The 57,671-nt window shown below is 45.1% G+C and carries 41 protein-coding genes, 1 pseudogene and 1 other annotated feature (2 of these 43 running past the window's edge); of the genes and pseudogenes, 13 read left to right on the top strand and 29 right to left on the bottom strand.

Annotated elements, in window-relative coordinates; all coding sequences use genetic code 11:
• A protein-coding gene (locus ACR32F_RS14025; RefSeq protein ID WP_440119277.1) for a glycoside hydrolase family 1 protein crosses the window boundary here: on the top strand, nucleotides 1-964 show its 3' portion. Its footprint begins 470 nt before the window's first position; the window shows 964 of its 1,434 coding nt (coding positions 471-1,434); its start codon lies off the left edge, out of view; it ends in the stop codon at nucleotides 962-964.
• A 221-nt stretch (nucleotides 965-1,185) separates the two neighbouring features.
• Here ACR32F_RS14025 and ACR32F_RS14020 read toward each other — a convergent pair whose 3' ends face one another.
• Nucleotides 1,186-2,352: an MFS transporter gene (locus tag ACR32F_RS14020; protein WP_440119276.1), complete on the bottom strand. Its 1,167-nt coding sequence runs from the start codon at nucleotides 2,350-2,352 to the stop codon at nucleotides 1,186-1,188.
• 108 nt (nucleotides 2,353-2,460) lie between these two features.
• Nucleotides 2,461-3,213: a TrmB family transcriptional regulator gene (locus ACR32F_RS14015; protein WP_440119275.1), complete on the bottom strand. Its 753-nt coding sequence runs from the start codon at nucleotides 3,211-3,213 to the stop codon at nucleotides 2,461-2,463.
• Nucleotides 3,214-3,420: 207 nt separating this feature from the next.
• Between ACR32F_RS14015 and ACR32F_RS14010 the strand changes: the two genes are divergently transcribed.
• A complete protein-coding gene (locus ACR32F_RS14010; RefSeq protein WP_440119273.1) occupies nucleotides 3,421-3,549 on the top strand; it encodes a DUF4023 family protein in 129 nt (42 codons plus the stop codon).
• Nucleotides 3,550-3,874: 325 nt separating this feature from the next.
• Complete coding sequence (locus ACR32F_RS14005) at nucleotides 3,875-4,138, top strand: hypothetical protein (protein WP_440119271.1); 264 nt, start codon at nucleotides 3,875-3,877, stop codon at nucleotides 4,136-4,138.
• Between the two features lie 78 nt (nucleotides 4,139-4,216).
• Here ACR32F_RS14005 and ACR32F_RS14000 read toward each other — a convergent pair whose 3' ends face one another.
• The 5 genes from ACR32F_RS14000 to ACR32F_RS13980 all read right to left on the bottom strand — a co-directional run bounded on the left by ACR32F_RS14000 (nucleotide 4,217) and on the right by ACR32F_RS13980 (nucleotide 11,514).
• Nucleotides 4,217-5,860, bottom strand: a complete 1,644-nt coding sequence (locus ACR32F_RS14000) for an extracellular solute-binding protein (RefSeq protein WP_440119270.1) — start codon at nucleotides 5,858-5,860, stop codon at nucleotides 4,217-4,219.
• Between the two features lie 118 nt (nucleotides 5,861-5,978).
• On the bottom strand, nucleotides 5,979-7,646 hold the full coding sequence (locus ACR32F_RS13995) for a response regulator transcription factor (protein WP_440119269.1): 1,668 nt from the start codon (nucleotides 7,644-7,646) through the stop codon (nucleotides 5,979-5,981).
• Nucleotides 7,647-7,650: 4 nt separating this feature from the next.
• Complete coding sequence (locus tag ACR32F_RS13990) at nucleotides 7,651-9,399, bottom strand: sensor histidine kinase (RefSeq protein ID WP_440119268.1); 1,749 nt, start codon at nucleotides 9,397-9,399, stop codon at nucleotides 7,651-7,653.
• An 81-nt stretch (nucleotides 9,400-9,480) separates the two neighbouring features.
• Entirely contained in the window at nucleotides 9,481-10,371 is an 891-nt protein-coding gene (locus ACR32F_RS13985; protein WP_440119267.1) for a carbohydrate ABC transporter permease, read from the bottom strand.
• 237 nt (nucleotides 10,372-10,608) lie between these two features.
• Entirely contained in the window at nucleotides 10,609-11,514 is a 906-nt protein-coding gene (locus tag ACR32F_RS13980) for an ABC transporter permease (protein WP_440119266.1), read from the bottom strand.
• A gap of 328 nt (nucleotides 11,515-11,842) precedes the next feature.
• Here ACR32F_RS13980 and ACR32F_RS13975 point away from each other — a divergent pair, with 328 nt between their 5' ends.
• A complete protein-coding gene (locus tag ACR32F_RS13975; RefSeq protein ID WP_440119265.1) occupies nucleotides 11,843-12,508 on the top strand; it encodes a potassium channel family protein in 666 nt (221 codons plus the stop codon).
• Complete coding sequence (locus tag ACR32F_RS13970) at nucleotides 12,492-13,889, top strand: TrkH family potassium uptake protein (RefSeq protein ID WP_440119264.1); 1,398 nt, start codon at nucleotides 12,492-12,494, stop codon at nucleotides 13,887-13,889. Before ACR32F_RS13975 ends, ACR32F_RS13970 begins: the two co-directional genes overlap by 17 nt.
• A gap of 126 nt (nucleotides 13,890-14,015) precedes the next feature.
• Here ACR32F_RS13970 and ACR32F_RS13965 read toward each other — a convergent pair whose 3' ends face one another.
• Nucleotides 14,016-17,795 carry an alpha-L-arabinofuranosidase C-terminal domain-containing protein gene (locus tag ACR32F_RS13965; RefSeq protein WP_440119263.1) on the bottom strand — a complete coding sequence of 1,260 codons (3,780 nt, stop codon included), beginning with the start codon at nucleotides 17,793-17,795 and terminating at the stop codon, nucleotides 14,016-14,018.
• A gap of 391 nt (nucleotides 17,796-18,186) precedes the next feature.
• Here ACR32F_RS13965 and ACR32F_RS13960 point away from each other — a divergent pair, with 391 nt between their 5' ends.
• Nucleotides 18,187-20,601, top strand: coding sequence for a family 43 glycosylhydrolase (locus ACR32F_RS13960; RefSeq protein ID WP_440119262.1), 2,415 nt, complete (start codon nucleotides 18,187-18,189; stop codon nucleotides 20,599-20,601).
• Between the two features lie 105 nt (nucleotides 20,602-20,706).
• On the opposite strand, the gene ACR32F_RS13955 is transcribed toward ACR32F_RS13960, so the two are convergent.
• Nucleotides 20,707-21,261 (bottom strand): helix-turn-helix domain-containing protein, encoded by a 555-nt coding sequence (locus ACR32F_RS13955; protein WP_440119261.1) that lies wholly within the window; start codon nucleotides 21,259-21,261, stop codon nucleotides 20,707-20,709.
• A 136-nt stretch (nucleotides 21,262-21,397) separates the two neighbouring features.
• Between ACR32F_RS13955 and ACR32F_RS13950 the strand changes: the two genes are divergently transcribed.
• Entirely contained in the window at nucleotides 21,398-21,979 is a 582-nt protein-coding gene (locus ACR32F_RS13950; RefSeq protein ID WP_440119260.1) for a LysE family transporter, read from the top strand.
• Nucleotides 21,980-22,034: 55 nt separating this feature from the next.
• Here the strand turns inward: ACR32F_RS13950 and ACR32F_RS13945 are convergent, their stop codons facing one another.
• Nucleotides 22,035-23,012, bottom strand: a complete 978-nt coding sequence (locus ACR32F_RS13945; RefSeq protein WP_440119259.1) for an MBL fold metallo-hydrolase — start codon at nucleotides 23,010-23,012, stop codon at nucleotides 22,035-22,037.
• A gap of 236 nt (nucleotides 23,013-23,248) precedes the next feature.
• On the opposite strand from ACR32F_RS13945, the gene ACR32F_RS13940 reads away from it, so the two are divergent.
• The gene (locus ACR32F_RS13940; protein WP_440119258.1) at nucleotides 23,249-24,229 is read left to right on the top strand and encodes an alpha/beta fold hydrolase; all 981 of its coding nucleotides are present in this window, start codon (nucleotides 23,249-23,251) and stop codon (nucleotides 24,227-24,229) included.
• A gap of 253 nt (nucleotides 24,230-24,482) precedes the next feature.
• Here the strand turns inward: ACR32F_RS13940 and ACR32F_RS13935 are convergent, their stop codons facing one another.
• From ACR32F_RS13935 to ACR32F_RS13915, 5 genes are all read right to left on the bottom strand, one after another.
• Nucleotides 24,483-25,964 (bottom strand): DHA2 family efflux MFS transporter permease subunit, encoded by a 1,482-nt coding sequence (locus ACR32F_RS13935; RefSeq protein ID WP_440119846.1) that lies wholly within the window; start codon nucleotides 25,962-25,964, stop codon nucleotides 24,483-24,485.
• 76 nt (nucleotides 25,965-26,040) lie between these two features.
• Complete coding sequence (locus tag ACR32F_RS13930) at nucleotides 26,041-26,628, bottom strand: TetR/AcrR family transcriptional regulator (RefSeq protein ID WP_440119257.1); 588 nt, start codon at nucleotides 26,626-26,628, stop codon at nucleotides 26,041-26,043.
• 226 nt (nucleotides 26,629-26,854) lie between these two features.
• Nucleotides 26,855-30,088: a bifunctional cytochrome P450/NADPH--P450 reductase gene (locus ACR32F_RS13925; protein ID WP_440119844.1), complete on the bottom strand. Its 3,234-nt coding sequence runs from the start codon at nucleotides 30,086-30,088 to the stop codon at nucleotides 26,855-26,857.
• Complete coding sequence (locus ACR32F_RS13920) at nucleotides 30,081-30,662, bottom strand: TetR/AcrR family transcriptional regulator (protein ID WP_440119256.1); 582 nt, start codon at nucleotides 30,660-30,662, stop codon at nucleotides 30,081-30,083. The genes ACR32F_RS13925 and ACR32F_RS13920 overlap by 8 nt, the downstream gene beginning before the upstream one ends.
• Before the next feature lie 234 nt (nucleotides 30,663-30,896).
• On the bottom strand, nucleotides 30,897-31,820 hold the full coding sequence (locus tag ACR32F_RS13915) for an NAD(P)/FAD-dependent oxidoreductase (RefSeq protein ID WP_440119255.1): 924 nt from the start codon (nucleotides 31,818-31,820) through the stop codon (nucleotides 30,897-30,899).
• Nucleotides 31,821-32,230: 410 nt separating this feature from the next.
• Between ACR32F_RS13915 and cyoE the strand changes: the two genes are divergently transcribed.
• The gene (gene cyoE, locus ACR32F_RS13910; protein ID WP_440119843.1) at nucleotides 32,231-33,106 is read left to right on the top strand and encodes a heme o synthase; all 876 of its coding nucleotides are present in this window, start codon (nucleotides 32,231-32,233) and stop codon (nucleotides 33,104-33,106) included.
• A 105-nt stretch (nucleotides 33,107-33,211) separates the two neighbouring features.
• Here the strand turns inward: cyoE and ACR32F_RS13905 are convergent, their stop codons facing one another.
• The 3 genes from ACR32F_RS13905 to ACR32F_RS13895 form a co-directional block, all read right to left on the bottom strand.
• Nucleotides 33,212-34,981 (bottom strand): ABC transporter ATP-binding protein, encoded by a 1,770-nt coding sequence (locus tag ACR32F_RS13905; RefSeq protein ID WP_440119254.1) that lies wholly within the window; start codon nucleotides 34,979-34,981, stop codon nucleotides 33,212-33,214.
• Nucleotides 34,978-36,723, bottom strand: coding sequence for an ABC transporter ATP-binding protein (locus ACR32F_RS13900; RefSeq protein WP_440119253.1), 1,746 nt, complete (start codon nucleotides 36,721-36,723; stop codon nucleotides 34,978-34,980). Before ACR32F_RS13900 ends, ACR32F_RS13905 begins: the two co-directional genes overlap by 4 nt.
• Nucleotides 36,724-37,335: 612 nt before the next feature.
• Nucleotides 37,336-38,571 (bottom strand): MDR family MFS transporter, encoded by a 1,236-nt coding sequence (locus tag ACR32F_RS13895; protein ID WP_440119251.1) that lies wholly within the window; start codon nucleotides 38,569-38,571, stop codon nucleotides 37,336-37,338.
• Between the two features lie 144 nt (nucleotides 38,572-38,715).
• Between ACR32F_RS13895 and ACR32F_RS13890 the strand changes: the two genes are divergently transcribed.
• The gene (locus ACR32F_RS13890; RefSeq protein ID WP_440119250.1) at nucleotides 38,716-40,518 is read left to right on the top strand and encodes an ABC transporter substrate-binding protein; all 1,803 of its coding nucleotides are present in this window, start codon (nucleotides 38,716-38,718) and stop codon (nucleotides 40,516-40,518) included.
• A 130-nt stretch (nucleotides 40,519-40,648) separates the two neighbouring features.
• On the opposite strand, the gene ACR32F_RS13885 is transcribed toward ACR32F_RS13890, so the two are convergent.
• The 5 genes and pseudogenes from ACR32F_RS13885 to ACR32F_RS13865 all read right to left on the bottom strand — a co-directional run bounded on the left by ACR32F_RS13885 (nucleotide 40,649) and on the right by ACR32F_RS13865 (nucleotide 48,337).
• Nucleotides 40,649-43,009, bottom strand: coding sequence for a PAS domain S-box protein (locus tag ACR32F_RS13885; protein WP_440119249.1), 2,361 nt, complete (start codon nucleotides 43,007-43,009; stop codon nucleotides 40,649-40,651).
• A gap of 196 nt (nucleotides 43,010-43,205) precedes the next feature.
• Nucleotides 43,206-45,590, bottom strand: coding sequence for a polyprenyl synthetase family protein (locus ACR32F_RS13880; protein WP_440119248.1), 2,385 nt, complete (start codon nucleotides 45,588-45,590; stop codon nucleotides 43,206-43,208).
• A 188-nt stretch (nucleotides 45,591-45,778) separates the two neighbouring features.
• On the bottom strand, nucleotides 45,779-46,576 hold the full coding sequence (locus tag ACR32F_RS13875; RefSeq protein ID WP_440119247.1) for a sulfite exporter TauE/SafE family protein: 798 nt from the start codon (nucleotides 46,574-46,576) through the stop codon (nucleotides 45,779-45,781).
• A gap of 479 nt (nucleotides 46,577-47,055) precedes the next feature.
• Nucleotides 47,056-47,810: pseudogene (locus ACR32F_RS13870) on the bottom strand (SDR family NAD(P)-dependent oxidoreductase).
• Between the two features lie 56 nt (nucleotides 47,811-47,866).
• On the bottom strand, nucleotides 47,867-48,337 hold the full coding sequence (locus ACR32F_RS13865) for a DUF6376 family protein (protein ID WP_440119246.1): 471 nt from the start codon (nucleotides 48,335-48,337) through the stop codon (nucleotides 47,867-47,869).
• A gap of 140 nt (nucleotides 48,338-48,477) precedes the next feature.
• On the opposite strand from ACR32F_RS13865, the gene ACR32F_RS13860 reads away from it, so the two are divergent.
• On the top strand, nucleotides 48,478-49,446 hold the full coding sequence (locus ACR32F_RS13860; protein WP_440119245.1) for a bile acid:sodium symporter family protein: 969 nt from the start codon (nucleotides 48,478-48,480) through the stop codon (nucleotides 49,444-49,446).
• A 103-nt stretch (nucleotides 49,447-49,549) separates the two neighbouring features.
• On the opposite strand, the gene ACR32F_RS13855 is transcribed toward ACR32F_RS13860, so the two are convergent.
• The 6 genes from ACR32F_RS13855 to ACR32F_RS13830 all read right to left on the bottom strand — a co-directional run bounded on the left by ACR32F_RS13855 (nucleotide 49,550) and on the right by ACR32F_RS13830 (nucleotide 56,425).
• Complete coding sequence (locus ACR32F_RS13855; RefSeq protein ID WP_440119244.1) at nucleotides 49,550-49,798, bottom strand: hypothetical protein; 249 nt, start codon at nucleotides 49,796-49,798, stop codon at nucleotides 49,550-49,552.
• Between the two features lie 296 nt (nucleotides 49,799-50,094).
• On the bottom strand, nucleotides 50,095-51,180 hold the full coding sequence (gene asd / locus ACR32F_RS13850) for an aspartate-semialdehyde dehydrogenase (RefSeq protein WP_440119243.1): 1,086 nt from the start codon (nucleotides 51,178-51,180) through the stop codon (nucleotides 50,095-50,097).
• A gap of 169 nt (nucleotides 51,181-51,349) precedes the next feature.
• Nucleotides 51,350-51,626: a binding site (T-box leader), on the bottom strand.
• Nucleotides 51,627-51,805: 179 nt separating this feature from the next.
• A complete protein-coding gene (gene galU, locus ACR32F_RS13845; RefSeq protein WP_440119242.1) occupies nucleotides 51,806-52,678 on the bottom strand; it encodes a UTP--glucose-1-phosphate uridylyltransferase GalU in 873 nt (290 codons plus the stop codon).
• Nucleotide 52,679: 1 nt separating this feature from the next.
• Nucleotides 52,680-53,117 carry a GtrA family protein gene (locus ACR32F_RS13840; protein ID WP_440119241.1) on the bottom strand — a complete coding sequence of 146 codons (438 nt, stop codon included), beginning with the start codon at nucleotides 53,115-53,117 and terminating at the stop codon, nucleotides 52,680-52,682.
• Entirely contained in the window at nucleotides 53,110-54,096 is a 987-nt protein-coding gene (locus ACR32F_RS13835; protein WP_440119240.1) for a glycosyltransferase family 2 protein, read from the bottom strand. The genes ACR32F_RS13840 and ACR32F_RS13835 overlap by 8 nt, the downstream gene beginning before the upstream one ends.
• 73 nt (nucleotides 54,097-54,169) lie before the next feature.
• On the bottom strand, nucleotides 54,170-56,425 hold the full coding sequence (locus ACR32F_RS13830) for an ArnT family glycosyltransferase (RefSeq protein WP_440119239.1): 2,256 nt from the start codon (nucleotides 56,423-56,425) through the stop codon (nucleotides 54,170-54,172).
• Between the two features lie 200 nt (nucleotides 56,426-56,625).
• On the opposite strand from ACR32F_RS13830, the gene ACR32F_RS13825 reads away from it, so the two are divergent.
• Both ACR32F_RS13825 and ACR32F_RS13820 read left to right on the top strand, forming a co-directional pair.
• Nucleotides 56,626-57,309: a response regulator transcription factor gene (locus ACR32F_RS13825; RefSeq protein WP_440119238.1), complete on the top strand. Its 684-nt coding sequence runs from the start codon at nucleotides 56,626-56,628 to the stop codon at nucleotides 57,307-57,309.
• Nucleotides 57,309-57,671 carry the 5' end (the start) of a sensor histidine kinase gene (locus tag ACR32F_RS13820; protein ID WP_440119237.1) on the top strand. Its footprint extends 1,155 nt past the window's final position, so 363 of the gene's 1,518 nt are visible here — the first part of the coding sequence; it begins with the start codon at nucleotides 57,309-57,311; its stop codon lies beyond the right edge, outside the window. The genes ACR32F_RS13825 and ACR32F_RS13820 overlap by 1 nt, the downstream gene beginning before the upstream one ends.

Genomic DNA, 57,671 nt, shown 5'->3' with positions numbered 1-57,671 from the left:
TTATGTCACAACCGTGTTCAAACGCTATCAAAATAAAGTGAAATACTGGCTTACTTTTAATGAAATCAATTCGATTCTCGAAGCACCCTTCATGAGCGGCGGTATCTACACTCCAAAGGATCAGCTAAGCAAGCAGGATCTTTATCAAGCCATCCACCATGAGCTGGTTGCCAGCGCCACAGCGGTGAAACGTTGTCACGAGATTATTCCAGGTGCTCAGATTGGCTGTATGATCCTAAGCATGCCGACCTACCCGCTAACGCCGAATCCGGATGATATCATTAAGGTCATGGAGTTTGAACATAGCAACTACTTCTTCGGTGATGTGCATGTGAGAGGTCGCTACCCTGGATACATGAAACGGTACTTCCGGGAAAAAGGAATTGAAATTCACATGGAAGCCGGAGATGAGGATATCCTTCTTCATACCGTTGACTTTATCTCTTTCAGCTATTACATGAGCATCTGCCAAACTGCTGATCCAGAGAAACAAATTGCCGGTGAAGGCAATCTGTTAGGCGGTGTACCTAACCCTTACCTGCCTGCAAGTGAATGGGGATGGCAGATCGATCCGCAAGGATTGCGTTATGTTCTAAACATGTTCTATGACCGTTACCAGAAACCACTATTTATTGTGGAAAATGGACTTGGAGCAGTGGACGAGCTGATTACCGGACCTGATGGTGAAAAAACGGTTGAAGATGATTACCGCATTCAGTATCTGAATGATCATCTCATTCAAGTCGGGGAAGCCATCGAGGATGGCGTTGAAGTTATGGGCTTTACCTCATGGGGTTGTATCGACGTTGTCAGCGCCGGAACAGCTCAGTTGAAAAAACGTTATGGCTACATCTATGTCGACCGTCATGACGATGGTTCAGGAACATTAGAGCGTTATCGCAAAAAGTCTTTCCACTGGTACAAAGACGTTATCGACACGAACGGGAAAAGCCTGAAACGTTAAGGATGATTAATCGCATGTAACAGGTGCATTCCTGATCTCCCCCAGACAGATCACATGTAATAGCATCCGTCATGCGATGCTTGCCTTGTATCTGCTGGGGGATTTTATCTGGAATAATTACAATATAGTTAGTCTTTAGTTCCTTTTATACTTCGTCTTGTCTTGCAGGCCTAATTGTGATTTCTCTTTTTCAGTCATCATTCCGTAACACTCCCCATCTTCTATCCAGAAATATGTTGAACAGCTTTTTCCTTAATACTAATCGCGTAAATGGCTGATACCAAGCCCAGAAGAATGAGAACAGAACCTACCCATCCCGTATTTAGAATGGATGAATGATCGATCACCATCCCCCCAATATAGGTACCCAGAGCAATACCCGCGTGAGCAATGCCGGAATTGGTGCTAATTAACGTTTCAGCTGTTTCTGGAGAAGTTTTAATAATTAAGCTGTTCTGCACTGGGGTAACTGTCCAGCTTAGAGCACTCCAAATGCTTAACAACAGCAAAAAGGCAATCAAGGGCAATTCAACGCTGAATGGAATAATGGCCATGCTCACCATAAAGGGAATCAACACAATGATGATTGCTTTTGCTGGATGCAAACGATCGGACAACATGCCTCCTATTCCTCCACCTGCCACAGCAGCGATGCCAAACATCATATAAATAAAGGTGACCATCGTTGAACTGGCTCCCAGTGTTTGTTGGAGAAATGGTGTGAAATACGCATATAACGTCAAGTGACCCGCCAGTACAAGCAAAGTGGTAGCATGGATCGCTAACATTTTTGGATTCCACAGAGCCACAAGTTGTTTCTTCAATGACACGGCGGGAATCGGTTTCACACGATCCATTGCCATGCCAATGGCAACCATCACAACCGCAGTCAGTATCGCGATGAGAATAAACACTTCACGCCATCCGGCCAAGTTACCTACGAAGATTCCGAGAGGTACACCCAGGATTAGTGATGCACTGCCTCCCATCGTAATTATTCCCACAGCACGTCCTTTATACTGCGGCTCCACGATTCTTGCAGCAAGTGTCAGAGACAGCACAAAAATAAGTGATCCCGTCGCAGCACCCAAAGCTCTACCTGCCATCAACATGTAGAAATGGGTACTAAATGCAGAGACCAGATTGCTGATCAGGAAAACAAATAATGTACACATATATACCTTTTTACGCTCAAATCGAGCTGTCATATTTAACAGAATAGGCGCGGATATAGCGTAGACAAGCGAAAAGATAGAGATCAAATACCCGGCTTTCGCCAAGGTCAGATTAAGGTCTGTGGCAATCAGATCCAGAATTCCGCCTAAAATCAGTTCAACGGTTCCGACCACAAATGCCGCAATGGCAAGAACGTATACTTTTTTATTCATTTCAAATCCTCCTCAAAAGTTACAACTACGATAGTAACTTATAAAAGAAGAGATTTCAATAAGAGAATAGATTCCAATAAAAAAAACTATTCTCCAAAAGAATAGCTTTTAGTAGATTAATCTGGAGAGCAAACGTGCGATTTCTTCATCTTGTAACAGCTGGTCCCCATATTTTTTGGTAATTTGAGTAAGAGCGACATCATGATAGAAATAATCCGTCATGGCTTTAACAATGGGTTTGGACATGGTCTTGATTGCTCTCCATGAATGATGCTCCACGCCGGCAAACAACAGATAGGCATGATCCACAATGAGCAACTGGGACGGCTCAAGTTCTTCGAGTATGGGAAATAACGAATACGTATGGATTAAGGTCGTTTGTAGGCCTCCCACAGCAAGCACTTCAACATACACGCCTTGTTTCTCCTTTTGCTCCAGGAGTTCACGGTATTTCTCCATCTTCTCATTCCAGGCTAAAAAAAGAATCGATGAATCAGCCTCTTCGATGAGCTGTTCTATATTGGACGCAATTGAGGACTCATCTTTAAGCGTCCAGATATGTTCATCCGTAAACGTACGTTTGATTTTATATGTCTTTAATTCTTCAATGTCCTTCTCAAAATCCGCTTTAATTTTATGAATAATGGACTGCAAGTCAACTGCCATATATAATTTTTTTTTGCCATGCATCGTCGTTAACACAGTTCCCTTGTCGATCAGCCGATTAAGCACTTCATAAATCTTGGCTTTGGGTACATTGGAGTGATTGACAATCGAGGTGGCATCGAGCGGTTCATCCTGTGCAAATATGGCCTCGTATACCTGGCTTTCATATTGTGTAAAACCGAATTTTTGCAACATGGTTTGATTCGGGCCCCTTCTTGTTTTGTATCGTTCTATACAGTTTAGACGCCTTAACTTCCCATGTCCAGTTTATCCCACCAGAGCCAGGTCAATGTCGTAGCGGAAAATTAGGATTGGGAATTATGTCTCCTCATATAATGGCCATCTGATGGTTATATTAAGTTTCAGGTTACACATTTTGAATTGGAAGGAGCTGTATCACACATGGAAAGCACCCACGATTATGTGAAAAAGATTAACGAAAATGCCGAAAAAGCACGTCACAACAAAAATAACGGCAAGGGAACACCAGCGGATAAATTACCATCGAAGCAACATGCCACGAACAAATAAGCAGACTTACGGATGCCCTTAGGATTGCAGAGCAATTCTTCATCTCTTTATTGGTTTACGCCTAGATCCATGACGGTTTATTCGAAAAGGATCTCTGGTTAGAGATCCTTTTCAAAATAACAAATCATTTCCCCTACATAAAACGTAGACCCACGTGAGTTTTGATAGTGATTAACCTCCGAACGAATCCATAATTATGCCATGCGTGTTAATCACACGAGAAAGTTGATCATTGATCCATTAATTACACATAACGTCTTTTATCTAGCACCTTCTACATCTCCTTTTCATTTACTATAAAGAATCTAATAGAAAAGAGATGATAATGATGGCTGCTGTAAAAGCTGTGCCGCAACCGGATCTGGTATTAATCTATTGGTCCAGAAATCCACTCGTACCTGGTTCTGCACGTAGAATCCAAAGTGTGCGTGTGATCGGAAACACATCTCCCTGTACCTTCACACTGGTACCTGGTGCATTGCTGATCAATGCCTTAAATTGCCTGCTGGATAATGATATTGGCTTTAAAGTGGTATACCGTAACAAAACAACACCTATTAGTGGCGTTTTGTTATTAAAACGCAAGTAAGGAAACCAAAACAAACGGTGCCCTTTCCATTTCGGAGAGCATCGTTTTTTTGGTTCTGTTTATACCATTCTCACTATTTTATTTATTCGCATTAATGACTTCATTCACTTCCTGAGTGATTTGATCTCCGCCAAGTTTTTTCCAATTTGCCACAAAGTTATCAAATTGATCAATAGACAGATTGCCATAGATGATTTTCAGAAACGTCTCAGCGCGCAGTTTATCCAGTGTTGCCTGCTTGGTGTTCATCGTTCTCGTTGGTGCATAGATAAATTCATCCATGACAATCAGGTCGTTATCCCGATAATATTTAATGACACCTTGCGAGCTTTCCGGACCAAAAATACGCTCCATATGCCATTTATCAAGATTCCCATTACGGTAATCCATAATATCATCGTAGAACAGCTTCGCTTCAAGTCCTAATCCGGAAGTATCTCCCGTTTTGAGCGCCTGCTCGACCTCATCCTGTGCTTTTACGTTTTTGTTGGCAGGCAGATTGGATACCGTTGCATTAAGAAACCCAAGTCCGGTCAACCCGTTCAAATACGCAGCACGATCTTTCTTGGCAGACTCACCGAACATTTTCTCGGTTTGAAAATTCAACAACTTAATCAATGCCTCCGGGTGCTCATACCCTTTACGTACAGCGAATATGCCGGCCAAGCTAAGGTGATTCTGTGTTTTGGCCGGCTGATCATCAATCGACTGAACAGGATAAGGCATCCAGTCTACGTTCTTATCCTTCTTGATCATGCTGCTAACCTGGAACGGAGCCCATTGTGGTAAGAAAAAGATGCCTGATTTACCCGCGTTGACATCCTCCATCATTTTCGCAAAATCTTTTACGCCAAATTCAGGATCAATAACGCCCTTCTGATACAGATTTTGCAGTTCGCGAAGTCCTTCCTTCACTTCAGGCTGAACCGTACCATTCACAACCTGACCCGAAGCATCCTTGATCCAGGTTTCAAGATAACCATGATAACCCAGCAGGAAAGCATTAATCGGCAAATCCTTGTGTAAGGCAATACCATACGTGTCATCTTTCCCATTACCGTCTGGATCTTCAAACGTAAAAGCTTCAGCTATCTTAATGAGGTCCTGCATGGACTTTGGTGCTTCCAGTCCCACGTTCTTCAGCCAGTCCTGACGAATCCAGATCATATCTGAAGAATCAAGTGAGCCTGGAAAACTGACCATAGCATATATTTTACCGTCCTTGGTTACCGGCTTTAAACCTGCGCCATCCTCAGCAGACATAAATTCCTTAACCAGATCGGATGCGTACTTATCGTATACCTCGGTCAGATCTTCCAGCATCCCCGCTTCATACAGCTGCTCAAACTGTACAGCACTCACTTTCAGAACATCTGGTAAATCGCCACTAGCCAGGGTGACATTCATCTTGTCATTGTAATTGGCATCCGGGACAATCCACTCATAGGTAACATCAATACCTAATTCTTCCTTGTAACCCTTGGTCCAAACGTTCTTGGCATGTGTATCCCCTTGAGCCAATGATTCATTGCTCGTTTCATTCATAGTTGAGGTCAGCTTGATGGGTGGATCATATTTTGTAAGTGGCCCTCCGGCATCCTGCTGTGTATTCGTGTTGGTTTCTTCCTGTGCACTACCCTCACCCGATGAACAGGCAGCAAGTGTTGTGGCCAGAACCATGGTTAACGTTAAGAATGAGAATTTCTTTAATGACATGTTCATGCGAATCCCCCTTTTGTTCCTCCCGTGAGGTATGATTTTATTGTAATGAGAAAGCGCTATCAATACGAGTGTATCCCGTTGACATCTGGTATCTTTGATTTACCAATTGAGACTTAATCTAACTTTTTTGATCCCGATACTCTTGGGGGGTGCAGCCTGTGGCTTTTTTGAAAAAACGATAAAAATAATGCTGATCACTAAATCCGACCTTGGCGGATATTTCATGCATTTTACAGGTAGAGCCGAGAAGCAGCTCCTTGCTTCGCTCCACTCTTCGGTCATGGATATAGTCTGATATGCCTTTGCCTGTAATGCGTTTATACCAGCGGGACAGATACGAAGGATTGAGAGAAACTTCCTGTGCGATCCGAGTTAGTGAGAGGTCATCTTCCAGATGATGTTTAATGTAATGATGAATCGTGATCAGAATCTGCGATTGGTCATTCATGCGGGTATCACTTCTTTTGGAGATCATCCATTCATAGGCAGACTGATAAAAGATAACTAGATCGGTCCAGGGTGTATGGATATCAAAATACAGCATGCGGGATAGCGAGATTTCTTCCATCGCCGATTCGTACAATCCCAATTCGTGTAGTACTTCAATCAGTCCATTCGCTGCTCCGGTATAAATTTTCATTCGGAAGAACGGATCCTGAAGCCCCTCCTTCGAAACCTCTGTCCATTTGTGAAACGACTCGATCCACTCCCTGTCACCGGCTGCTATCCGCTGCTTGATCTGATCCAGATGAAGACCAGCAACGCCCTGCTGATTCAAGATGCTCGGTGTGTGAGGCATGTCCTCTTGCACATTCACACGAAGGAGCTTTTCCATCCCAAGCCCTGGACTTTCATGAATGGACAGACGCAACTGTGCGATGGCCTGATGAAGCACCATCCATTCCACTGCCTGCTCACTGACCATAATGGATACAGACAGATTCAAGCAGTCCGCACAGGATTGCTGCACAGACTCCAAGGTGCCATAGACAAAACGAAGGGTCTGTGTCCAGCTGTCTTGTTCGCCGCCACGCATATTCGGTGAGTTTGGATACTCCTCTTGAGGTTGTATGAAGCAAGCAATCACCTGATAATCCAGATCGATTGCCTTAACCTTGGCTTTATCCTGGAGTAACTCCTCCGCAACATTGGCAACGGCATAGCGAATCAAGCTCCGATCAGCCTGAGATTGATAGTTATTCCACTCCTCTACCCGGATGATCACCGGGATAACAGGCTTATTGGAATGGAACGGAAGCTGGACCGCATCCAGTTCCTCCTGAAGCGATACGATATCCTGTCTTTCCGTTCGCTTCATCATATCCAGCAGCAACTGTCTCTGTAGCTGGGGCAGTGCTCTGGGCAACTTGCTGCGAAACCAGGCATGCTGGTAGCGAAAATCATTTTCTTCCGCGATTTGTTGTAAAGCCCGCTCTACCGCAGCTCGGATATGACTCATGCCCTCTGTCTTTAACAGGTAATCCACAACACAAGGGTTGCGTATCGCTTGGTGGGCATAATCAAATTCGTTATGACCTGTCAGCAAAAGGATCTTGCATCGTGGCCAACGATCCATAATCTTCTCGATCAGTTCCATGCCATCCATGCCAGGCATACAGATGTCGCTGAGTACGATATCAATTTTGACGGAGTTCAACCACTCTATTGCTTCAAAGGCAGAGTAAGCCTTGATGATCTCCATATCCTGAAAATTCGCTTTTCGAAAGAAAGCATACAGTCCGTCCAGAATAACCGGTTCATCATCTACAATAAGCATCCGCTGCATAACACTACTCCTGTCTCCATGGAATTTTCATAATGATGCATAACCCGCCCAGTTCACTGCGCCGCGCAGAGAGACCATAATCAATCCCAAACTTGATTCGCAATCGTTGATTCACGTTAACAAGTCCCGTTATTTCTTCATTCTCATGTCTCCGATCCGTCTTGTGGAAGGAAAATTGCAGTTGATCCAACATGTCCTCGGTTAACTGATCCCCATCATCCTCAATTCGAATGGAAAGACTATCGTGCTCCACTTGATATGATAATTTTAGAACCCCTCCCTGACTGCGTTTGGCAAGTGCATGCTCAAAGACATTTTCCACAATCGGCTGCAGAATGACTCTGGGAACAGTAATCGCTCTATACTCCCTATTCATATCCTCCAGTTGTAACTGAACCCGTGATCCAAATCGGATTTTCTGAATGGAGACATAGACCAACGCATGATCCACCTCTTCACCGAGTGAAACTTCGGTATGGGAATCCCGTGACATGTACCTGAAATATCGACCCAGATAATCGGTGAATTCCTGGATTAACTCTATATTCTCCACCTCCGCCATTTGCTTGATACTGAACAGACTGTTATATAGAAAATGAGGTTGAATCTGGGATTGCAGATGTTTCAGTTCCGCCTCGCTTGTTCGAATTCGGGCAACATAATTTTCATCAATGAGGATATGTAAGCGCTCTATCATATGATTAAACCGAGAGTATAAATATCCGAATTCATCTCGCCTGGATTGGGGAATATGAATGCTTGTCTGACCCTGCTCTGCCATTCTGAATCCCCGAATGAGTACAGATAATGGCTTGTGAATCGATCTGTAGATCGAAAAGGAGAAGATCATAATAATAACAATGGACATCAGGGTCAACATCCACAACCATAACTTATACTGTTCCAGTGGTGCTTGGAGCACATCAGTAGGAATACTGGCTGTCAGCGTGAAGGAGTGGTCCGAATCATACAATGAATAATACAAAAAGGGATCGGATTGAAATCTCGTCACTTGCATAGGCACCTCTGATTTTGGTAAATTTGTTTGCAATTGTAGCGCAGGTGCGGGTTGATCTGAAGATGAGATCACGACATGATGCTGTTCGCCGAAGCTCAGCGTAATATCACTTTCTCCCGTTTCCGAGAGCTGCTGTAATCTGTGCTTCAACTCTTCAGCAGATAAACGTATGCCTAATATAAAATTGGGCGGTTCCTCATGATTCATATTATAAGGATTACTTTTCAGAAAATAGATATCGTTCACCGCGTATGACAACTCGCCATTCAGATTTCCCATCGTGCCCAGCAGGTTCTTCCACTCTGCATCTTCTACATCGCGAATCCCGTCCACCACACTGACCCGTTTATGCAGAGCAGGTACATAATATACAACATCACTGATGTAAGGGCTTGTTACCATAATCTGACCCAGCTTTTTGTGTATGTTGTTGAGACTCAAAATCACCTCGTACCTGTTCATGATCGCAGCTCTTGTACTTAACGTGGACATGGTTTCATCGAATGAAAATTCGGTAACAAGCCCACTCATTCGCTCCAGTTCGAATTGCAGATGATTGTGGTAGAAATACAGTTTCGATTCATGCGCCTTCTCCACTTCGGTCTGCATTTGCTTCGAGCTGTATTGCGTGATCATAATACTGATCCCATACAGAGGCAGTATGACCAGTACAAAAGCAATCATCAGTTTGACAACAATGGATGCATTTTTCCAAGTACGTCCAACGAATCTCATTATTCCATCAGCTCCTCTCCTCAACGGCAAAAAGGAGCCCGAAATCGGCTCCTCCAATCGGTTTTCCATCTATCGATGATCTTATCCCTTTACACTTCCAACAACAAGTCCATGGACGAAATACCTTTGCAGGAACGGATACACAAGCAGAATCGGAATGACGGATAAAAAGATCTGTGACGCCTGGGTCGTTCTGTCCGACACCTGACTTAACCGTGTTGCATCTTCCAGCGTCATCATCTCACTCTGAATCATCGTCATTTGCTGCAGCATGGATTGCAGATACGTTGCAAGCGGGTAACCTTCAGGACTCTTCATGTAGATCATGCCATCAAACCAGGCATTCCAGTGCCCTACCATGGCAAACAGCGTAATGGTTGCGATACTTGGAAGTGAGATGGGCAGGTAAATGCTCCATAAGGTGCGAAAGTGCCCTGCCCCATCCATCCATGAGGCTTCTTCCAGCTCCTTCGGCAGGCCGCGGAAGAAATTAAGCATGAGCAGCACATTAAAGATCGGAACGGCTCCCGGCAATATCAGAGCCCAGATTGAATCCAAAAGCCCTGCTTCCTTGACAACCAGATAACCCGGGATCAGTCCGCCACTGAAAAGCATAGTGAACACAAAAATCCAGGCATAGAAGGTTCTTGAGCGAAATTTGTTTGCCTCTTTGGAGAGAGGGTAGGCCACAAGAATCGTGAAGATCAGATTGGTGGAGACCCCGAGTACAACACGAAGAAGACTTGTGCCAAATGAATTCAGAAACTGTTGATTTTCCAACATGTACTTATAGGAGGATAAGGTAAAATCCACGGGCCAGAATGTAACACTCCCCGCCTTGACTGCATCACTTGAACTAAACGAGATTGCCAATATATTTACAATTGGAAACAGGCATAACAAGGCAAGAATGGTCAGAATGATATAGTTAAATCCTAGAAACCAGCGATAGGCTCTTGATGCATGGTGCATGATCTTGCCTCCTTTTTAGAGGTTGTTCAAAAAGTCCGCTTTTGATTACGAATCATGCCTAGCAGCATCATCAGCATCGAAGTTGGAATTCAGCCGAAATAAGCGAATGCTTACGAAGTATGTTTCCTTCGGAAACATTGTAGTTGCTCACGTAGTTTTCCCTACGCTCCGCTACTCCATTTCTAGCTTCATTCCATCTTCTCGGTACTGAAAAACAGACTTTTTGAACACGCACTTTTAGAATATCCGATAATTGGCTAGCCGATAGGCCAAGAAATAACCGAGTCCGATGAAGATAAACGAAACGACGGATTTAATCAGACCCAATGCAGTTGATACAGAGTACTGTGCATCCTGCAAACCGATCCGATAGATCATCGTATCCAGAATATCGCCAGATTCATAGACCAACGGATTGTAGAGGTTGAACACTTGGTCAAAACCACCGTTAAGTACATTTCCAAGACTCAGTGTAACCATTAAAATCACGATAGGACGAATCCCCGGCAGCGTGATATGCCATGTCTGCTTCCATCTTCCCGCTCCATCCATGACCGATGCCTCATACAGAGATTTATCAATGTTGGTTAGTGCTGCCAAATAAATAATTGTTCCAAATCCGAATTCTTTCCATTGGTCTGTAATGACAAGTATGTAAGGAAACCACTCGTTGCTGGCCAGAAATTGAATGGGGTCAATACCCACTGCTTTCAGCAGCATATTTACAATCCCGGCACTCGGGGACAGTACATCCACGATAATGCCAGCCAAGATGACCCATGAAAAGAAATGCGGCATATAAATAACCGTCTGGATCGTCCGTTTAAAGCCTGTTTTGCGAACCTCGTTCAGCAATAGGGCCACAAATACCGGAATGACAAGGCCGGACACAATTTTCATTCCGGATATAAACACCGTATTCCATACGACCTGTGAGAAGCCAGGCAGATCAAAGAGATACCTGAAATTGTCCAAGCCTATCCAATTCATGTTTTTGAATCCGGCAATGGGAGAAAAATTCTGAAAAGCAATGGAGAGTCCCGCCATCGGAATGTAACCGAATACAATAATGATGAGCAGTCCCGGCAGAATCATGAGATGAAGCGGAACGTTTCGTATAAATTGTCTGTAGTTGGAACGCATAAGCTGTCTCCTCCTTCAAATTCATTATAGGAGCAGGCAGATAACTGCAATAGTGTGGGCTATTTACTTTGGGTATCTTTTGTTGACCAACTAGGGAGAGAACCGCAGTACAACTCGAAAAAGGCTCGAACCGGTTGCAATGCTATTCATAAGCCGTTAGAATGTATTCTTTTGAGATATGTATAGATAGAACGATGTTTGGCAAGATTTCATGGCGGGTGTGATCATTGAGAATATGAAACCTCACAATCTTGTGTGCGTAATGTAATATTTACCAATACTATTTGGCAAGTACCCATTATTTATTTGATAACAGAAGAGGGATATCATGAAAAAACAGTTTATGGTGTTTGGTCTTGGACGATTCGGTTCAAGTCTGACACACACGCTTATTAACAACGGACATGAAGTGCTCGCGGTAGACAAGAATGAGAATCTGGTGCAGGAAATTTCATCGATAGCCACCCATGCTGTACAGGCCGATTGTACCGACAAATCCGTCCTCAGGGAGCTTGGAGCAAGCAACTTCTCCCACGCTATTGTTGCCATCGGCGAAGATCTGCAGGCGAGTATACTGACAACTCTGTTATTAAAGGAACTTAATGTTCCCAAGATAACAGCCAAGGCCAAAAATGATAACCATGGTAGTGTACTTAGCAAGATCGGTGCCGATCAGATCGTCTACCCGGAACGGGATATGGCCACAAGGCTTGGAAATCAGCTTAGCTCAGACAATATCATTGATTCCATCGAATTGTCTCCAGACTACAATCTGGTTGAGATCAAAGCTCCCGAGAGCATGAATCAAAAAACACTGCTAGAACTCAACGTTCGCGCAAAATACGGCTGCACCGTTATTGCCATCAAAACAGGAAATAACCTGAATATTTCTCCAATGGCAGAAGACACAGTCCATTCGGGAGATATGCTCTTGTTAATCGGAAGCAATGAAGATATTCGAAATCTGGAGAGTGACTATGAACAAAAAAAATAAACGAACACCGAGAACTTCAGCTCTACATAACATCGAATCGATTGTAAACAAGCTGAAAAACAATATGAGCCCTCCCCAACTCATCATGATTATCTTTTTCGCTCTCATCTGGGTCGGAGCCATGTTGCTTGCACTGCCCGTATCTTCCAGCACCGGGATATCGATCGGTCTACTTGATGCCCTGTTTACAGCCACTTCTGCGATATGTGTAAATGGGCTGATTGTACTGGATACAGGAAGTGTCTTCTCCACATTCGGACAAGTCATTATCATGATATTGATTCAGGTTGGCGGATTGGGGTTTATGACTCTCGGTGTAATGGTTGCCATTATTCTCGGAAAACGGATTGGATTGAAACAACGGCTCATTATTCAACAAGCCACCAATACCTCTTCCGCTCAAGGTCTCGTTAGACTTTCGATGTATATTGTACTGATAGCCTTTGCTTTTGAGGCTTTGGCTACACTGATTCTGACTTTGCGGTGGCATGGTGAACTGGGATGGGGACAGGCTCTCTATTATGCGATATTCCACTCCGTGTCTGCATTCAACAATGCGGGTTTCTCCTTATGGTCTGACAGCCTTTCCCCTTTTGTTGGCGACCCGATAGTCAATCTCACCGTCATTATGCTCTTTATCATTGGCGGATTGGGCTACATTGTGGTTGTCGATCTTTTTCGCAAGAGATCATGGAGAAAGCTATCCCTGCATTCCAAAATTGTATTAATCGGCAGCTCTTCTCTATACTTGTTTGGATTCATCACCATCTTTTTGCTCGAAAATTGGAATCCGGCTACATTTGCTAATTTATCTTCCGGTGAGCGTGTATGGGCTGCCCTCTTTCAGGGGACTGCCCCTCGAAGCTCCGGATTTAATACGATTGACGTAGGCAGCATGCTTGCAACATCCCAGTTTTTTATTATTATTCTGATGTTCATTGGAGCTTCTTCCGGCGGGACCGGTGGAGGCATCAAAATTAATACCTTTGTCGTGCTTGTACTGGCGACCATTCAAACTTTCCGGGGCGGTGGGCAAATTCATGCTTTTGAGCGTAAAATAGCAGAAGAAACCGTCATGCGTGCACTTGCTGTAGTTCTTAGTTCTCTTGCGTTTGTGCTGGGAATTGCTATACTGCTGTCCATCACCGAAGGTATTCTGGAGAATCATTTCCTGGATGTCCTGTTCGAAGCCACTTCTGCTTTCAGCACCACGGGGCTATCGATGGGCCTGACAAGTGAGCTGAGTGTTGCCGGCAAAATGATCGTCATCTTTACGATGTTTGCAGGTCGATTGGGACCACTAACACTGGCTTTTGCATTAGCCCAGAAGAAACGCACATCCAAAATCGGTTATGCCGAAGATCATGTTCTCATTGGTTAAACAAGTGCTCTGTTAACTCCAAGCTGGAAACCTGATGGATATGACTCTTGATCAATGTACAATCCAAAATGCCCCCTTATCGCAGACATCGTAACGTCTGCTGTAAGAGGGCATTTTAATCATTCGTTAAGACAGACAATCCATGATGAGCACATTCACCGAATGCGCCGGTAGCTGAAGAACAACCGATTCACCATCCAGTTCAATCTCCTGTTCCTGTGGCACCACTTTCTCATCATTCTTCTGATTCACATTCGGTACATGTACCAATGTCTCGTCTCCGGTGAGCGTGATCAGTCTCGCTGAAGAAGCGACCATCAGATCCTGAAGACAAATGCGGGTGGGTTTATCCATACCATCTGCGTTCACCAGCTTCACATACACATGCTGCTTATCTCTCGTTACGGAATGGAATACGTCCCGGTTGTACGCTTCCAGCTTGTAATCCAGAATGTTGCTGATGGTGTGACCATCGGTATAGGAGCAGATCAGATTCTTCCCTGTATTGCCACCATAATTCACGGTAATGGTATAATCCGTATCGTTCTCCAGCGGTTCATAGTTGGCTGCTCGGAGATTGCCCGCCGCTGAACTGGAAGAATAATCACCAAGGGTGTAGCCTTCTACACCTTGTTTGAATACTTTGACTCCCGTTGCATGGCCGTCATATCCGATCGCATATTCAATGACGTCTTTTTTCTCAGGTGAAATATCCGTCAGTCCCACACCGATGTAGAAACCTTCCTCACCCGTCATCCGATGTGCCTCAACTTCCACTTTGTAATTCGTCCATTCATCATTCAGAAGATATAGCCCATTCAAGCCGCTCGATTGTGCTTTTAAAAGCAGACCTTTTCCGGCCTCCAGCGTATATCCTTCCGAGCCAGGAATAAGCTTCCACGCCTCATTCAATTCTGTTTGCTCCCTGAAATCTTCTGCAAACAGCACGCTGCCATCCCGATTCGATGTAACTGTGATACGTTTTACCACAATGTCAGCTTGACCTGTTGCAATTTCGATCCCGCCACGGGGAATAAGTTCCATGGGTTGACCCTTACTGTACGTTGAAAATGAAGTGCCCAGAACCTGATCCCCCACATATTTGGCAAAAAGCTGCTGTACATAGTAATTCGGTGTAAACCACACCGTCTCATCATCAAACCAGATGCAGTCTGGTGTCCAGCGGTAGGTACCGTCCGTCAATACTTTGTTAAACAGTGGCGCGTAAGCAGCCAGGCGGACAACATCTGCATTATTTTCAAACCCAGTCATGACCGCAGCTTCGGCGACGGCTCCTGCCAGTGTATTTTTGTCCGTGGACGCATATTCTCCGACAAATACCTTGGATGTCTCTTTCCAATCGATACTTCCGTCTTCGTGATAAGCCCGCTCATAGTAGTTATAACGATCAGCGTTGTTCAACAGATATTCATTGGAGCGATAATAGTGCTCATCTGCAATGGTGTCCATATAGTTGTCCTGGTTCTCATACCAGGTTACCGTCTCCTCGATCACTTCTTTGCCATCTGCAAAAGCCACTTGAGCTGATCCAGTGAGATTTCCGCTCAGGAACTTCCATCCCTCTTGATACGCATCATCATCCGCCTGGGCACCGACGGTCGAAATGATATGCAACTCGTGATCAGGATAGTTACGCTTCATATAGTCATCAATCGATGTTTTGAATACTTCAAAGTTGGCAAAAAATTCAGTTCCCCAGTTCTCATTGCCTACGCCGAGATAACGCAAGTCGAACGGCTCAGGATGCCCCATACTGTTCCGCATGGCAGCCCATTCATTATGTTCAATATCCGTGCTGAGCGCAAAGTCGATCAGGTCTGTAAAGTTTTGGATATAGTAATCTCGCAAAGCACCACCCGCCGGGTGAGCGTAATCCGAACGTGCCTGACACAGAACACCACAAGCCATAACCGGAACCGGAGCGGCATTCAAATCTTCTGCCAATTGAAAGTACTCCATATAACCGAGCCCCATGGTCATCATGTAACCCCAGACGTTATAGTTCTCTTTGCGCAGTTCAACCGCACCCACCGAGTCCTTCCAGTCATATACGTTATCCCAAATAAATGAACCTTCCGAAATACATCCTCCAGGGAAACGCAGAAACTTCGGATGCAGATCAACAAGGGCCTGAATCAGATCTTTTCGGAGTCGATAGTTCGGATTGCCCGTGTAGTTGGCATGTGCTGATGCGGATAATCCCTGTTCTTCCGGATTGGCTCCCCATACATCCTGCGGGATCAAGGAAACCATATCGATGGAAATCTCCCCTTCAAAGGTAAGTGCCAATTGCCCCAGAGCGGTATCTGTTCCGGTCAGAATTAATTTCGTTTTCTCGATATGATCTTGGGAATGAGCGAATCCGTACTTCTTCCATGTGTTACCGCCTTCAACATGCAGCGTTATCGAATCACTGATTGAATTGCCGCTGCCATCCTGCAACTGAACCATAATCGACCCAGCTGTTACTGCCTTTGCCCAGATCGTAAAATCATAGGCCTCACCCTTCTTGATGGACATGGCACAATGCTGGTTGGAGTCCGAGAAGCCGCGATTTCGAATCGTTGCACCATCCTGAACCGTCACATAATAGGCATTCACTTCAGGGTCTTTCACGTTAAAATGTACGTTTAATCCATCCGTATGCTGAACGATCATTTTCCCCGTATCCCCTGACCAGGCAAACAAAGGTTCACGATTCCGCCCTGTCGAACACCCACATTCCCCGGAATCATGCGAGTACGTATCGAATGCAAAGGATTCGAACGAGCGGTTCTGAACGAGCTCCGCATAGATTCCCCCATCTGCTGCATTGTTGATGTCCTCATAGAATAGTCCGTACATCACTTCACTAATATCCGCCACCTTTTGATCCCCATGAATTGTAACGGTATATGGCGGAAGGTGCGCTGGCACAACAGATACGTCAAAACCTTTGTTCAGCGTACTTCCGCCCTTGGTCAAAATTGCATTTAAACGAATCTCATGAGCTGAGCTCAGCGCTGCTTGAACTTCTCCATTCTCTGACAGAATTTCTGGCTGACTTGAATTCCATTGAACGTGCACCTTGCCGCCCAGCAAATGTACAGGCAGTGACACGTCTTTGGTAATAATGCGGGCTGGAGCAGACAAATATTTATCTCCGGCAAGCTTCACAATCTCTTCGTCGGTCAGTGACTCACACATCACTTCAATCACATCATCCATGGACAGAGCCGCCTGATAGATCCGAAAATCGGACAGGGAGCCTGCAAAATCCACATCTGCTGCGTACTGAGACCGTCCAATATAATTTCGGCTATAACTTGCAGGGTCCGTGAACGAATCAAACCATTTGCGCAGTTTGGCATAATTGCCACTGGAGGTCTGACTAATGGAGCCATCCGCTACCTTCTCCCCATTCACATATATAACCGGACCCGCGCTGCTGCGCGTGCCGCCTTGACTGCCCGCCACGGACATGGCAATATGCATCCATTCCCCACTGGCAAATCCGCGACCCGGGTCTACGACCAGATCATCTCCCGCATATAACGTACCACGCAGCTGGCGTGTCAAAAACAAATATGGGCCCTTCTCGCCTTTACCGAAGTCAAAAACTCGCTCCCACACATTCGAACCTTTGCCGAGATTCACCCAGCTTGCAACAGTTACTCCAGTGTGATCGCTTACATCTCGAAGTAAGTCCGAGGGTAGCTGCAGATAGGATGTTCCATTTGCGCCTCCGGTAAAAGTCACCGCCCATCGGCCGTTCACTTCGGAAATGTGGGGTAGTGTCTCACCTGCGGCTTCTCCATTGTGTCCGTTCCCTGAGCTATCCTTACCGATCTCGGCTGCATCTTCAAACTTGTAATGTGCGATCAATGGATTGTGTAATGTGGTCATGTTGGGTTTGTTCCTCCTATGTAGAATATTTTTCATGGTATTTCTTTCGTTTGATTCGTATAAATATAAATCAATTAATAAATACATAAACATATTATCTAATCGTAATAGTATCTTATTTTGAGCAAATATTTCAATCCTTAAATTACAGAACCCAACTATTATGTAGATTTTCGCATATCAATAAACCGCTCCCTTCCTTCTGTTCCATCTACATTGATGAAGTGTATAACATATTTATAGTTTACAACCATATAAACTGATTGATAATATAATAAATGAAAGCGCTTGATATTTTAGATCACCAAAAGGAGGGCTGTTCGACCATCTCACACTTGCTGCAATGTATAAGATTATTTTTTCATATCAGGTATTGGGAAAGGGGAAACGTATGAAACGTTATTGGGTAAGCGCAATTAACATTTCTTTACTGAGCACTGTATTACTTACGGCAACAGCTTTGGCACCCATCTCCGTATTGGCGGACAGTTCGGGAACATCCGTATCCAACCCGCATATTTCCACATCCATTGACAACCCAGCTCCGGCATTCAGGAATGTCTCCGTACATGACCCTTCCGTTATTAAGGTCGGTGATACCTTTTACATTTTCGGTTCACATCTGCAAGTGGCAAAGTCCAAAGATTTGATGAATTGGGATTTGGTTGCATCGGGTGTTACGGATGACAATCCTGTAGTGCCCAATGTAACCAAGGAATTCGCTGAAGCGCTGGAGTGGGCGCAGACAGATACGTTATGGGCGGCAGATGTCATTCAATTGGCGGACGGCAAATTTTATATGTATTACAATGCGTGCAAAGGGGACTCTCCTCGCTCTGCGTTGGGCGTTGCTGTCGCAGACAACATCGAAGGGCCCTATAAGGATCAGGGCATTCTGCTAAAATCCGGCATGTGGGATCAGACTAGTGAGGATGGCACCATTTATGACGCAACCAAACATCCCAATGTGGTTGATCCTGATGTATTTTTTGATAAAGACGGCAAGCTTTGGATGGTATACGGTTCCTATTCCGGGGGCATTTTCATTCTCGAGATGGATGAGACAACGGGAAAACCACTGCCTGACCAAGGTTATGGCAAAAAGCTGACCGGAGGCAACCATAGCCGGATTGAAGCACCTTATATGCTTTATAGTCCCGAAACCGATTACTATTATCTATACTTATCCTACGGCGGACTCGGTGCTGACGGGGGATATAACATCCGGGTAGCCCGCTCCAAAACGCCGGATGGTCCTTTCCTTGATGCTGAAGGAAACGATATGACCAACGTCAAGGCAGACAAGGATAAACCCTTGTTTGATGATCGCTCGATTGAGCCTTTTGGCGTCAAATTGTTGGGGAACTTCCTGTTTCAAAGACAGATTGGTGACCCGGGTACAGGTCTGGGAACCGGCTATGTATCACCAGGACATAACTCCGCTTATGTTGATGCCGAAACGGGAAAACAATTTCTAATCTTCCATTCCCGCTTTCCGGGGCGTGGTGAAGAGCACGAAGTCCGCGTACATGAGATGCATATGAACTCAGAAGGGTGGCCTGTCGTTTCTCCCTATCGTTATGCGGCATTAGAAGAGGATACTGCACAACTGACAACTCAGGATATTGCGGGTCAATACAATTGGGTGAATCACGGGAAAGAGATCACGGCAGAGATCAAGCAATCGCAAACAGTTCAGTTCACAACAGATGGGAAAATCAGTGGTGCCGTGACTGGAACATGGAGCCTTGAAGCTGACAATCAGGTTCAAATCACATCGAATAACGTTGTATATCAAGGGGTTTTCACGCATGAATGGAATGCGGAATCTCAAAGTACGGTTCTGACCTTCAGCGCTCTATCCTCCTCCGGGATAGCCATCTGGGGAAGTCAGATGACCACATTAAAGGATCAGGATATTGTTAATGCGGTGAAAAAGGATCTGAGCATCGGCGACACGGGTAATGTATTCTTCAACCTGTCCCTCCCGACGAAGGGAACACGCGACGCAGAGATTACGTGGAAATCTTCCAATGCCGCTGCTCTCTCCGCTACCGGGGTAGTGAATCGGCCACGAGCTGGCAAGGGAGATGCCAAAGTGGCATTAACGGCAACGATTCGTAAAGGGAATGCGATAAGCTCCAAAACGTTTAACGTGATCATACCGCAGCAAGCGGTAAGTCCACTGCTTGGTGAGTACACTTTTGAACACAAGAAACTTGCAAAAATCGCACAGGATTACAGTAAAAACGGATATCACGGACAAGCCTTTAACGTGGTCAGTTCTACTGCTGGTGGCAAAAATCAGGCTGCCACATTTAATGGAACAGACAGTTACATTCAGTTGCCTGGACTCGTTACGGATACAACGGACTTCACGTTTAGCGCCTGGGTCAATTGGGATGGCGGCAGTTCCTGGCAGCGTATTTTCGACTTTGGAAATGGCTTGACCAGACATATGTTCCTCACTCCCTCCCAGCATAACGGGGCATTGCAATTCACCATTCATAATGAGGGTAAGGATCAAAGCCTGATTGCCACAGAGCCAATGCCTTCTAAAAAGTGGGTTCATGTAGCTGTTACGCTCCAAGGAGATACAGGCACTTTATATGTGAATGGACAATCCGTAGCAAGCAGCAGCGAGATCACGTTTAATCCGAAGGATCTGCAAGTGACGGAAGCTTATTTGGGTAAAAGCCGGTATGCGGCTGATCCCTTCTATAAAGGCTCTATGGATAACGTAAAAGTGTATGATAAAGCACTAACAGCCAAGGAGATCCAGCGTCAGGCCAACGAGAAGCCTTAAGCCTTAAATCAGAGTCGTACCGCACGCGGTGGGCTCGCTAGTAGCGCAAGTGCCAATACAGCAGCCGATTTCACAGGCTGCTGTATTGGATTTTCATTCCACTTTTCACCTCGAATAATGAATGACCATACTTAACTTACTCGCCGTAGCTCCGGGGTTAAAATAGACATGAGGCTTATCCGCCCCAAAGCGGATTGACTCCCCTTGATTCACCGTATATTCTTCCTTCCCTACCCTAATCGTAACTTCCCCTTCAAAGACCGTAATAAATTCCTCCGTACCTTCGATATGCGGTTCAGCATTCAATTCAGACTTTGGGTCCATCTCCATGATATATATTTCAAAACGACGTCCCTCTTCAAAAGGAAAATGCGGATAAATCCGAACCCTTCCCGCCTCCTCCATTAATGCTTGAATATCATCACTGGTCACCACTGTGGTATCCGACTTCGGCTCGTGAATCAAAGCGGTAAAGGAAATCTTCAGACCGTTCGCAATCTTCCATACGGTTGCAATCGATGGATTGGATTCCCCCCGTTCAATCTGACCAAGCATCGTCTTGCTAATGCCGGACATTTCCGCAACCTTGTCCAGACTAAGCTTTCTTTGTTCCCGAAGCTGCTTCAAATTCTGGGCAAGAATAACATTAATATTTTTCAATTTACAATCACCTCTGAATAAAAAGATTATAGTATTGTGCTTTATAGCGTACATAATGTACAATTATAAAGATCGTACGTTATAACGTACATTCTGACTAATCATAACATACAACAGAGCCGGAATGGGAGGACTTATGGACATCATACCTTTATTGACTTATGCAATCGTTGCTTCATTCACACCGGGTCCCAACAACATCATCGCCATGACCCATGCAAGAAACGAGGGATTCAAAAAAATCCTTCCGTTTATTGCCGGCGTTGCAGCCGGTTGCCTGCTTATTATGTTTCTGTCCAGTTATTTCAACCTTATTTTGCATCAATATATCCCGAGGATTAGACCTGCCCTGAACCTGTTGGGCTGTGTGTATATGATCTATCTGGCGATCCAAATCATGCGAAGTTCACCTGCCAATGGTGAAGAACCCAAGGTCAATCGCTACTCATTTCTCTTTGGATTCACCCTGCAATTTATCAATCCAAAAGTCATTCTGTATGGTCTTACGGCTATCTCGGTGTTTGTGATGCCTTTCGGGCAGTCAAATGGTCAACTGATTGTATTATCGTTGCTGCTCACCTTCGTCGGTATTAGTGCCAATATGACCTGGGGATTATGCGGTATGTTATTTCAGAACTTTTTATTGAAATATGAACGTCCTTTTAATATAGTGATGGGTGTTCTGTTAATCTACAGTGCCCTATCGATCCTGATGTAAAAAACAAAAATAAAAGCGTTCGCTCATTGGATGAGCTGAACGCTTTTATTTTTATCTATCTCAGGTCTGATCTCCACCACGGATGTCTCGGGTAATCCTCCGTATGCAGAACAACCTTCTCTCCGATTCTTGGTGTTGCAATGTTGACATTCAAGGTATGTGCAGCCTTGGTGATCCGTTCAACCGGTTCGTTCCAGGCATGATAGGCCAGCGTAAATGCTGCCCAATGAACCGGGATGAGCAGCTTGCCCCCTACGTCCAAATGCGCTTGTACCGTTTCTTCCGGCATCATGTGAATGTTGGACCAACGCTCGTCATATTGCCCACATTCCATCAAGGTCAGGTCAAATGGCCCGTACTTTTTACCAATTTCCTTGAAATGAGGACCGTACCCGCTATCGCCACTAAAGAACACCTTCGTATGTTGTCCAGCAATGACCCATGAACACCATAAGGTAGAATTGCGGTCAAACAAACCCCTGCCTGAGAAATGTCGCGCTGGCGTACAAACGAATATTAGACCCTTGAAGGATAACTCCTCCCACCAGTTATGCTCGGTAATCTGTTCCGATGGCACACCCAGTTGAATCAGGCGCCGACGTACGCCAAGCGGTACGATAAATCGCTTTGTTTTATCCTTCAATCTACGTATGGAGTTATAGTCCAGATGATCATAATGGTCATGCGATATCATGATTGCATCAAGAGTTGGGAAATCCTCTGGTTGAATCGGTAGATTGGTGCTGTAACGTTTGGTACCCACCCAGGATACGGGGGATGGACGGTTGCCCAGCATCGGATCAAAGAGCAGTCTGTGTCCCTCGATTTCAAGCAAAAAAGCTGAATGACCGAACCAAGTGACCTGTGGATTATCGGATACATTTATCAATTCAGCAGGTTCGCATTTCTCCATGGGCATGTTGCCCAATGGCCTCCGCTCTACATTACGTTGCATGGAATCTCTCAACATACTGATCAGGGATTTGAAGCTCATACTAGCGGATGTCGGAATCTGATTCTCGTATTTTGCCATTATTCATACCTTCTGTTCTCTATAATTGAGTGATTAATTCTTGAATAAAATTAGGAGCAATATAGCCTTTATCTTAATTCATTGTTCGTTTAGAATCAATTCGCCTTCGGTTATCTGAATGTAATATTCAATATAATTGGGTGGATCAATAATTAAGGTGGAATTAAGACTCTGTTTTCTCTCCAATAAGGTTGGGCATATATAATAGAGAAAATACAACAGAGAGTATGTGAGAGATGATGAAAAAATGGCGCAGAAGATTACTTAAAACGTTTATATTCGGGGCGGCGGCTATTCTTCTCCTCCTGGGCACAGGTGTGATCTACCAACAAGTGAATACCCGGCAGGATGCAAAAACATTTACCCCTCCTGGCAAGCTGTACAATGTACATGGTGAAAATATGCATTTATATACCGGGGGAAAAGGTGATGCAACCGTTGTACTTGCAGCGGGATGGGGAACCGCCGACCCTTATGTCGATTATTATCCGTTGTATGAGAAACTTGCTCCATACACGAAGTTTGCAGTTTATGATCGTTTTGGGTACGGTTATAGCGATATGACAGATAAGAAACGGGATGTCGATACCGTAGCAGATGAATTGCACGAGTTATTACAGGTTTCTGGACAAAAGCCTCCCTACGTGTTGGTTGCCCATTCACTGGGTTCACTCGAAACGCTCCGTTTTGCGCAAAAATATCCTGATGAAGTTCAAGGTATTGTCATGATCGATGGTGGAAGTCCGGAACATTATGCGAATGACGATGGCCAGTTGGCTGATGTGATCGGCGGTTTTGCGAATCAATTCCGAATTCAAACAGGACTTTTCCGCTTATCAATGCAAGCTGATGCTGTTATAGAAACCTCCAATGCCAATCGAAACGGCCTGAAGCTTGTACCAGATGAACTGAAGGAAATAGATACAACGGCTCTATTGCTTCACTATGGGAATGCCAATACCGTGGATGAATTGCGCGAAATAGCAACCAATGCAAAGGTTGTCGTCGACAACAAAAAGCCCCTCCCGTTCCCACTTACCATACTGACGGCGGATTACTTCGGAGCCAGTGAGCCTATATGGGATAAAACGCAAGCTGAATTTACGTCCTGGTCGGAACAATCCAAACATGTAACCGTTAAGGATACCGAGCATTATATTCATCAATATCACCCGGATCTGGTAGCCGATGAGATACTCGCCTTAGTTAAACAGTAGATTTCTAATGCTCGGCGGAGATTCGGCTGAACAAATCATAGTTAAGATCCAAACCCAAACGATCATACACATCGTTTGGGTTTTGTCTTTTATTACGTCATTATTAACTTCGGAGCGTTGAGTCTGAACTATTCCAGGGAATAGATCTAACTGTGCTCTACAGGATAAAACCCGTTTCACGCCAAGACACCAAAAAAACGATGTGCTCTCGTTTCAGTGAGAGCACATCGTTCTTCATTTTACCTATATTAAATTAATGCATGGAACCTTGTTTTTCCTGCTGTGCGCCAACCTTAACTCTTTTCAAAAACAGTGAAGTGATCAGACCAATCACAGCAAGAACCAGTGCGAAAATAAATGCACCTTGTACACCGGATGTGAAACCTGCTAACTGATTCTCTGGACTCTCTGGGTTCGTCACACCGCTCAAGAAGCGAGTCTGTCCTGCACTCAGAATACTTACCGCAACCGCTGTACCAATAGCTCCAGATACCTGCTGCAACGTATTCATAATCGCCGTTCCGTGAGGATAAAATGCAGGAGGCAGTTGATTCAAACCGTTGGTTTGTGCAGGCATCATGATCATTGAAATCCCGATCATCATGAACACATGCAGTGTAATAATCTTGCCCAGGGTCGTTGTCGGAGTGATTCCTGTGTACATGAAGAGTGAAACAGTCACAATAGTAAGACCAATAATTACAAGCCACTTCGGACCGAATTTGTCAAACAATCGTCCCATCACCGGAGACAAAAATCCATTGAGCAGGCTGCCCGGCAGCAAAACCAAGCCAGCAGTCAACGCCGTAACCTTCATCCCTTGTTGCAGATACATCGGCAGGATCAGCATAGAAGACAACAACATCATCATACAGAGGAAGATCAGGATCAAGCCAATCGTAAACATTGGATATCTGAACGCCCGCAGATCCATCATCGGTTGTTTCATTCTCAACTGACGGATGCTGAATAACAGCAAGGACAAGACACCAATAACCAAGGTAGCAACAACGATTGGACTTGTCCAGCCTCCGCCAGTTTCTCCATGTCCACCTGCACTACTGAATCCGTATACGATCCCACCAAATCCAAGGGTGGAAAGGATAATGGACAGGACATCAATTTTGGGCTTGGTCAATTTTGAAATATTGGGTAAAAACAATAGACCGCATACCAATGAAATAATGAAGAACGGCAAGGAAGTCCAGAAGATCCAGTGCCAGCTCAGATTAGCAAGAATCAAACCGGAAATACTCGGACCACTTGCTGGCGCGAACATGATAACCAGACCGATCAGTCCCATGGCAGCACCACGTTTTTCAATCGGGAAAATAACCAATATCGTGTTAAACATCAGTGGCAATAACAGAGCCGTACCTACAGCTTGTAATACCCGTGCCACCAACAGAATTTCAAAGCTCGGTGCAATCGCAGCAACAAACGTTCCTGCAATCGAGAAAATCAAAGAAGTGGTGAACAACTGTCTTGTCGTAAACCATTGTAACAACATACCGGAAACCGGCACCAAAATACCCAAAACAAGCAAATACCCTGTCGTTAACCATTGAATGGTTGTGGGTCCAACCTCCAGCAAGCCCATAAGTGGCGTCAAAGCCACATTCAATGCTGTTTCACCGAACAATCCAATAAAACCGCTCAGCAGCATTGCAAATAAAATCGGAAATACCTTATACTGTTTTATTTCTTGCTGATCCTGTACAGAATCAGTCTTCATGGAAACATCCACGATCCCATCCTCCTCAAACTAATCAAACTGTTTCTCTCTCTTGATACAACCTATTGTGGTATAACTATTGATAATGTCTTGCATTCTTCGCCACAACTGACAAATAATCAGCAGCCGTCAGCAGAGGCTGTTTATCCTGATTCGTCAGGCTGATAATCAGTGCTCCCTCCATCAAGGAGATGACCAGAAGCGATGTCTCACGCGCCTTCCCTTCATCAATACCATCCAGAATCAGATGTTTGGTAATGATTTGCTGCCAATCTGCAAATACACCCTGACAGGCGACCCGCAACTGTTGGCTGATACAGGATGTCTCCACGGCTGCCCAGAAGCTGAATGGCAGGAATCCGGTAAAACCAGCTGCCTCCGTTTCATGAGCCATATCGTATATGAATCGCTGAATGCCGTCTGCCGTATTGTCATGAGCTGCAAATGTATCCTCAAACTTGTGCAGGATATGTTCATTGGCTTTTTGTATACACTCATGCGCGAGCTCTTCCTTGCCATGTGGGAAATAATGATATAACGAGCCTTTTGGCGTACTACTCTCCTTAATGATCTGATTCAGACCGGTCGCATGATATCCTTGTGAAAAAAATAGTCTGGCTGCTGTGCTGACAATTAACTCTCTAGCATTAGACTTTTCACTCAACAAAGCCACTTCCTTCAAATAATTATAACAATCGGTCTATATAATTAAAACCGTTCAGAAAAGCACTGTCAATCATTTTATTAGAGGAATTTTGATGTAAACGCCACCAATATAGGAGTAACAAAAATCCAAACCAAAGCAGCAGCCGATTTGGATGTGAAACTCCAGATCGAACGGCTGCTTTTGGATGAGTAGCATTATTCCATTATGAATTGATTAATAGTCCTCAATGCATGACTTTAGCCGATTCAACCGTTCGCTTGCCTGCCCATACATCCTGTACGTAGCGCCCCTCAGCCTGAAGCTGAATGATCCAGTCTTTCGCTTGCTTGATCGTTGCTCCATGCGCCTGCTGATACGCTTGCTGCAAAGTCTCTTCCACCGCAGGAGCCATCTGACTTCCATCCCCGCATACATAGATTCTTCCTTTGTTAGCAAGCATGTGAAGCAGCTGTTTGGAATGCTCTTTCATCAGATGCTGCACATACATTTTGGGCTTGCCCTCAGCACGAGAAAAAGCAGTGTGAAGCTTAACCATTCCTTCTTGTTCGTATTGTTCAAGCTCTTGACGATATATGAAATCCGAATCATTCCTGCACCCAAAGAACAAATGCGCTTCACTAAGTGGCAAACCTCTCTGTTTCATGGCAGCTCTTGCCTGGAGGAAACCTCTGAACGGTGCAACTCCCGTCCCGGGTCCTACCATGATCATGGGAACATCAGCCTCTTCCGAAAAGTGAAATCCGGATTCAGGCGTGCTTATAAACATCAGAATACGTTCTCCCGATGAACAACCGGCCAGGTACGATGAAGCAACACCCAGATATTCGCCTTTGCCACTCCATGCAGGCTCTCTCACAACAGATACCGTTATACTCGCCTGCTCGGAATTCAGGCTTGGAGAGCTGGAGATTGAATAATATCTGGGCTTGAGTGGAGGCAATAGTTCAAGGAACCTTTCGAATGGCAGTTCACACGCCTCATACTTTTCTAACAGTTCCAACATGGTGATTCTATTTGTAAGAATATGATCCCTGTAGCTGTTTTCTTCCAACATGCCCTCCAGTTCACGCTTGTGAGGTGGGCATACCGTATGATTAGCTAACGCCTGCAATTGCGTTCTTGTAACAGGCGCCTGTAATTCAACACAGTAACTGAGCAACTCATGTACCTTGACGGGACGGTTCAGAGGAAGGTGCGTAAGATGTGTCACGTTCGAAGTTAATTGGATTTGAACGTCTCCGCTTAGTCCGAATCGACTTAGTATCCGATCCACGTTCTCCACCTGATTTCTAGGCAATACGCCGAGATGATCCCCTTCTTTGTAACTCACGCCTTCAGGCAGTAACACCTCGATGTGACGTGTGCTTCTCCCACTTTCCGACGCCTGAAGCTCTTTATTCATCACAACCGTGGCATAGTTGGCATCATAGGTTCGTGCAAGCGGCATATCCACTTTCTCGTGGACAAACTTCATTTGAAGTGTGCTTGGTATCATTGGCTTGACCGCTTCCTCACGGAGCCCCAAAGCATTCAACACTTGAGGCCATAACATACGCTGCCACTCCTCGACCTGCTTCTCCATATCGCCTCCGGCATCGGCTTCACCACGGGATAACAGTCTTTTCCCTCCCAAAGTCGCAAGCTTCTCATCCATAAATCGAGGAATGCTCTGATACGTCCCGGACCAACTCCGATCTCCGCAGCCCAGAACGGCATAGGTCACATCCCGTACTTCCTCTAACTCTGCTCCCTCTAACCAATCTACAAATGCAGTAGCATTTTGCGGTGGTTTACCGTTATACGAAGCTGTGATAATAAGAACGACACCCTGTTGGGGTAATCGGCCAATCCGCTCATTCAGAGATGCTGCTTCACTTTGGATTCCATACGAACGGGCTTTCTCCACAATCTCTCTGGCAATGCCTTCTGCCGTTCCCAAGTTGGAACCATATAACACCAGGAGCGATGGGTTAGCCTCTCCTTCAACGGCCAGGGCCTCTCTCATATGGCTGAAGCTTTCTATGTTTTTATCAACAACAGGATTGGATTTCTCTTCTGTATATACAGTAGCCTTGTTGATCGTTTGCGAAACCGCGCGCGCTTTCACCTGTATTCGGAAGTCTCCCGGCTTCAACGTTAACGTCTGTTTCACATCCAGCTCATAGTTGCTATAATCGATCAGCTCAAAATGTTTAAGGACCATGCCAAGCACAAGGGTAGCTTCATATAAAGCAAACTGCATGCCGATACATGCTCTCTCCCCATTGCCAAAAGGTTTATAAGCGTGATGAGGCACTTTCGTTGTATCTTCAAATCGCTCCGGACGGAAAAGTTCCGCATCCTCTCCCCAGGCCTCTTTATCACGGTGAAGCTGAGGCAAAAGAATACTGCAACTCTCCCCTTTTTTCAAGGGATATTTACCACCTATGATGGTGTCTTCTTTGGCAGAAACGTCAAATCCCGGAGCGGTTGGCCACAGACGGAGCGATTCACTGAGGATCATGCGAATATAAGGAAGCTGAAGAATCTCCTCGTACTGTGGTGAGTCACTGACCATGATCTGATCTACCTCGTTATACGCCTTTTGAAGCGATTCCGGATTTTTCAGTAAAAAATACAGGGCAAAAGATAACAAACCGCTCGTCGTTTCATGTCCGGCAATGAGAAAAGTAATAATCTGATAACGGATGTTCTCATCATCCAGCGTTTCTCCGGTTTCTGGATCTTTGCCATTCAGCATACGTGCGAGCAAGTCCACCTCTCCAGGTTCTGAACTCGCTTTACGTTCCTCAATAATCTGGTCTACCAGAGAGAACATCGTCTGAATATCCTCTTGGAACTGTCGTTTGGTTCTGACCATCAGCAGATTTTGAATTTTCAAACGCGAGCTCTTTTGCATGGCTTCATTCAATGCCCGAACCATACTTTCAATAAAAGGACTGTGATCCTGTCTGTAAAAGCTGTTAAATCGATAATTGAATCCACAAAGTCCAATGGTATCCAACGTAAGGCGTGTCATATCGTCCGCAACATCAATCGTATCGTTGGAATTGAGACGTGACCACTTGTTGATCAATTGCTCGGCAATATCGACCATCATGGGATGATATCCTTTCATGGCCTGCTTGCTGAAGGTGGGAAGCAGAATGTTATGGGCCTTTTTCCAATTCGGCTCCGATGTTCTGCTCGTAAATAAACCATCGCCTCCAAAGGCACGTACGCTTTCGAGTTCATTGTATACAAATTTGTCAAAACGGGACACATCACATAACTCAGCGACAAGGTCTGGTCCAGATACGATTAAACCGGAATAACCGGGAGCGGTAAGGCGATATATGGGCCCATGCTGTTCGGCAAGTACTCCGAGGGAAAGCGTTGGCTTCTCTTTATCAATCAGGGGCAGATTTCCAAGTGGTCCATACGTTCTCGGCTGTGGAATGGCTGTTGCATCACTCATCATGAGCACCTCTCCTCTGTACGCCAAGGAATAAGGTATCCATCAGCAGTTTGGCGGCTGAATGTCTGGCGACATACCCTCGTTGAACCTGTTGCCATGTATGAAAAAGTAAGGAATACAACACGCCGAAAATCCAGTCACTACTCAGATCCTGCCTGAATTTACCTTGCTGTTGTAACAGCTGAATGGCATGTTTAATTGGCTCCAGTACTTTCTGCTCCGCTTTCACTAGTTCTTCATTGTCATTAAGAGCCGTTTCGTGAGAGAGAAAGTAGATCTTGTCACCAAGAGGAATTAACTCTTCAATTAACTGGGGAATATACGCCTCCACATGCTCCTCATCAAGTTGAATACGACTCATCGTTTCACTCACCACCGCAATTGCGCGAAATCCCAATTGTGACATCAGATGATCTCTGCTATCGATATAACGATGCAATGTGGCTATTCCAACTCCTGCTTCTTCGGCTATATCATTCAAGGAGGCTGTAGGTTTCACAACCAGAAGCTCTGTTGCAGCATCTAAAATGGCATGAAGCTTTGCTTGTTTAGTCGCTGTTCTGCTGTCAATCATAAGTGACCTCTCCTTTAAGCATTGTATTTATGATAGATTAAACTATCATTTGATATAATGATAAACCACATTGAATTGAAAATCAAATTTTCGCTCGTCTAATAATTTCCATTTGAGCTGTTTAATTTGAACTATTCAACGTTACGCTTGAGAAAATACACAAATAGGGAATTGCTTGTGCAATCCCCTACTTCATGAGCCAGTGGCTCTTTTTGATCTCTTTTTCTTTTGACTTTATTTAATGTTTACTTGCTTATCCCATGCTTCCAAATTTAATTCACTATTGATACTTACAGCGGTTAATGCTCCAAGAGATGCCGCAGTAATGGCCTGATACATCTCTGAAGCGGCATCTCCAGCACTGAACACGCCAGGCACAGTCGTTTTGCCGTAATCGTCTACCACAACTGTCCCCGCATCTGTCACCTCACAACCCATCTTCTGCGGAAGCTCCGATCCGGGACCCAGCTTTGGTCCAAAGAAAATCCCCGTGCACGGAATTTCTGTACCATCCTCCAACACAACCTGCTTCACCATCCCATTGCTCGATTCAATGGATCGAATTGGAGAGTCCAATACCGGAACATCATGCTGCTTCAATTCAATCCGTTGCTCATCCGTTAATTCATCAGGTCCATTTGTGCAAATGGTAAATTGGCTTGTCCAGCCAGAGATCGTTTTGGCCATATGTAACGCCTTGGCTCCATTAATAATAATGACCAACGTTTGATCCCTCAATTCCCATCCGTCGCAATAAGGGCAGACAAAAGCACTCTTGCCATATACCTCTGGCAACCCGTTTATATCCAGCGGGAGGTCTTTTTTTCCTACGGTGAACAAAACTTTTTTCGTACGATAGCCCTCTCCCTGCGCCGTTGTAACTTGAAAATCACCATCGGTTCCGGTCACAGAGGTCACGGTGTCCCCTACAAAATGAACCGATGGGTAAACGCTAATCTGTTCCTTCGCAACCTTTCGAAATTCACGTGGACTGGCACCGTCTCTCGTCAGAAAACCGTGTGTTTCACGCGTGACCCAATTACGTGGGCGCTCATCATCGATGACCACAACCTGCTTGCGAGCTCTGCCTAGTACAAGAGCTGCATTCAGACCCGCAGGTCCTCCACCTATAATCAATACATCCATCTGTTGTTCCATCTTTAACACCCTTTCCAGACACTTAATATCTTTTATTACTTCAAAAAAATAGGTCCATCCTTCTCATCTATCCACTTCTTCTAAACTATTAAAGACCTCTTATATCTACAATATACAAATAGAACTCATATTGCAAGAAAAATATTCTTTTCTTGTCATCATCACTCCTGATTAGATTCTATGACCTGTATCACATAAAATCATTTTTAACAATTGAAAAAAACCTTGTTTTTAAATTGTTCACAATCAAATGACATTATTTTAAATACTAAATCGTTAATTAATTCACATACTGTAATGAATGCTATAATGAAATCACGAGATATATAAGTATAGATATAGGAAGTGAGTTCTTGAAAACACTAAATAAAGGGTCACGGCCCGAAATCAGCCTGGAGTACACTAGCTCGATTCCGAAAGTTTTCTTCGATACGATCAAGATCGGAATTATCAAATCCAATTTGATTGCCATGTTTGCCGGGTTAAGTTTGGCTTTATACGTATTTGATGCATCATTTTTAGCTAATATTGTACCAATTATCCTTTCCTTCATTGGTTCTTCCCTGATCATCGGGGCGGCCGGGGTGTTTAACAATTTGTATGATCGGGATATCGATGCGATCATGGAACGCACGAAGAAGCGTCCAACCGTAACAGGACGGGTAGATACGAAGTCAGGCCTAATTCTCGGTATTGCAATAACGGTTATCGGGGGCATTATGCTGTACATCGCTTCCCCTTCAGCTGCCGTATTTGGTATTTTGGGACTGTTGCTCTACGTGTTCCCTTACACCATGTGGACCAAACGCACAACGATTTACAATACGGAAGTAGGAAGCCTTTCAGGCGCTGTACCCCCACTCATTGGTTGGGCAGCCATTTCCCCGGAGCTAGGTCATTTTGAGATCTGGGCACTGGTCGTTACGATGCTCTTGTGGCAAATGCCTCACTTCTATGGTATTGCCATTCGGAGATTCGATGAATACAAAGCTGCTGGCGTTCCTATGCTTCCTGTAGTTAAAGGAATTCGACGGACATATATACAAACCAATGTATATCTGGTGCTGTTACTGTTCTCCAGCTTTCTATTTTGGCCGATGAGTCCTTTTGTTGCCATTGTCGCATTTCTGGTTAGCTTGGCATGGCTCATTCTTAGTGTGGCTACTTTTGATCGAAAAGAAACCAAGAAGTGGTCACATCGTATGTTTATTTTCTCCATTAACCACATCACGATCATTTTCCTGGTCATCATTGCGTATTCTCTGATCTCACAAATGATTAAATAAAGGTTAACCGATTGTGTAATAATAAAAGCCGTACAGATTTAACTCTTTCGCAAAGAGTTGTCTGTACGGATTTTTTTCATTTTGTTATATATCGTATATCTTACCCTATCCCACTTTAACCGGTGATTGCTCGCCCTGCCACAGCAGTTGCATCTCTTCATTAGTGGCAAGCAAGTCCGTTAAGGTACCCTCGGCCTCAATTCGTCCATCCTTCATTACGATGATATGATCTGCCTTGGCAAGTGCTGCTCTGCGGTGAGAAACTGCAATGCATGTGACATCTGGCTCTTGGAACAGCCCTTCCCATACGTGCTGCTCTGTTTCCACATCCAGCGCACTGGACAGATCATCAAAGATATACAAGTCTGCTTCTGTCATCAGCATGCGTCCTGTTGCTGCACGCTGAATCTGACCGCCTGACAGCATGACACCTCTTGGACCTACGGACGTTTCAAGACCTTTATCCAGATTTTGAATGTCTTTATCCATAACCGCCAAGCGAATTGCTCTTTCCAGAGAGTTCTCTATACTCCCTTGTTTTCCCTGTACAATATTTTCTTTCAACGTATCACTGAACAGCCGGGGTACTTGCGGCGTATAAGCTGCTCGTGGTGGCATTAGGAACGTAGCCGGATCGACATCTTTTCCATTCCAGCGAATCTCACCCTCTTGCTTGGGCAGCAATCCCAGAAGTGTTCGTACCAAGGTCGATTTACCAGACCCTATTCGTCCCGTAATGACAAGAAATTGGCCCCGCTTCACGCGGAGGCTGATGTCTTGTATCCCATTTGCGGAATCAGGATACTGGTACGTCAGATTGCTTATCTCAAGCTCTCTCAACTTTTCCTTAGGATCTCTCTGTTCATTGGTTAGCTCAGGCGGATCTTCATACAGATAGATCTCTCTGAAATCCATGATCTGGTCTTCCTCCCCAGGACGAAACAAGGTTCGCATGCGGTCAAAGGATACTTTCAGCCGTTTATGTTGAAACACCATATATCCAAATAAAGAAATACTGAATCCAATGTTAGCCAGATAACTTGTGAACAAGGCAAAATTACCTACGGTGAAATGTCCAGCTTTCATCTCAGCGGCACACATCAGGAGTATCAGTCCTGTACAGATGCTGAGAACATGCTGATTTAGTGATCTCATCCACTGTTTGAACAGATTATCACGGAGTGCAGCCTGACGACGTTCTTCATTCAGCTGATTAAACCGCGAAGAGACATGTTCTTCTGCCTGACCCAGCTTCAGTGCTTGAACAGCACCGAAAGTCTCAGCGATGAAACTCGTAATTCGCCCTGTCGCCTCCCTATTTTTCTGGGCATATCTGCGTGCACGGTTACCGGAAAAGTTGTTGAGCAAGGTCACCACGACCAGTGGCAGAACAGCAACCAGCGTGATCTTCCAGTTAATATTCGCCATGATAGTGATGGAGACCACCGCAAACACGAGCCTTCCCCAGAAGTCCACCCAGGATTCCACGTACTCGACCACCTCATCCACATCATCGCGGAATCGACTCATCGCCTCTCCCGGTGAAGCAGGCAGATTACGTCCCGGCCAGCGCATAATTCCCGCGAGCATATTGGTACGCAAAATAGCCTGGATATGATACAAATACGTAACCCACTCGAAGAAGGCAACAAAGAATGTACCTACCCGTGCCATTCTCACCAAGGCAATGAAGATGAGTGGTACGGCGAGCCACATATAATCACTGGAACCCACGGTCGCCCGATCAAAGAACCACTGCATTCCGATTCCCATAGCAAGCGGTAAAGAATGAAATATACACCATAACAAGCCGTTCATCAAAAATAGAAAGGGCCTGAATCGAAACAAACGACCTACAAATCCGGTTACCGTCATGCCAATTCCTCCTCTCGGCCTGTAATCAGCAGTCTGGCATAATGTGAAGCCGGATCGCTGGCAAGTTCTTCCCTTGCTCCGAATTCCAGCACTTTACCATCACCCAACACCATAATTCGATCCACCTTATCCAGAGTAGCAAGTCGGTGTGCAATGATGATTCCTGTACACTGTTTCATCAGTTGATCGATAGCAGACTGAAGCATACTTTCGGTTGCTGCATCCAAGCGCGAAGAAGGCTCATCCAGAATGACCAGACTTGGTTCAGTCAGGAATACACGAGTCAATGCAAATAATTGAGCTTCACCCGCTGACAATGAGGAACCCCCTGCCTTCAGATGAGTATCCAGGCCTGCAGGCTGTGAATCAATCCACTGACTCAGACCGAGTCGATCCGTTGTTTCTTGGATGATCTCGTCCGATACACCTCGGTTAAAAAGCGTTAAATTGTCTCGCAGCGTACCGTCAAACAGCTGTACATCCTGCGTCACCATACCCACCCTGCGATAGAGCGCAGGCAAGGTAAGCTCTGTAATATCCTTGCCACCAACACGAATCGTTCCGCTATCCAGATTATACAGACGCAGAAGAACACGACTGAGACTGGACTTGCCGCTACCCGTACGACCGATGATCCCAAGCCGTTCACCTGGCTTAATGGCAAAGTTAATATTCCGTAATACAGGTTTGTCCTCGTTATAACTGAAGTTCACCTGCTTGAATTCGAGACCAAGGGGCCCTTCTGGCAGTTGATCCTCTCCTCCGTCTTCGATCTCACTGCGCAAAGACAACAATTCTCTGGAACGAAGCATTCCTGATTTCGCCTTCTGGAACTCCTGAACCTGATCTCCCAGCATCTCTATCGGATCATTCAACATCTGAGTATACTGGTAAATAAGAAATAGCGTTCCGACACTGATTACACCTTGCATATAGTAATGAACGCCGAGCATAAGTACGGCAGTTACGGCAAGAGCAAACAGGACGACCGTCGTATTCCATGGAATGACCCGAAGCAGCCAGGCTTTCCTGCCTCTTTGAAATACAATGCGCATGGTACGATAAAAGCGATTCATCACATACGGGACATGTCCGTTGGCTTGAACATCTTCAATCCCTGCGATGCGCTCTTCGATCAATCCAAACAGGGAAGCACTCGCTTCCCGCTCATTCTTGGAGGAGTTTACTCCCAGATTACGAATGAACACCATAAACAGAATGGATAACAGTGTAAATACAGTCATGACCGTTGCAATCGGTACGTTTACACTGAACATAAATCCGAGAATTCCGGCAAGCAATACAAAGCTGCCCACCACCTGTACAATGAACATCGCGAAGAAGTTGGAGATACTCGTTACATCCCCATCCACCCGTTCAATCATCTCTCCAGGTGTCTTCACATTATGAAACCGCATATCCAGACGCAGGCAATGCTTCAGGAGATCTCCCCGCAGTTGATTCGTTGCCCTCCAGGCAACATCATTGCCGAAATAACTCACCGCTACCGTGATCAATTGATTGACTACAGCAACCACCAGAAATAATCCGGCGAGTTGGATCAGATCTGCAATAATTCCACCACTTGCGGCTGTATCGATAAATCGTTTGATAATCTGTGGGTTCAGAAGCTGCAGTCCCGTGGACGTCAGCAACATGATCAAAAGAAATGCCAGCCGACCTTTGACCGGTTTTAAATAACGCAGCAGCCATGACATGGAGCGTTTCTCTGTTTTGGGCACTGGCCTCACCCCTTCGTATAAGAATCTATTCCTATTGTGTAGTTTTGAATAAAATTGGCTCCCACTAAGATGAGTCATACATAATACCATTAAATGCTGTATTTCCGGTCCGCGGATGATTTTTGTTAAGTGTATTCACCATGCTACATTCTCCCTAATTTTCATGATGCTACCATCCTTTCTGCCTGCGAGGCATAATCAATTAAAAATATAACCGCCAAAAACTTCCCTTTCCATGTGAACAGATTGGTGGAATGCATGCAAAAAAGCCATAGATGAACTAATGTTCATCTACAGCTTTGTAACAATAAGAGAACCGTATGGAATAAAAAGCGTTTCCGGGTTTCTCCTCTGCATCGCAATAATGAAGAGCGTCCACGACAGGGTGCACAAACATGACTGTCCAAACGCTACATTTAAAAAATGGATTAGTGTCACTATGCTCATGCCTATTCAGTTATCTATTCAAAATCTGTCCTGGCATAAACATAATTATCATCCCACCCGTTACACATATTTGTTGTTTATTGTATTCGCTTGATCATTATACGTCAAGATAATATTAACTTAAATGTTATTTCCTTCATTCCACATTCATTTTATGTTCTTAAGCTAAACAGTCGCTTCCAATCGTTCTGCTTCCTTTTCCTTGGCGATAAGCCGCGTGTGTGCCATTATAAGAAAAGGTAAGCCCAGTGCAGTCATAAGTGCGAGTGGCACAAAGACGGAAAGACCGTTTCCCGCTCCAAATTGAGTTAATAGCAGCCCTCCCACAATCGGTGCCATTACGTTACCCATATTATTGAATCCAATCGTACCGAAATATGTTCCTTTCCATTCCGGCTTGGCGATCCGGTCAATGAGCATGTCCATCATTGTGAACATCAACACTTCCCCCACCGTGAACAAAATGACACTGATCATCAGCAGCATGATTCCTCCGGCCATTCCAAACAGCAACAGACTTGCAGCGACCATTAGATTGCCAACAATCAGCGGCACAACAGGTGGAAATTTGCTGGCTATCCGCACGACCGGATACTGCACCACAAGTACAGTCAATGCATTGAGTGAAAGCATGTAGGAATACAGCTGACTTCCATTTTCGAAGAGTGGATTTTGCGTCACATACTGGGCTAATGTCGAGCCGAAATGCCCGTAACCGAGTACACAAAAGGTAGTTCCAATCAGTACCGGCAAAAACACACGATCACGGCCCGTAGTGGCCAAAGCATCACGCAAACGCGGCGCGGTGACCTGGGTGTGTTGCGGCAGCTTTCCACGTTGCGATTGGAATTGAAGGAACAAGACCAGGCCATAAACAATATATACCAAGCCCGAGATCATAAATGGAAACGTGGATTGTGCTGAACCGAGCTGAAGTCCGATAATCGGTCCGAATACAACGCCCAGATTGATGGCCGCGTATCTGAGATTGAATACAAGCAACTTATGTTGTGGAGGGGTAATATCTGATAAAAGTGCTCGCGAAGTTGGTTCAAACACAGCCCGGCATAATCCGTTAAGCGTATTGGCGAGAAAGAATACCCATAAGTGCTCAGCTCCTGAAAAAATGAAAAATACGCATGCCCATCCGAATACAGAGACCAGCATGACGATTTTACGCCCGATTCGGTCAGAAATATAGCCTCCATAAAAGCTGACCATCACTCCCGCCAGAGAACTGACTGCGACGGTAAATCCAGTCTGTGTAGGTGTAGCTCCCAGCACTTGAGTAAGATAAATCGATAAAAACGGGATGCTCATGGATGTAACGAGACGTCCAAACATGGTTCCAATAATAATGGTCCATGCCAATGGGTGAATTTGTTGTAAATGTTGCTTCATGCGTATGCTTCTCCTGTTCTCGTTGTTTTGTCTCAGAGGCTGTCTTTCTCGATCTCTTTATGTATAATTGTATGGATTAAAGGGGGAAATAAAAGTGTAAGAAAACGAAGGGACATTTCACCTTTTAGAAAGGAGTACATATACATGGATACCGCAACAACCCATTATATACGCCTGGCAACAGCAAAGGAGCTTTCTTTCAGACTATACGAGCCTGTTCCAGTAACCATAGACAGACTGGCTGCTGCCTTGTGTTGCACTCCACGAAACGTAAAATTCATTTTGCGGAAGCTGGAGGACAAAGGTTTTATTCACTGGCAAGCTGGACTCGGCAGAGGACATCGTTCGGAACTGACGCTGCTGCGCCAAATCAATGAAGCGTTGGAGGAGAGCTTTTTGGAGCTCATTGGCAGAGGCAGAATGAAAGAAGCCATTGAGCTGATTGGCACTACTGAGAAGAATGAGGCCCTTCGGGAACGTCTGCTTCATTCGTTAAATAAACAATTGGGCTTCCACAGTCATGCTGAAACAGCCTCCGGTCAAGATGTGCTGCGCATGATGAGATCACGCAGACTGGGTAATCTGGACCCTGCTTTTGTATATACGGCTTTTGAAACCTACTTACTCGGTCAGGTAGGCAATAAACTGATCACTTATGATGCCAAATCCGATTTATTCCAGCCAGATCTGGCACATATGTGGGAGTGCAGCGAAGATCACACCGTATGGATCTTCTATCTTCGCAAAGGGGTGCGTTTCCACCATGGACGTGTAATGACGTCTAAGGACGTACAAGCCACATTACAGCGATTGCGTGATGTAGCCAGTCCGTCCAACTGGCTATATCGAGATATTGAACGTGCCGAAGTTGCTGGCGATTATTGTATCCGGTTTGTACTCCGTCGCCCCAACCGCTTCTTTTTGCATCTGTTTAGCTGTATACGAATGACGATTCTTCCCTTTGATGTGGACGTAACCAAACAGCTCGTGGGCACGGGTCCCTTTCAAATTACAGAAATAAATGAAGATGCACTTAAGCTGGGCGCATTCGATGCTTATTACGGCATTCGTCCGCATCTCGATCAAGTACAAATCTGGTTTGTTCCCGACCTGGGTCCGAATGATCGATACTATGAACTTCCTGGAACATCTCGTCTGAAGCTGCCATCAACCGATTACAATACAAACAGTATTAATTATCCAGCGCTTGGGTGCCAGTATATGCTCTTCAATTTTCGCAAGGAAGGTGTCCACCATCATCCGAAATTTCGTCAAGCGCTGAGGATGGTATATGACTCCGTGGCACTTGTGAGGGATCTGGGCGGTAATCGAATTACACCAGCAAACAGCTTCTTGCCATGGAAAAGTGCAAAGCAGGACTGGACAGAATCCTCGCTTGAACACGCCCGTGAGTTGCTACATAGCAGTGGGTACCAAGGTGAAACCATTGCCTTATCGTATACCTTGAACAAAGATTCAAAAGCGGCAGAGTGGTTTCAGCGGCGTGCACAAGTCATTGGCCTGCGCCTTGCCATGTATCCCTCGGATAATATCCATGTCGAAGAAACGATAAATACCGAATTGATCATGGCTGAAGAGATTCTGGAGGAAGACTGGCAATATGGCATGATTCACTTTTTCAAAAACCTGTCCAATCATTTTCATATGTGCATGACTCCCGATCTGCAATCTATACTGGATCAAAAACTGGATGATTTCGCCCAACTGCCCAGAATAGAACGTTCAGCGTTGTTAGATGAAGCTGAAAAAATGCTACGAGAGAATAACTGGATTTTGCATGGTTGTCATATGAACAAGCGCGCTCAGCTCGATCAAAGCATCTTCGGTATGCAAACAGCTGAATTCGGTTATATGGACATCTCTCAATTGTGGATCAAAGTCAGCAGTGAGGATTGCTTTTCACAAAAAGAAGGGGCTGTCCCATAAGTCATGAGCATGACGAAGGACACCCCTTGTTTAGGTTATTTTGTTCTAATGTAACGAGCACACGCTATTCGCTCTAACTTGCACAGGTCTGAGGTGTAACGAATCGCAGAGACGTTATTTCTTGGCAAAATCATAGACGTTTCTTTTGTTTCTTCATTTTGTAAAACTCCTCCATCACTTGCATAATGGATTCGCTTTTGATTGGTTTGCTTACATACGCATCCATTCCAGCTTTAAGACATTTTTCCATATCCCCTCTAACTGCATTCGCAGTAACCGCAACAATGTAAGGACACTCATCTGGTTGCAATGATTCCTTGATTGCTTTGGTCGCTTCGAATCCGTTCAGCCGAGGCATGTGTACATCCATAAACACAATATCGTACCCATCTCGCTTAACAGCCTCCACAGCTTCTACACCGTTCATCACATCATTCACAAGATGGCCTTTTTTCTCAATCATTCGGCGCAGAACAAGCTGGTTCACCTCATTGTCTTCCGCGATTAGAATCCGTAGCAGATCTGTCTTATTTTTTTTCTGATGCATATCATAACTGCCGATTCCCTCCATGTTGCTGGTTTTAAACGAAACGGTGAAAACAAATGTAGTCCCCGGTTCACTGGATTCTTCAATCCAGATATCGCCCTCCATAAGCTCTATAAGCTTCTTGCTGATCGCTAGCCCAAGGCCAGTTCCTTGAGGCTTGCGGGCCATGAAATTCTCCAATTGGTAAAACGCTTCAAACAAAAGCTCTCTCTTCTCTGCCGGAATTCCAATCCCTGTATCCTTCACTTTGAATTGAAATTGAACAAGATTACATTCTTGTCCAATAACCTTCACCTCAATATGCACACTGCCCTTCAAAGTGAACTTCACAGCATTTCCGATGATGTTGGTAAGCACTTGTTTGAGACGATAAGCATCCCCAAATACAGGAGTAGGAATCGCCTCATCCAGATTTAGACGAAGATCGAGCTGCTTTTCCCGAACCATTGGTTTTACGATATCAACGGTCTCTGTGACAATCTCCCTCAGATCAAAGGGGTCCTCCATCAAATCGGTTTTACCCGACTCAATTTTGGAAAAGTCCAGAATATCATTAATAATGGCTAATAAAGAATCTCCGCTTTTTTGAATGATTTCAATGTATTCCTTTTGCTCTGCACTAAGTCCAGGCGTATCCAGGAGCAAATCGGTCATCCCGATTACCCCGTTCATCGGTGTACGAATCTCGTGGCTCATCATCGCCAAAAATTCACTTTTGGCCTGATTCATTCGTTCAGCAGTCTCTTTGGCCACAAGTAGTTTTTTCTGTTCTGTAATATCCTTCGCAATCAGATAGAAGCCTACGTTTTTTTCATTAATGATGATGGGAGCAAGCGTGGCTAATGCTTCTGTCTCATAACCATCGATATGTTGAATGGCATTGATTTCTTTTTCCGCCATCTCATAATGGCCATTGAGGATAAGTCCAAGATGATGAAGTCCAATAAACCTGTGGATGCTTGTCCCGATCATTTCCACAACCGGACATCCCGTCATTTTCATGGCTACCGGGTTAGCATTGATGATGTTGCCATCCATGTCAAAAGAAATAATGGCATCATGATTATATTTTTTGAGTGAAGTATAACGTTCCACCGATTCCTGAAGTTTGAATTCAACAAGCTTGCGTTCAGTGATATCCTGCAATGTTCCGTTTAATTGTATCGGTTGTTGTTTTTCATCATAGGTAATCAAGCCTCGCAGATGAAGATACTTTTTCTTACCGTCTGAAGTTGTATGCCGATATTCATAATCAAGCGGTACTCCTTTGTTCACGGATTCGAGACATTTCTTCAACCGTTGTTCCTCTGAGGGCTCCATGTAGGCAAAAATCTCGCTGGCTTTGTAGGTTTTCCGATGATCTATTTCAAATATCTCAAAGATCTGATCCGACATTGAAATATGATCATTGAGCATGTTCCACTCCCAACTGCCGATCATAGCTATCCGTTCAGCCTCTGCACTAATAGTCTCGTGTTTCTTTCTCTCCGATAGGATATCCTGTTCATTGTCAGAGATGAGCTTGAACTTTTTCTCCGTCTGACGAAGCTTTTGTTCAGCTGTTTTACGATCCGTAATATCGACAGCGTGACAAATAAAATAAAGAGGCTCATCGGTTATTTCATTCCAAGCCAAAGATATATGAAGCGATGCCCATGTGACATCACCATTTTTTTGAATGTAACGTTTCTCGTATGCAATCTCCTTCACTTTACCTTCATACAAGTCCCGCTTACTGCTCAAATCCAATGTATTATCATCAGGAAGTGTTAAATCTTCATCATGAAGAAGCATTAATTCCTCCATTGTATAACCCAGCATATTACAAAAAGCAGGATTGACTTTTATCCACTGGCCATTTGGAGTAACAAGTGCAATCCCAATAGGTGATTGATTATATATCTGCTCGAACCATTCGTGATGATCAACCTTTTGAACCTGCATCTTAAGCTCTCCTTTTGGTGTATATAACACAGTATTTTCTTAGTACCCCAATCTGCAATTGTTGAAACATCTTTTTTTCTAAAGATTTGTGTCAGAATATCCAAAATAAAACCTGAATTCTATAGAATACGGAATCCAGGCAACTTTGTTTTATTTTGTATAACCCATTGAGCATGGGATTAGTCCTGGTAAAATGTTACCGTTCCCGTCCAATGATGTAATCCAGCAGATGTTTCAAAAAAGAAATCGGATTCGGCATATCGTTCAACGCGTCAGTCGCGTGACAATAGTGCTTCCACATCTCTTTCTTCGCGTCGTCTTCGCCCAGAATCGACACAAAGGTTGATGTATTGTTCCGCACATCCTGACCAGCCGGTTTACCAAGTACAAGTTGATCCCCTTCCAGATCCAGCAGATCATCCTTGATTTGAAAGGCGATACCCGCATGATATGCAAACTTCTTCAAGGAGGCAATCTCCACTTCCTTCACCTGAGCCAGAATGGCCGGCATCACAAGTGCAGCCTCGAAAGCAATGCCTGTTTTGTAAAAACAAATCATGTTCAGCTGTTCCAAGGTTAGCGATTTGCCTTTGGCATTCAGATCCATCGCCTGTCCCATACACATATCTTCTGCTTTCTCAGCGGAATATCGAATGAGCGTAAGAACCGTTGCCGCATCAAACTGGTCCAATGAGGATTGTTCTCCTATGGCCTTCTGGATGAGAAACAGACCTGTTAGTTCTGCCGTGGCGCTGTTATGCATCTGATGCAGGGTCGAGCGTCCTCGCCGGGTTGAAGCATTATCCTGGGTCGGCAGATCATCGAAGATCAGGGAAGCTGTATGCATGTACTCTAGTGATCTCAACAGCGGCACGATCGACGATTCATGCAATCCATATTCGCGCACACCCATAACCCAGGTTAATATGGGCCTTAGCCTTTTCCCATCCCCCTGCAGACTGTAATTAGCTGCATCAATAAGCGTTTCTTTCATTTCTGGAAGTCCACTCGGTTTAGAGATCTGTAATTCAATATTGATTTGTTCACGAACCTTTCGGATGGTCTGCTGGAACTCCTCTTTCTCCTGCTTGTCATTCTTCAATTGAAGCACGACCTGATCCCGCAGCAATTTATCCAGGAAATCCACATCATCCGCTTTTCGCACCATCTGTTGAACCAGACGATTGAACTCGGGTTGTCCTGAGGCAAAAATATTCATCACTTCGTTGTATTGGTCATGACCCAGCCGCTCTTTACAGCGCTTAAGTCCGTTGATGGCACGATCCAAAATGACCTCACGGGTCTTGGCATCCGAGTTATATACCTCATGAATCAGATGGGAGATGACCGTCCAGTACAATTCATAGGGGTTGATCAGATCGGGACGCAGGTCACGATACTTCAAATAGTACGTGTATGGGGTCACTGCCCCCTCCTCCATATCGTCAAACATATCGGCAAAATCATCCGCCAGCTGATTGTAAATCCCGTAATAGAATGTCCGCAGATCAAAACCTTCATCCATGGGAGCACTCAGAACAGAACGAACAATTAATCGTGAGGAAGAGGATTTAATAATAATTGGGATATACAGTTCTTCATTGGTATAATTCGCGTTGGATAGTTTCTTCGCACGGTCTGTTTCCTGAGACTGAAAGAATACATAGGATTGCTCGAAAAAAGTCCGTTGCATCTCAGGACGCTGATAGTTTTTGATATATTCAAATGCTTCCCGAAGCTCGGAATGTACATATTGAATGACTTCAAGGTTGGACCCGTTCCACTCTCCGATGTCCGGCACATTCCCGGTAAGAAGTGCCTCCCGGATCATAAGGGAATACTGTTCTTTCTCTTGCACAGTCAGCGCCTGTGAATCAAGCAGATCGTCAATAAAAGGATACGTTAACCCGTAGGAATAGCCGAGTTTGATGGCCGCATCAAATCTCTGCGCACGTTCTTCAGGTGGCGTCTGATCGTTCATTTCGTCATCTACGTGCAGAACAACCCCGAGAATGATTTTGATGAGTTTTCGCTGTGCCTGTTCTGCATCGAGCTCCTTCGGGATGTTGGAAGCAACGTTTTTTAATTTGTTCATCACCCAGATAATCGTCGTTTCGATGTTTTCCTTCTGCCCCCACCGGTACAACGCAGTGGGACTGATATAGTCCGGCTGTTCCTTGCGATTGGTCGTATTGGAGCGCATAAAGTATTTTTTTGTATCCTGTGCAACGCGCTGAATACGGACCTGGGTATCTGGAGAATCTAGGGCCTTTCCCAGATCTCTCATATAAATGTATGAAATACTCCGATCCAGGTATTCATCCAGCTTGCCCGTAACATTCAGCCACTGGATATATCTATGAACATCCCGGGAATCCGGTTTTCTTTTCCTTGGTGATATAAGAGATAGCCAGGAATAACGATGAATGTGTTTTTTTTGCCATAAATGAATGTCTTGCGTAAGTGCAGTTGTATACGTATTATCCATAAGTTGTTTATAAAGAGAAGTAAAATACTGAGCTGCCTTCTGCTCAGCCAGGCCATATCCAGCATCAGCCTGATCTGTAAGTACGTTATTCATAGGATGGATACCTCAACTTCTATTAATGTTAAACATGTATCCATGAAAGGAGTATGAGGGTGCTCCATGGACGAAAACGGAGTGAATTCATGGTGTAACCAATCCGCCAGCTCATGTTCATAACCTTTATACGGCATTCAAACGTTTTGGTTACGAAATCGTCATGGATGCTACAAACTTACGTCATTTCACAAAATGGAAGACCATACCTTCACCGCTGTAATGGCGATAAGCACAATTAATCCATATCGAAGCACGCTTACATTGATCATTGAACTGACCCTAGAGCCAAGGGATGCCCCAAGCAGGCTCCCGATCACCGTATAAATGATAGGTTCAAGCGGAATGTCTCCACCCGTAACCTTGCCAACAACACCACCAATGGCGGAGATAAACACAATAGCTAGTGAAGAAACAATCGTGGTCCGGGTAGGTATTTTGAGCACCGTCAGCATGATGGGAATAAGGATAAAGGCCCCACCAGCACCAACAATTCCTGAAACGATTCCTACTGCAAAAGCAGCCCCTACCGCAATCATTTTGTTAAACACCAGTGGATCTGATGTCTCAAGCTTCCCCTTACCGGGAACCAACATGAGTACAATCGCAATAATCGCCAGAATGCCATAGATCAGATTAATAACCCTTCCGTCCAGATAACCGGATATCAACCCTCCGATCAGACTTCCAGCAAGAATACTGGAGCCCATGTACAGCACTAATTCGCGGTGAACGATAGCCCCACCATTTGTTCCATTTCCCGCTTTTCTGCGGTATGCAATTACACCAGCCAGTGAGGCAAAAAAAACCTGAAACATACTAATTGAGGATACCTCATGTGCCGAGAAAGGCTCCAATCCCATCAGGGATGGAACATATAACAATAGTGGATAATTGATAATGGCCCCACCAATACCCAACAAACCAGAGAAGAATGAACCGACCAGACCCAGTATAAACATGATGACAAAAAGCAGAAGATCCATCGGTTATGCGCTTCCTTTCGTGCAATATAGATCTCATTTCGATACAACTCAAAAGTGGTATACACGGCGAATATTATCAGTTATAATGAAAACCAAGTAAATTAATCCGAAATGAGTGATTAAGCATGTTTAACGTGTTCAAGACTCTTTTTGAAAATAAATGTCCACTGTGCAACGAAAAATTACAAGTTCATAATGATGCATTATGTGCTACCAAAAGCTGCTCTCAATGTCACTACAAAGAAGAGAGCTATGGCTCTCTGGGCGTACGTATCGTCTATGACACCACAAAATGATAAAAGATACAGCCTTGCTAATTGTATCATGATCTCTGAATTTTCGGGACGATTCGACAAACTACTTCTATGACATAGGCCACGATTACTCTATATTGAAAATAAAAAAAACGGTGCCAAACGAATAAATCGTTTAGCACCGTTTTTTTCTGTTTTTCTAATGAATTTCCATAGAAGCCTTGCTTATTTGGTTTTGAAGCTGAGGAAGCCATCGTCTACGGCAACGGTTGTACCGTTCACTGCACTTGCAGCATCACTGAACAGGAATGTAACGACGCTGGCAACTTTCTCCGGTTGGATAAGCTCTCCGCGCATATTTGGGTAGCAAGTGCATCCTTCATCGCTTTGTCATCACCCAGAATCGGTGTTTCGATAAAGCCAGGTGCTACACCTATTACACGAATTCCATGCTCGGCGAGTTCCAGTGCGCCTGATTTGGACATCATCACGACGGCTGCCTTGGCTGCATTGTAGTTGAAGCTGCCTACTGCCGCTACACTTCCATAGATCGACGCTGTATTTACAATGGTACCTTGCACATTCAATTCAACCATTTTTTTCGCACCATAATACATGCCATAGTACACACTGTGCTGGTCTACATCAATGACTCTGTGATAGGATTCCGGGTCCATCTCCAGAAATGGCTTCACAAGTCCAATACCTGCGTTATTAAAAATACCATTCAGTGTTCCAAATTTCTCTACTGTCCAATCAATCAGGGCCTTGATCTCGTCCCCTTTGGATACATCCACTTTGTAGGCGCCAGCTGTTCCGCCCGCGGCTTGGAGCTCCGATGCTACTTGTTTGGCACCCTCTTCGTTATAGTCTGCTACAACGATGGTTGCTCCCTGTGCAGATAATTGAATCGCTGTTTCTTTCCCGATGCCACTTGCTCCGCCCGTAATAATAATCACTTTTCCATTGTGTTCAGACATTACGCAGGTCTCCTTTGATTAACTTGGCAGGCAGCGCTCTAAAGCAGAGATTTTTCTTATTCCTTCTCAAGCCCGCTCAGCGGATCTTTTAAACTGTTGATATTGGAGATCAGTTCGGGAATCCCCGTTTTCTCCCAATTTTCTGCCGTAAAGCCCTGTTCTGCAATCGTGGTCTCGAATCGATCTACAACTTCGGTTAATTGCGTATTATAACTGACCAGATTCTCATGAATACTTTCTCCGATCGCTGGCGCCTTCAGCTGAGAGAACTCACTCGCTTCGGCTTGAATCTGATCGATTTTTTCCTGAACCTGAGCTGTCACTTCCGGGTTGTTCACCGCACCTGATGCGAGTTCCTGAAGCTCTGTTCCGACGTTCGATACTTGTTCTATATAATCCGTTGCTCCACTTACATAATTCAAACTTTGATTCGCTTGTTCCACGACAGAACATGCCGAGATCACAAGAATACTTGAAGCAATGAGGCCTGTCATCATCAAGGTATGCTTTCTCTTCCGTTTAAACATGACCATCTCCCCTTCTGATTAATGAAGTACTTCTTCCACACTCATGATAACTGGTCAGGCTACTCCATTGCAAATGGTCTGCATTCCGCGTTATTAACATGTATAATAAGAGAATCATACGGTAAAAGGATGTCATGAATATGCTTCAGGCTTTAAACCAACGCTTGAATCGCATCATGCCACTAATTACTCCAAGCAGCATTATTATTGGCGTGTTATGCGGGAGTTTTCTTTCTTCTTATACCTTTTTATCCCCTTGGCTCTTTGCGTTCATGACGTTCGCTGGAAGTATCAGTCTTGGGATACGGGATTTTGTGAATGTGCTGAAGAAGCCGTTCCCCCTGTTTGTATGTCTGTTTATTTTGCATCTGGCGATGCCTCTAATTGCGCTGGGTATGGGTCATTTGGTCTTCCCTACAGATGCGTACACGATAACAGGCCTTGTTCTGGCAGCCGTGATTCCAACAGGAATAAGCAGCTTCATCTGGGTTAGTATCTACCGGGGCAATATTGCACTAACACTGTCCATCATTCTGATTGATACTATGCTCGCACCTTTCGTGGTACCCGGAGTGTTATCTCTGTTAATCGGCACCAGCGTGACACTGGATATATCGGCGATGATGAGCAGTCTGTTCTGGATGATTGTTGTGCCATCCCTGCTCGGCATGCTTTTGAATGAGTGGACCAAAGGCGCCATTGTCCCGGTCTGGGGACCGAGGTTAAATCCGTTATCCAAATTGTTTATGGCAGCCGTGGTCGCGATTAATGGATCTGTCGTTGCACCTTACTTGGTCGATTTCAACTGGAAGTTGGCTGGTCTTGCGGTCATCATTATTTTCCTCGCGTCGTTCGGCTATGCTCTGAGTTACTTCATTGCCCGATTGTTGGGCTGGAATGAGGCCGATCAGGTCGCTCTGGTGTTCAATGGAGGCATGCGTAATATTAGCGCAGGCGCAGTACTCGCTGTTTCCTATTTTCCGCCTCCTGTTGCTGTTCCGGTTGTTCTAGGGATGGTGTTTCAGCAAATGTTAGCCTCACTGGCCGGATATCTGCTCGGTCGTCGTTCTCAGCTTCTGCAAAAAGCAGAGAAGACATCTGCGGCCTAAGAAAATACTGGAATGTTTAAAAACCGCCGACATGTTTGTCGGCGGTTTGACTTGTGTTGCTATTATTACTATTATTGCTACGATACTGCTACGTTTCGCAAACCTAGTAATTGGTTTCTGAAAGCATTGCTGTTAAACCTAAAGCTACGAGAAGAATGTAGACCACGATTCCAATGGCTATCCACAACAATGATGCTTTTGCATAATTGGCTTTGGAAGGGTTCGAATTTCCGAACGCCCACACAAACAACATGATGATGTTAACGATGGGAAGCGCCAATAGAAGTAACGTAAGCATCCAACTACCGAAACTGACTGGTTTATGTACTCTTTGACTAGAAACATCTGTCATAATATAACTTCCTCCTTTCTTCTCCATTTCAATTGCTACCTGCTAAGACATTCTCCCTCTAATTTATAGAAGATTTGTTTGCCGTTAATAAAAATACAGTAAATTTCATGAACTTACAATGCAAAATTTTCCATATTAAATTAATAAATTTCTTGTAACAAGGCTCCATCGGAAAGAAATGCGACTGTGACACGTATCTTTCTCTCCTTACAATGCTGGTTACAGAAAAAAACCATCAACGAGTGATGGTTTTTCATGTAATCATTCTTTGGAGGAAGTCTATTGTGCTCACGAACTTACTTCGGTTGGATATATCCTTCGGCTTTGAGCAGTTCCGCGATTAGAACCGCACCGCCTGCCGCTCCACGGAGGGTGTTGTGGGACAGTCCCACGAATTTGTAATCATAGAGGGAATCTTCACGCAGTCTGCCCGTCGATACGCCCATACCCCGTTCGATGTCACGATCCAGTTTCGTCTGCGGTCTGTTCTCTTCTTCAAAATACGTAATGAATTGTTTCGGTGCACTTGGCAGAGCCAGCTCCTGCGGACGACCTTTGAACTGCAACCAACGCTCCAGAATTTCATCTTTGCTTGGTTTTTTCTCGAAGTTTACAAAGACAGTAGCCAAGTGTCCATCCGTTACCGGCACACGAATACATTGAGTCGTAATTAATGGAGCAGATGCTTTTACGATCTGATTATTTTCGATGCTACCCCAGATCCGCAGTGGTTCCAGCTCACTCTTCTCTTCCTCGCCACCGATGTATGGAATGACATTGTCGAGCATATCAGGCCAGTCTGTAAAGTTTTTACCGGCTCCAGAGATTGCTTGATACGTGGAAGCAACTACTTGTGTTGGGTTGAACTCACGCAAGGCGTGCAGTGCAGGTACATAGCTCTGAATCGAGCAGTTTGGTTTTACGGCAATGAATCCGGTCTTGGTGCCTAGACGTTTGCGTTGAGCTTCAATCACGTCCAGATGTCCCGGGTTAATTTCAGGGATGACCATAGGTACATCTGCCGTCCAGCGGTGAGCCGAGTTATTGGAAACGACAGGTGTGCCTGTTTGGGCGTAAGCCTCTTCGAGCGCCTGAATTTCATTCTTTTTCATATCAACCGCGCAGAAGATAAAATCAACTTGGCTGGCAAATGCCTCTACTTGGGAAGCATCCTGAACAACGATCTTCTTCACCGCTTCCGGAATGGGAACAGCGAGTTTCCATCTGCCTTGTACCGATTCTTCATATGTTTTGCCTGCCGAGTTGGCACTTGCCGAAATCGCTGTAACTTCAAACCATGGATGCTGATCGAGCAGGTCCACAAAACGCTGACCCACCATTCCTGTTCCTCCGACAATACCAACTTTCAATTTTGCTGACATTAGATCATCATTTCCTTTCGGTGTGAGTTGAATATTAGCCATTTTTAATCATGCATGGGTTGCTGGGAATCCGTGATTACTCCCTTAATAAACACTATTCAGGCGTTTCCAAAGCGTGTAGCCATCTCCCCGAAAAAAAACCAAAAAATCCCATCCCCAAGACAGATGTCTCAGGGACGAGATTGAACACTCGTGGTACCACCCAGATTCGCCAATATGTCGCCATACCAGCCTCTTCAAGTAAAGGATTACAACCATTATGCATGCTGTAGCCTACTTATACTCTAGCTCTGTAACAGGAGCTCCTGTCACACCATCCCTTAATCCTAAGTTCCGATGTGCTGCTCTGAGTCTTTATTCAATAAAAGATTCTTTACTCCTTTTCAGCTGCCGGAGCTCTCTTTGAAAGAATTATTTTTATCTACTCGTCTCTTCGTCGCATTTGATATTGCGATTATAATATCAAAATTACCGTTGTGAAGTAAACACATTTTTTATAATTTGCTGTAATTGGATGTATTTTTATTATTTTCCCGCTGCTAAAGATAGGTACTCAATGGGCTAACTGACCTCGAAACAATACCCCAGCCCTGTTTAAATATAAACGTTTATCCTTTAGAAAGCTTTATGCCCACTGTGTTGCAAGTCTTTTGAGATACGGTGTCAGCATGGGCTGAAGCTCCTTGCGCATCAATCCGATCTCCAGAATGGCCTGAATATATCCGAACTGATCACCAATATCGTAACGACGTCCTTCCAGTTCAAGAGCCAGCAGTTCCTCCACCTGACTCACTTCTTTCAGTGCATCGGTTAGCTGGTATTCCCCTCCTGCTCCTCTTTCGATCTGATCCAGAATCGGAAAGATGGAAGGTTTCAGTATATAACGTCCCATCACTGCTGTTCGAGATGGAGCCTCCTCAATGGAAGGCTTTTCTACGAGATTAGTCACCCGGTGAATCCCATTAGCTGCTCCTTGTGAATCAATAATTCCATATTTGCTCACATCTTCAGCCTGTACCTGACGCACACCGACGATCTGGCTGCCTGTCTTTTCATATAAATGTATCATCTGTGCAAGCGCTGGCGGATCGGACACCATAATGTCATCCCCCAGCAGTACGGCGAACGGTTCATTTCCCACAAACTGCCGGGCACATCCAATCGCATGTCCCAGTCCGAGCGGCTCCTTTTGGCGAATAAAATGGATACTGGCCATCTCACTGATGGCTTGAACTTGTTCCAACAATGCTTGCTTGCCCTTGGCGTACAAGGAATGTTCGAGTTCAATTGATTTGTCAAAATGATCCTCAATCGATTTTTTGTTGCGCCCAGTTACGATGATGATATTCTCAATTCCCGATTGTACCGCTTCTTCCACAATATATTGAATGGCCGGTTTATCCACAATCGGCAGCATTTCTTTGGGCTGTGCTTTGGTCGCTGGCAGGAATCGGGTGCCAAGCCCCGCTGCCGGAATCACTGCTTTTTTAATTCTCATCTCATGAAAAACTCCTTTTATTTGCATCTGGTAAAGGGTCTGTGACTTGAGAGGCGTCTGCCCGGAACACCCAATACCGACTGGCCATATAGTTTAAAACCATTCCCGAGAGGGTCGCCAGTATTTTGCTCATCACAATGTTCCAGCCCCACAGGCTGTTCGAGATGAACAGAATCAGCGAGGATAGCGCGAGAACCACCAGATTGGTTATACCAAATCGCATGATTTCGGTTCTTCTGCTTTGCCGCGCTGAATCGCGGAAAGTCCATCTGCCATTCCACCAGTAACTATTCAGGACTCCGCAGCTATACGAGATCGCTTGGGCAATTAGGGCAGGTGTACCCACTGCGGCAAGCAGGGTGAACACCAACCCATCCACCGCCGTATTCAGAACTCCCACAATACCGAACTTGAAGGCTGTGACGAAACGATTAGTCATGATTCACAACTCTACCCGTCAACCGCCCCTGACCCGACTGACTTTCCACCTGATATACATCTCTCACGATGTATAGCGGACGCGCCTTGGTTTCATCATAGATTCGGCCGACATATTCACCAAGAATACCCAGCATGATCAGGATGAATCCGTTAAACATCAGCATGATACTCACTATGGATGGCCATCCCTTAATCGTTGAATCCGTAAAGATTGCCGAAACAATGACACTGAGCATATAGAAAAAGCCCCCGATGGACAGAATAGCACCCACATACCCTGCAAGCTTGAGCGGTTTGTGTGAGAATGAAGTGATACCGTCCAGACTCAGTTTCAGCATGCGTTTCAGCGGATATTTCGTCTCCCCTGCCAGACGTTCATCACGTTCGTATTCAATGGCCGTCTGACGAAATCCGACCCAACTGACCAGACCGCGGACAAAACGATTCTTCTCCGGAAGACGTTTCATCTCATCACATACTTTGCGATCCATGAGCCGGAAATCTCCGGTATCCACCGGGATATCCGTATCCGTTGAGGCACGAAGTACACGATAGAACAGACTTGCCGACCATTTCTTAAAGCGGGTTTCCCCGCTTCGTCTGGTGCGACGTGCATACACGACTTCATAGCCCTCTTTCCATTTCGCGATCATATCCAGAATCAGTTCGGGAGGGTCCTGAAGATCCGCATCAATAATAACCACCGCATCCCCCGCTGCATAATCCATACCCGCAGTAATCGCAATCTGATGACCGAAGTTACGGGCAAAATCAATCAGTTTCACACTCTCGTCCCAACGGGCGTAGTCTTGGATCATCTGTGCACTTCGATCCATACTGCCATCATTGACAAACAAAAGTTCATAGCTCTCTCCTGTGCTGCCCATGACCTTCTTCAGTCGCCGATAGGTCTCCTCGATCACCGCTTCCTCGTTATACATGGGAATAATAATGCTGTAACGGTATGTGTGAGCCATGTTCGTTCCCTCCCTTTTCCAATGGACTTCGTTCACGTTTTTCATATCAGCTTGTTGGTTCATTTGATTCACCTTACAATTTCACTTCATACAAAGTCGTCTGTCCGCCGAATCCGAATCCAGCCCCGATTCCTGTGTCTCTGTTATCCGTGTCCGTGCCTGTCTTCCATTCTGAGGTTGGGATCTCGGTTCCGTGCTCTTTGATCCAATCGCTAATGTCCGAGTTTCCTCCTCGGCCACCCATACCGCCAATCATGAAGTACTTCACTTGCCCACTCTTGACGAGTTGTTCCAGTTCATCCGTTGTGTATACCGGATCTGAGCCTAAGAAGCCGCCCAGTGTAATTACTGCTTCATTCTCGTCGATGATATAAGGAGCCGCCAGATTATAACTGGTGGTTGCAAATAGATAGGTTTCGCCCGTTGTGTGTTCTCTCAGATAATTCAGAGTTGTGGCATCCACTTCTTCGTTCATGCCTCCAGCTCCGCCCCGGCCACCAGCCATAGGCACTCCTCCGCCGTTCCCTCTACCATCATTTCCAAATCCTCCAGTTGTCGGTGGTGCTTCCGTACCTGTGCTGTCAACATCCGATCCGCTGTTAGAAGACGAAATCTGTTGATCCATTTCTTCTGATGCATTCGGTGGAGTCATAGTGCCATTGCCGTTATCTGGTCGGTCACCCATTGCCATTCCCATACCCATTCCCCCAAACATCCCAGTGGGACCTGCTGCCGGAATCATGCTGTTACCACCGTAGATAATTGGCGTGAATGCCCAATAGGTTGGACCGATCAGCATTACCATGAAGCTTGCGATAATCAAGCCCTGTTTCCATGGATGTGAACGATTAAGCATCACAACCAGGATGAGCGTGATCAGGATACCCGCGATTAATTCACTAATAGACCAGCCTGCTCCGATGGTGTCGTCATACACCTGCATGATGTACCAGCCAAAAATGGTGGTCAGCAGTACAGACGCCGGTAGTAACCAGGCTTGCCAGCCTGCGCGTTTACGATAGGCCGTCCACATGGCTACAAATCCTGCGCCAGTCAGCGCAGCGATTGGAGGTGCAAGCATAATCAGATAATACTGATGGAAGAAACCTGCCACACTGAAGAAAGCAGCAACCGGAATTAACCAAGCCAGCCAGAACAAAGCTTCCTTATGCTTATCGGTTATATTTCTCCGTCTCAACCCTGCAAAAATAGCAATGCATCCAAGCAGTACGATTGGCAAAAGCCAACTGGCTTGGCCTGAAAGTTCAGTCTGGAACAGTCGCAGAGGACCTTTTTCCCCTGTACCGAACATGCTTCCCATTCCACCACCAAAGTCTCTTCCATTAGGCATTTCGCCACCTGGGATAGTCATTCCGTTCATCCCGCCCATTCCACCACTGTCCGGTGAGTTGCCAGACAGAGCGGGGCTGTTCCCCGTCGAATCGGAAGTGGATTCGGGAGCGGATGTTGACGAAGATCTATCGCTTTGATTATTTCCCGGATCAGCGGGGTTTGGCATACCCGCATTACCTGCCGTATTCTGCTGCCCTGTAAGGCGGGACAGACCATTATATCCAAATGCCAGTTCAAGCACCGAGTTGGTTTCACTGCTGCCGATATAAGGCCGCTGATCTTCCGGTATAGAATCCACGGTGACCGCCCAGGATAAGGAGACGACTGCCAGTACCGCTGTACTGCCCATCAGCAATATGATTTTTCTTCTCCATTTCGCCTTGAACGCGAGCAGATAGAACAAGTAAAAAGCCGGGAGAATCATGTAGGCTTGAAGCATTTTCATATTAAAGGCTACGCCTATTAACGCAAAGGCAACCAGAATACGCCACGTACTGCCTTGTTTACTTCCTTTGAACAAAAACCACGCTCCAAGCAATAGTGTAAACACCAGCATGCTATCAATATTGTTGGTCCGACTAACTGCGGCAACAACAGGTACAGTCGCCATCGCAAGTGCCGAGATTCGAGCCGCTGCAAGTCCATATGTAGGCTTCACCATGAAATAAATCAGCAGCACCGCGCCGATCCCCGCCAAGACTTGCGGTAAAATAACACTCCATCCGTGTAAACCAAACACGTAGGCAAAAGCCGTCTGAATCCAGAAAACAACAGGTGGTTTGTCTACGGTTACCGAACCAGCCGAGTCGAGCGACGCATAGAAAAAGTTATGGAAGTTTCTTAGCATGCTCCCAACGGCGGTCGTATAATAGGAATTGGCATAATGGTCGTTCCAGATGCCATACCCGTTCAGAAATGCCGCTAATAATACAATCGGCAGAAGGACTAGATCAATCCTTCGTTTGGCGTTATTCAATGTCAATCACTCCTTCAAGTTCTTCATGTTTAACATTGTGACATGCCAAAATAAAGCTAGGATGAGTGCCCGCTGAATGTTGCCTGAGGATAACTTACAAAACTTTCAGCTAATTTTCAGTTGGGCGAGCGATAATACAACATAAAGCCCTCAAATGAGGATACTTAATCGATGGATTCAACAGGGAGGGACGCCTGCTTATGAAACTAAGTACTGGCATTAAAATACTTTTGGCTGATGATGAACCACATATTTTGCAATTTCTGGAGCTTGGATTAAGCAATGAAGGCTTTGATGTACGTACCGCACCGGATGGAGCGGCTGCACTTGAGTTAGCGCTTGAATTCCGCCCACATATGGCCATACTGGATGTCATGATGCCAGAGATGGATGGGTTCGAAGTTGTAGAACGTCTGCGCAAGACCGGGGCCCAGGTGGGCGTAATTATGCTGACAGCCAAAGACGAAGTCGAGAATCGGGTCAAAGGCCTATGGCTTGGTGCTGACGATTATATGATCAAACCCTTTTCCTTCGACGAGCTTCTCGCCCGAATTCAGGCAAGGCTGCGGAATCAATTTCCATTATTAATAGGCGTCGTAACACATGGTCCTTTTCGAATCGATGATCAACGCAAAGAAATGACGTTTCACGATCAGGTCCTGGAGTTATCTCCAACCGAATATGAACTATTAAAGTTCATCGTGCTTAATCACGGTATTGTGCTGAGTAAAGCGACTATTCTGAGTCGAGTGTGGGGATACGATTTTGGAGGAGAAGAAAATATTGTGGAGGTGTATGTTCGCTCTTTACGTGACAAACTCGGGGATAAAGAGCATAAACTCATTCGTACACTTCGGGGCGTCGGATACAGGCTGGATCTCTGATGGGAGCCTTACCAAAGCAGCATAAACATCGTTGGCGGCGTTTGCACCAATGGATCTGGCCGCGTTCACTGCGCTCTCAATTGCTCTCACGTTCCCTGTTCATTCTTGCAGCTCTGCTATTGCTAATTGGATTTCTTCAATTCTGGATTATGGAAAGCTTTCTGTATCGTAATCAGGCGAAAACCATGGAGGAACAGCTTATGTCCATGCCCCCTGTCTGGCTCGGAATCCCTTCACGCAGCGGCTCCTCCAACAATCCTTTTGGAGGACAGACTGGAGCAGAAGGACGCGGTTCAGACAATCGGGTATTATACATCCCCGACCGCTCACTGGCACTATTTGATAAACAAAATGCGTTCAAG

Origin of the sequence: Paenibacillus hebaui, assembly GCF_051934385.1 — a bacterium.
GTDB lineage: Bacteria > Bacillota > Bacilli > Paenibacillales > Paenibacillaceae > Paenibacillus.
This window is presented reverse-complemented; position numbering and strand designations above follow the sequence as displayed.

Bases quoted from the DNA above. Each gene is read 5' to 3' on its own strand.
- ACR32F_RS13835 (WP_440119240.1), bottom strand. From the start codon at position 54,096: ATGGCTCACACATACCGTTACAGCATTATTATTCCCATGTATAACGAG.
- ACR32F_RS13950 (WP_440119260.1), top strand. From the start codon at position 21,398: ATGGACATCATACCTTTATTGACTTATGCAATCGTTGCTTCATTCACA.
- ACR32F_RS13940 (WP_440119258.1), top strand. From the start codon at position 23,249: ATGATGAAAAAATGGCGCAGAAGATTACTTAAAACGTTTATATTCGGG.
- ACR32F_RS13990 (WP_440119268.1), bottom strand. From the start codon at position 9,399: ATGAGATTCGTTGGACGTACTTGGAAAAATGCATCCATTGTTGTCAAA.
- ACR32F_RS13890 (WP_440119250.1), top strand. From the start codon at position 38,716: ATGGATACCGCAACAACCCATTATATACGCCTGGCAACAGCAAAGGAG.
- asd (WP_440119243.1), bottom strand. From the start codon at position 51,180: ATGTCAGCAAAATTGAAAGTTGGTATTGTCGGAGGAACAGGAATGGTG.
- ACR32F_RS14005 (WP_440119271.1), top strand. From the start codon at position 3,875: ATGATGGCTGCTGTAAAAGCTGTGCCGCAACCGGATCTGGTATTAATC.
- galU (WP_440119242.1), bottom strand. From the start codon at position 52,678: ATGAGAATTAAAAAAGCAGTGATTCCGGCAGCGGGGCTTGGCACCCGA.
- ACR32F_RS13985 (WP_440119267.1), bottom strand. From the start codon at position 10,371: ATGCACCATGCATCAAGAGCCTATCGCTGGTTTCTAGGATTTAACTAT.
- ACR32F_RS13965 (WP_440119263.1), bottom strand. From the start codon at position 17,795: ATGACCACATTACACAATCCATTGATCGCACATTACAAGTTTGAAGAT.
- ACR32F_RS13945 (WP_440119259.1), bottom strand. From the start codon at position 23,012: ATGGCAAAATACGAGAATCAGATTCCGACATCCGCTAGTATGAGCTTC.
- ACR32F_RS13895 (WP_440119251.1), bottom strand. From the start codon at position 38,571: ATGAAGCAACATTTACAACAAATTCACCCATTGGCATGGACCATTATT.
- ACR32F_RS13880 (WP_440119248.1), bottom strand. From the start codon at position 45,590: ATGAATAACGTACTTACAGATCAGGCTGATGCTGGATATGGCCTGGCT.
- ACR32F_RS13920 (WP_440119256.1), bottom strand. From the start codon at position 30,662: ATGATTGACAGCAGAACAGCGACTAAACAAGCAAAGCTTCATGCCATT.
- ACR32F_RS13865 (WP_440119246.1), bottom strand. From the start codon at position 48,337: ATGTTTAAACGGAAGAGAAAGCATACCTTGATGATGACAGGCCTCATT.
- ACR32F_RS14010 (WP_440119273.1), top strand. From the start codon at position 3,421: ATGGAAAGCACCCACGATTATGTGAAAAAGATTAACGAAAATGCCGAA.
- ACR32F_RS13855 (WP_440119244.1), bottom strand. From the start codon at position 49,798: ATGACAGATGTTTCTAGTCAAAGAGTACATAAACCAGTCAGTTTCGGT.
- ACR32F_RS14015 (WP_440119275.1), bottom strand. From the start codon at position 3,213: ATGTTGCAAAAATTCGGTTTTACACAATATGAAAGCCAGGTATACGAG.
- ACR32F_RS14000 (WP_440119270.1), bottom strand. From the start codon at position 5,860: ATGAACATGTCATTAAAGAAATTCTCATTCTTAACGTTAACCATGGTT.
- ACR32F_RS13825 (WP_440119238.1), top strand. From the start codon at position 56,626: ATGAAACTAAGTACTGGCATTAAAATACTTTTGGCTGATGATGAACCA.
- ACR32F_RS13935 (WP_440119846.1), bottom strand. From the start codon at position 25,964: ATGAAGACTGATTCTGTACAGGATCAGCAAGAAATAAAACAGTATAAG.
- ACR32F_RS13975 (WP_440119265.1), top strand. From the start codon at position 11,843: ATGAAAAAACAGTTTATGGTGTTTGGTCTTGGACGATTCGGTTCAAGT.
- ACR32F_RS13840 (WP_440119241.1), bottom strand. From the start codon at position 53,117: ATGACTAATCGTTTCGTCACAGCCTTCAAGTTCGGTATTGTGGGAGTT.
- ACR32F_RS13970 (WP_440119264.1), top strand. From the start codon at position 12,492: ATGAACAAAAAAAATAAACGAACACCGAGAACTTCAGCTCTACATAAC.
- ACR32F_RS14020 (WP_440119276.1), bottom strand. From the start codon at position 2,352: ATGAATAAAAAAGTATACGTTCTTGCCATTGCGGCATTTGTGGTCGGA.
- ACR32F_RS13860 (WP_440119245.1), top strand. From the start codon at position 48,478: ATGCTTCAGGCTTTAAACCAACGCTTGAATCGCATCATGCCACTAATT.
- ACR32F_RS13995 (WP_440119269.1), bottom strand. From the start codon at position 7,646: ATGCAGCGGATGCTTATTGTAGATGATGAACCGGTTATTCTGGACGGA.
- ACR32F_RS13885 (WP_440119249.1), bottom strand. From the start codon at position 43,009: ATGCAGGTTCAAAAGGTTGATCATCACGAATGGTTCGAGCAGATATAT.
- ACR32F_RS13875 (WP_440119247.1), bottom strand. From the start codon at position 46,576: ATGGATCTTCTGCTTTTTGTCATCATGTTTATACTGGGTCTGGTCGGT.
- ACR32F_RS13925 (WP_440119844.1), bottom strand. From the start codon at position 30,088: ATGAGTGATGCAACAGCCATTCCACAGCCGAGAACGTATGGACCACTT.
- ACR32F_RS13915 (WP_440119255.1), bottom strand. From the start codon at position 31,820: ATGGAACAACAGATGGATGTATTGATTATAGGTGGAGGACCTGCGGGT.
- ACR32F_RS13905 (WP_440119254.1), bottom strand. From the start codon at position 34,981: ATGACGGTAACCGGATTTGTAGGTCGTTTGTTTCGATTCAGGCCCTTT.
- ACR32F_RS13980 (WP_440119266.1), bottom strand. From the start codon at position 11,514: ATGCGTTCCAACTACAGACAATTTATACGAAACGTTCCGCTTCATCTC.
- ACR32F_RS13960 (WP_440119262.1), top strand. From the start codon at position 18,187: ATGAAACGTTATTGGGTAAGCGCAATTAACATTTCTTTACTGAGCACT.